The 57,671-nt window shown below is 40.9% G+C and carries 69 protein-coding genes, 1 rRNA gene, 1 riboswitch and 1 other annotated feature (1 of these 72 running past the window's edge); all 70 genes read right to left on the bottom strand.

Features of this window, described 5'->3' with window-relative positions:
- Positions 1-693 carry the 5' portion of an energy-coupling factor transporter transmembrane component T family protein gene (locus BM390_RS10715; RefSeq protein ID WP_089854726.1) on the bottom strand. 105 nt of this gene lie to the left of the window's left edge, so the window shows 693 of its 798 coding nt (coding positions 1-693); it begins with the start codon at positions 691-693; its stop codon lies beyond the left edge, outside the window.
- A complete protein-coding gene (locus BM390_RS10710; RefSeq protein ID WP_089854724.1) occupies positions 693-1,556 on the bottom strand; it encodes an energy-coupling factor ABC transporter ATP-binding protein in 864 nt (287 codons plus the stop codon). The genes BM390_RS10715 and BM390_RS10710 overlap by 1 nt, the downstream gene beginning before the upstream one ends.
- Positions 1,532-2,368 (bottom strand): energy-coupling factor ABC transporter ATP-binding protein, encoded by an 837-nt coding sequence (locus BM390_RS10705; protein ID WP_062321818.1) that lies wholly within the window; start codon positions 2,366-2,368, stop codon positions 1,532-1,534. Before BM390_RS10705 ends, BM390_RS10710 begins: the two co-directional genes overlap by 25 nt.
- Positions 2,369-2,636: 268 nt before the next feature.
- Positions 2,637-2,990: a 50S ribosomal protein L17 gene (rplQ, locus tag BM390_RS10700; protein WP_062321816.1), complete on the bottom strand. Its 354-nt coding sequence runs from the start codon at positions 2,988-2,990 to the stop codon at positions 2,637-2,639.
- Positions 2,991-3,033: 43 nt separating this feature from the next.
- Positions 3,034-3,978 carry a DNA-directed RNA polymerase subunit alpha gene (locus tag BM390_RS10695; RefSeq protein WP_089854721.1) on the bottom strand — a complete coding sequence of 315 codons (945 nt, stop codon included), beginning with the start codon at positions 3,976-3,978 and terminating at the stop codon, positions 3,034-3,036.
- 222 nt (positions 3,979-4,200) lie between these two features.
- Complete coding sequence (gene rpsK, locus BM390_RS10690; RefSeq protein WP_062321811.1) at positions 4,201-4,590, bottom strand: 30S ribosomal protein S11; 390 nt, start codon at positions 4,588-4,590, stop codon at positions 4,201-4,203.
- A 25-nt stretch (positions 4,591-4,615) separates the two neighbouring features.
- A complete protein-coding gene (rpsM, locus tag BM390_RS10685; protein WP_062321809.1) occupies positions 4,616-4,981 on the bottom strand; it encodes a 30S ribosomal protein S13 in 366 nt (121 codons plus the stop codon).
- A gap of 24 nt (positions 4,982-5,005) precedes the next feature.
- Positions 5,006-5,119 carry a 50S ribosomal protein L36 gene (gene rpmJ / locus BM390_RS10680; RefSeq protein WP_017473641.1) on the bottom strand — a complete coding sequence of 38 codons (114 nt, stop codon included), beginning with the start codon at positions 5,117-5,119 and terminating at the stop codon, positions 5,006-5,008.
- Positions 5,120-5,152: 33 nt separating this feature from the next.
- Positions 5,153-5,371, bottom strand: coding sequence for a translation initiation factor IF-1 (gene infA, locus BM390_RS10675; RefSeq protein ID WP_062321807.1), 219 nt, complete (start codon positions 5,369-5,371; stop codon positions 5,153-5,155).
- Positions 5,349-5,684 (bottom strand): KOW domain-containing RNA-binding protein, encoded by a 336-nt coding sequence (locus tag BM390_RS10670; RefSeq protein WP_062321805.1) that lies wholly within the window; start codon positions 5,682-5,684, stop codon positions 5,349-5,351. Before BM390_RS10670 ends, infA begins: the two co-directional genes overlap by 23 nt.
- A 265-nt stretch (positions 5,685-5,949) precedes the next feature.
- Positions 5,950-6,600, bottom strand: coding sequence for an adenylate kinase (locus BM390_RS10665; protein WP_062321802.1), 651 nt, complete (start codon positions 6,598-6,600; stop codon positions 5,950-5,952).
- Positions 6,601-6,647: 47 nt separating this feature from the next.
- The gene (gene secY / locus BM390_RS10660; RefSeq protein ID WP_062321800.1) at positions 6,648-7,943 is read right to left on the bottom strand and encodes a preprotein translocase subunit SecY; all 1,296 of its coding nucleotides are present in this window, start codon (positions 7,941-7,943) and stop codon (positions 6,648-6,650) included.
- Entirely contained in the window at positions 7,943-8,380 is a 438-nt protein-coding gene (gene rplO, locus BM390_RS10655; protein WP_062321798.1) for a 50S ribosomal protein L15, read from the bottom strand. The genes secY and rplO overlap by 1 nt, the downstream gene beginning before the upstream one ends.
- A gap of 25 nt (positions 8,381-8,405) precedes the next feature.
- Positions 8,406-8,591: a 50S ribosomal protein L30 gene (rpmD, locus tag BM390_RS10650; protein WP_062321796.1), complete on the bottom strand. Its 186-nt coding sequence runs from the start codon at positions 8,589-8,591 to the stop codon at positions 8,406-8,408.
- Positions 8,592-8,604: 13 nt separating this feature from the next.
- Complete coding sequence (rpsE, locus tag BM390_RS10645) at positions 8,605-9,108, bottom strand: 30S ribosomal protein S5 (protein ID WP_062321794.1); 504 nt, start codon at positions 9,106-9,108, stop codon at positions 8,605-8,607.
- Positions 9,109-9,129: 21 nt separating this feature from the next.
- Positions 9,130-9,492 (bottom strand): 50S ribosomal protein L18, encoded by a 363-nt coding sequence (gene rplR / locus BM390_RS10640; protein WP_062321792.1) that lies wholly within the window; start codon positions 9,490-9,492, stop codon positions 9,130-9,132.
- Between the two features lie 64 nt (positions 9,493-9,556).
- A complete protein-coding gene (gene rplF, locus BM390_RS10635; protein WP_062321790.1) occupies positions 9,557-10,093 on the bottom strand; it encodes a 50S ribosomal protein L6 in 537 nt (178 codons plus the stop codon).
- Between the two features lie 34 nt (positions 10,094-10,127).
- Positions 10,128-10,526, bottom strand: a complete 399-nt coding sequence (gene rpsH, locus BM390_RS10630) for a 30S ribosomal protein S8 (protein ID WP_062321788.1) — start codon at positions 10,524-10,526, stop codon at positions 10,128-10,130.
- A 29-nt stretch (positions 10,527-10,555) separates the two neighbouring features.
- Positions 10,556-10,741 carry a type Z 30S ribosomal protein S14 gene (locus tag BM390_RS10625; protein ID WP_062321786.1) on the bottom strand — a complete coding sequence of 62 codons (186 nt, stop codon included), beginning with the start codon at positions 10,739-10,741 and terminating at the stop codon, positions 10,556-10,558.
- 30 nt (positions 10,742-10,771) lie between these two features.
- Positions 10,772-11,311, bottom strand: coding sequence for a 50S ribosomal protein L5 (gene rplE, locus BM390_RS10620; RefSeq protein WP_062321784.1), 540 nt, complete (start codon positions 11,309-11,311; stop codon positions 10,772-10,774).
- Positions 11,312-11,337: 26 nt separating this feature from the next.
- Positions 11,338-11,649, bottom strand: a complete 312-nt coding sequence (gene rplX, locus BM390_RS10615; protein ID WP_062321782.1) for a 50S ribosomal protein L24 — start codon at positions 11,647-11,649, stop codon at positions 11,338-11,340.
- A 63-nt stretch (positions 11,650-11,712) separates the two neighbouring features.
- Entirely contained in the window at positions 11,713-12,081 is a 369-nt protein-coding gene (gene rplN, locus BM390_RS10610; RefSeq protein ID WP_062321780.1) for a 50S ribosomal protein L14, read from the bottom strand.
- 46 nt (positions 12,082-12,127) lie between these two features.
- Entirely contained in the window at positions 12,128-12,391 is a 264-nt protein-coding gene (rpsQ, locus tag BM390_RS10605) for a 30S ribosomal protein S17 (RefSeq protein ID WP_062321778.1), read from the bottom strand.
- A 26-nt stretch (positions 12,392-12,417) separates the two neighbouring features.
- Positions 12,418-12,618 carry a 50S ribosomal protein L29 gene (gene rpmC, locus BM390_RS10600; protein ID WP_018934219.1) on the bottom strand — a complete coding sequence of 67 codons (201 nt, stop codon included), beginning with the start codon at positions 12,616-12,618 and terminating at the stop codon, positions 12,418-12,420.
- Positions 12,608-13,042 carry a 50S ribosomal protein L16 gene (gene rplP / locus BM390_RS10595; RefSeq protein WP_062321776.1) on the bottom strand — a complete coding sequence of 145 codons (435 nt, stop codon included), beginning with the start codon at positions 13,040-13,042 and terminating at the stop codon, positions 12,608-12,610. Before rplP ends, rpmC begins: the two co-directional genes overlap by 11 nt.
- A 17-nt stretch (positions 13,043-13,059) precedes the next feature.
- On the bottom strand, positions 13,060-13,701 hold the full coding sequence (rpsC, locus tag BM390_RS10590) for a 30S ribosomal protein S3 (RefSeq protein ID WP_062321774.1): 642 nt from the start codon (positions 13,699-13,701) through the stop codon (positions 13,060-13,062).
- 3 nt (positions 13,702-13,704) lie between these two features.
- Positions 13,705-14,046: a 50S ribosomal protein L22 gene (gene rplV, locus BM390_RS10585; protein WP_062321772.1), complete on the bottom strand. Its 342-nt coding sequence runs from the start codon at positions 14,044-14,046 to the stop codon at positions 13,705-13,707.
- Positions 14,047-14,066: 20 nt separating this feature from the next.
- On the bottom strand, positions 14,067-14,345 hold the full coding sequence (gene rpsS / locus BM390_RS10580) for a 30S ribosomal protein S19 (RefSeq protein ID WP_062321770.1): 279 nt from the start codon (positions 14,343-14,345) through the stop codon (positions 14,067-14,069).
- 57 nt (positions 14,346-14,402) lie between these two features.
- Positions 14,403-15,233 (bottom strand): 50S ribosomal protein L2, encoded by an 831-nt coding sequence (rplB, locus tag BM390_RS10575; protein ID WP_062321769.1) that lies wholly within the window; start codon positions 15,231-15,233, stop codon positions 14,403-14,405.
- A gap of 31 nt (positions 15,234-15,264) precedes the next feature.
- Positions 15,265-15,558 carry a 50S ribosomal protein L23 gene (rplW, locus tag BM390_RS10570; protein ID WP_062321767.1) on the bottom strand — a complete coding sequence of 98 codons (294 nt, stop codon included), beginning with the start codon at positions 15,556-15,558 and terminating at the stop codon, positions 15,265-15,267.
- Complete coding sequence (gene rplD, locus BM390_RS10565; RefSeq protein ID WP_062321764.1) at positions 15,558-16,181, bottom strand: 50S ribosomal protein L4; 624 nt, start codon at positions 16,179-16,181, stop codon at positions 15,558-15,560. The genes rplW and rplD overlap by 1 nt, the downstream gene beginning before the upstream one ends.
- Positions 16,182-16,202: 21 nt before the next feature.
- On the bottom strand, positions 16,203-16,838 hold the full coding sequence (gene rplC, locus BM390_RS10560; RefSeq protein ID WP_062321762.1) for a 50S ribosomal protein L3: 636 nt from the start codon (positions 16,836-16,838) through the stop codon (positions 16,203-16,205).
- A gap of 28 nt (positions 16,839-16,866) precedes the next feature.
- The gene (gene rpsJ / locus BM390_RS10555; RefSeq protein ID WP_062321760.1) at positions 16,867-17,175 is read right to left on the bottom strand and encodes a 30S ribosomal protein S10; all 309 of its coding nucleotides are present in this window, start codon (positions 17,173-17,175) and stop codon (positions 16,867-16,869) included.
- Positions 17,176-17,684: 509 nt separating this feature from the next.
- A complete protein-coding gene (gene tuf, locus BM390_RS10550; RefSeq protein ID WP_062321758.1) occupies positions 17,685-18,875 on the bottom strand; it encodes an elongation factor Tu in 1,191 nt (396 codons plus the stop codon).
- 116 nt (positions 18,876-18,991) lie between these two features.
- Positions 18,992-21,070, bottom strand: coding sequence for an elongation factor G (fusA, locus tag BM390_RS10545; protein WP_089854718.1), 2,079 nt, complete (start codon positions 21,068-21,070; stop codon positions 18,992-18,994).
- A gap of 88 nt (positions 21,071-21,158) precedes the next feature.
- A complete protein-coding gene (gene rpsG, locus BM390_RS10540; RefSeq protein WP_062321755.1) occupies positions 21,159-21,629 on the bottom strand; it encodes a 30S ribosomal protein S7 in 471 nt (156 codons plus the stop codon).
- A 45-nt stretch (positions 21,630-21,674) separates the two neighbouring features.
- Positions 21,675-22,094 carry a 30S ribosomal protein S12 gene (rpsL, locus tag BM390_RS10535; protein ID WP_062321752.1) on the bottom strand — a complete coding sequence of 140 codons (420 nt, stop codon included), beginning with the start codon at positions 22,092-22,094 and terminating at the stop codon, positions 21,675-21,677.
- A 109-nt stretch (positions 22,095-22,203) separates the two neighbouring features.
- Entirely contained in the window at positions 22,204-22,455 is a 252-nt protein-coding gene (locus tag BM390_RS10530) for a 50S ribosomal protein L7ae-like protein (protein WP_062321750.1), read from the bottom strand.
- Positions 22,456-22,611: 156 nt separating this feature from the next.
- A complete protein-coding gene (gene rpoC, locus BM390_RS10525) occupies positions 22,612-26,229 on the bottom strand; it encodes a DNA-directed RNA polymerase subunit beta' (RefSeq protein WP_089854714.1) in 3,618 nt (1,205 codons plus the stop codon).
- 71 nt (positions 26,230-26,300) lie between these two features.
- Positions 26,301-29,837 (bottom strand): DNA-directed RNA polymerase subunit beta, encoded by a 3,537-nt coding sequence (gene rpoB / locus BM390_RS10520; RefSeq protein WP_062321748.1) that lies wholly within the window; start codon positions 29,835-29,837, stop codon positions 26,301-26,303.
- Between the two features lie 467 nt (positions 29,838-30,304).
- Positions 30,305-30,904: a class I SAM-dependent methyltransferase gene (locus BM390_RS10515; RefSeq protein ID WP_089854711.1), complete on the bottom strand. Its 600-nt coding sequence runs from the start codon at positions 30,902-30,904 to the stop codon at positions 30,305-30,307.
- A 127-nt stretch (positions 30,905-31,031) separates the two neighbouring features.
- On the bottom strand, positions 31,032-31,394 hold the full coding sequence (rplL, locus tag BM390_RS10510) for a 50S ribosomal protein L7/L12 (protein WP_062321746.1): 363 nt from the start codon (positions 31,392-31,394) through the stop codon (positions 31,032-31,034).
- A 59-nt stretch (positions 31,395-31,453) separates the two neighbouring features.
- Positions 31,454-31,954, bottom strand: coding sequence for a 50S ribosomal protein L10 (rplJ, locus tag BM390_RS10505; RefSeq protein WP_062321744.1), 501 nt, complete (start codon positions 31,952-31,954; stop codon positions 31,454-31,456).
- Between the two features lie 51 nt (positions 31,955-32,005).
- Positions 32,006-32,154, bottom strand: a sequence feature (ribosomal protein L10 leader region).
- Between the two features lie 40 nt (positions 32,155-32,194).
- Entirely contained in the window at positions 32,195-32,890 is a 696-nt protein-coding gene (rplA, locus tag BM390_RS10500; protein ID WP_089854708.1) for a 50S ribosomal protein L1, read from the bottom strand.
- A gap of 176 nt (positions 32,891-33,066) precedes the next feature.
- Positions 33,067-33,492: a 50S ribosomal protein L11 gene (gene rplK, locus BM390_RS10495; protein WP_062321740.1), complete on the bottom strand. Its 426-nt coding sequence runs from the start codon at positions 33,490-33,492 to the stop codon at positions 33,067-33,069.
- A gap of 164 nt (positions 33,493-33,656) precedes the next feature.
- Positions 33,657-34,193, bottom strand: a complete 537-nt coding sequence (gene nusG, locus BM390_RS10490) for a transcription termination/antitermination protein NusG (protein WP_062321738.1) — start codon at positions 34,191-34,193, stop codon at positions 33,657-33,659.
- Positions 34,194-34,384: 191 nt separating this feature from the next.
- Complete coding sequence (gene secE, locus BM390_RS10485; RefSeq protein WP_177220708.1) at positions 34,385-34,564, bottom strand: preprotein translocase subunit SecE; 180 nt, start codon at positions 34,562-34,564, stop codon at positions 34,385-34,387.
- A gap of 45 nt (positions 34,565-34,609) precedes the next feature.
- Positions 34,610-34,756: a 50S ribosomal protein L33 gene (gene rpmG / locus BM390_RS10480; protein WP_082394497.1), complete on the bottom strand. Its 147-nt coding sequence runs from the start codon at positions 34,754-34,756 to the stop codon at positions 34,610-34,612.
- A gap of 90 nt (positions 34,757-34,846) precedes the next feature.
- Positions 34,847-35,506: an RNA polymerase sporulation sigma factor SigH gene (sigH, locus tag BM390_RS10475; RefSeq protein WP_256212423.1), complete on the bottom strand. Its 660-nt coding sequence runs from the start codon at positions 35,504-35,506 to the stop codon at positions 34,847-34,849.
- A gap of 74 nt (positions 35,507-35,580) precedes the next feature.
- On the bottom strand, positions 35,581-36,090 hold the full coding sequence (locus BM390_RS10470) for an NYN domain-containing protein (protein WP_062321737.1): 510 nt from the start codon (positions 36,088-36,090) through the stop codon (positions 35,581-35,583).
- Positions 36,090-36,836, bottom strand: coding sequence for a 23S rRNA (guanosine(2251)-2'-O)-methyltransferase RlmB (rlmB, locus tag BM390_RS10465; protein ID WP_062321735.1), 747 nt, complete (start codon positions 36,834-36,836; stop codon positions 36,090-36,092). Before rlmB ends, BM390_RS10470 begins: the two co-directional genes overlap by 1 nt.
- The gene (locus BM390_RS10460) at positions 36,833-37,240 is read right to left on the bottom strand and encodes a Mini-ribonuclease 3 (protein WP_089854702.1); all 408 of its coding nucleotides are present in this window, start codon (positions 37,238-37,240) and stop codon (positions 36,833-36,835) included. The genes rlmB and BM390_RS10460 overlap by 4 nt, the downstream gene beginning before the upstream one ends.
- A 3-nt stretch (positions 37,241-37,243) precedes the next feature.
- On the bottom strand, positions 37,244-38,635 hold the full coding sequence (cysS, locus tag BM390_RS10455; protein ID WP_089854699.1) for a cysteine--tRNA ligase: 1,392 nt from the start codon (positions 38,633-38,635) through the stop codon (positions 37,244-37,246).
- On the bottom strand, positions 38,632-39,285 hold the full coding sequence (gene cysE, locus BM390_RS10450; protein ID WP_062321729.1) for a serine O-acetyltransferase: 654 nt from the start codon (positions 39,283-39,285) through the stop codon (positions 38,632-38,634). The genes cysS and cysE overlap by 4 nt, the downstream gene beginning before the upstream one ends.
- A gap of 297 nt (positions 39,286-39,582) precedes the next feature.
- Positions 39,583-41,055 (bottom strand): glutamate--tRNA ligase, encoded by a 1,473-nt coding sequence (gene gltX, locus BM390_RS10445; protein ID WP_089854740.1) that lies wholly within the window; start codon positions 41,053-41,055, stop codon positions 39,583-39,585.
- Between the two features lie 161 nt (positions 41,056-41,216).
- Positions 41,217-42,320 (bottom strand): PIN/TRAM domain-containing protein, encoded by a 1,104-nt coding sequence (locus BM390_RS10440; protein WP_062321727.1) that lies wholly within the window; start codon positions 42,318-42,320, stop codon positions 41,217-41,219.
- A gap of 107 nt (positions 42,321-42,427) precedes the next feature.
- A complete protein-coding gene (radA, locus tag BM390_RS10435; protein WP_089854696.1) occupies positions 42,428-43,795 on the bottom strand; it encodes a DNA repair protein RadA in 1,368 nt (455 codons plus the stop codon).
- Between the two features lie 203 nt (positions 43,796-43,998).
- A complete protein-coding gene (locus tag BM390_RS10430) occupies positions 43,999-45,633 on the bottom strand; it encodes an AMP-binding protein (RefSeq protein WP_307725281.1) in 1,635 nt (544 codons plus the stop codon).
- 28 nt (positions 45,634-45,661) lie between these two features.
- The gene (locus BM390_RS10425; RefSeq protein WP_089854693.1) at positions 45,662-46,381 is read right to left on the bottom strand and encodes an ABC transporter ATP-binding protein; all 720 of its coding nucleotides are present in this window, start codon (positions 46,379-46,381) and stop codon (positions 45,662-45,664) included.
- Positions 46,378-47,214 (bottom strand): ABC transporter permease, encoded by an 837-nt coding sequence (locus BM390_RS10420; RefSeq protein ID WP_062321724.1) that lies wholly within the window; start codon positions 47,212-47,214, stop codon positions 46,378-46,380. The genes BM390_RS10425 and BM390_RS10420 overlap by 4 nt, the downstream gene beginning before the upstream one ends.
- A gap of 12 nt (positions 47,215-47,226) precedes the next feature.
- Positions 47,227-48,201 carry an aliphatic sulfonate ABC transporter substrate-binding protein gene (locus tag BM390_RS10415; RefSeq protein ID WP_062321721.1) on the bottom strand — a complete coding sequence of 325 codons (975 nt, stop codon included), beginning with the start codon at positions 48,199-48,201 and terminating at the stop codon, positions 47,227-47,229.
- A gap of 70 nt (positions 48,202-48,271) precedes the next feature.
- Entirely contained in the window at positions 48,272-50,050 is a 1,779-nt protein-coding gene (locus BM390_RS10410) for a PLP-dependent aspartate aminotransferase family protein (RefSeq protein ID WP_062321719.1), read from the bottom strand.
- A 122-nt stretch (positions 50,051-50,172) separates the two neighbouring features.
- Positions 50,173-50,279, bottom strand: a riboswitch (SAM riboswitch).
- A gap of 135 nt (positions 50,280-50,414) precedes the next feature.
- Complete coding sequence (locus BM390_RS10405) at positions 50,415-52,847, bottom strand: ATP-dependent Clp protease ATP-binding subunit (protein WP_062321718.1); 2,433 nt, start codon at positions 52,845-52,847, stop codon at positions 50,415-50,417.
- Positions 52,848-52,861: 14 nt separating this feature from the next.
- Positions 52,862-53,932, bottom strand: a complete 1,071-nt coding sequence (gene mcsB / locus BM390_RS10400) for a protein-arginine kinase McsB (RefSeq protein ID WP_089854690.1) — start codon at positions 53,930-53,932, stop codon at positions 52,862-52,864.
- Position 53,933: 1 nt separating this feature from the next.
- Entirely contained in the window at positions 53,934-54,467 is a 534-nt protein-coding gene (locus BM390_RS10395) for a UvrB/UvrC motif-containing protein (RefSeq protein WP_062321717.1), read from the bottom strand.
- A 17-nt stretch (positions 54,468-54,484) separates the two neighbouring features.
- A complete protein-coding gene (locus tag BM390_RS10390) occupies positions 54,485-54,955 on the bottom strand; it encodes a CtsR family transcriptional regulator (protein WP_062321715.1) in 471 nt (156 codons plus the stop codon).
- Between the two features lie 80 nt (positions 54,956-55,035).
- Positions 55,036-55,725 carry an MgtC/SapB family protein gene (locus tag BM390_RS10385; protein WP_062321713.1) on the bottom strand — a complete coding sequence of 230 codons (690 nt, stop codon included), beginning with the start codon at positions 55,723-55,725 and terminating at the stop codon, positions 55,036-55,038.
- Between the two features lie 137 nt (positions 55,726-55,862).
- Positions 55,863-56,714: a DegV family protein gene (locus BM390_RS10380; RefSeq protein ID WP_062321711.1), complete on the bottom strand. Its 852-nt coding sequence runs from the start codon at positions 56,712-56,714 to the stop codon at positions 55,863-55,865.
- 150 nt (positions 56,715-56,864) lie between these two features.
- Positions 56,865-57,437 carry a hypothetical protein gene (locus tag BM390_RS10375; RefSeq protein WP_062321709.1) on the bottom strand — a complete coding sequence of 191 codons (573 nt, stop codon included), beginning with the start codon at positions 57,435-57,437 and terminating at the stop codon, positions 56,865-56,867.
- Between the two features lie 113 nt (positions 57,438-57,550).
- A 5S ribosomal RNA gene (rrf, locus tag BM390_RS10370) occupies positions 57,551-57,665 on the bottom strand.
- Between the last annotated feature and the right edge of the window lie 6 nt (positions 57,666-57,671).

Here is a 57,671-nt window from a genome sequence, read left to right as displayed (position 1 = left end):
CCCACCACGATAACCTCTTGCTTCCATAGCCATTGCTAACTCTTCGGCTCGCTTAAAAGCACTCACAAACAGAGGTACGAGTAATGGTACAACCGCTTGAATACGTTCTTTCAGTGGTCCGGTCTTAAAATCTACCCCACGGGAGGCCTGTGCTTTTGAAATTTTTTCTGTTTCTTGCATTAAGGTCGGAATAAATCTTAAGGAAATCGACATCATCAAAGCCAATTCATGGACGGGAAATTTAATTTTCTTTAATGGATGCAGCAATGTTTCGATCGCATCGGTAATTTCAATCGGGGTCGTTGTTAATGTCAATAACGACGTGACTAAGATTAATAAGAAAAACCGCAATGAAATTTGGAAACCTTGAATCAGTGCCCCTGAATAAACAGGAAATCCTAGCAGCGTTGTTAACACATCTCCTTCGCGTGTCACAAACAAATGCAACAAGAAGGTAAATACAATTAAGAACCAGACGGGTTTAAGTCCTTTAAGTAAAAAGCGCGGTTTTACTTTTGTTAGTGCCGCAGCCGATAAACTAAAAACCGTTAGCCACAGATAACTATAGGCATTATTCGCAAAGAACACAATAATCACAAACGTAAAAATCATCATAATTTTCGTTCTCGGGTCGAGTTTGTGCACAACAGAATCAGCCGGCACATATTGGCCAATAATAAGTGAACTCGCCATTACCTGCCACCTCCTAATTGTGCTTTGATCTCTTTAACTAGGTCATCAATAGAATGCTTATCATAGGTTATTTTTATCCCTAGTCGCGCCTCTAAATCCATTAAAAACTGAATTTCTTCTGGCACATCAAGTTGGACTTGTTTTAAGCGATCTTTTTGTACAAAAATCGTTTCAGGTTTACCTTCTAAATGTTTCTTTCCTTGTTCTAAAATAATCACATGATCGGCATACTTTAAGGCATCTTCCATACTATGCGTCACGAGGATTGTCGTTAAGCCTTTTTCATGATGTAATCGGTAAAACATATCCATCACTTCTTGTTGCCCCTTAGGATCAAGTCCTGCCGTTGGTTCATCTAAGACGAGAACCTCTGGTTCCATCGCCAAGACACCGGCAATCGCGACGCGACGCATTTGGCCACCACTAAGATCAAACGGCGAACGATTGAGTAGTGATGCGTCTATATTAACAGCTCCTAACACTTTAGGTAGACGGGCTTTGATCTCATCATCCGTTGCGCCAAAGTTTTTCGGTCCAAAGGCAATATCTTTTTCAATCGTTTCTTCAAACAGTTGGTGTTCAGGATATTGAAAAACGACACCTACTTTTTCACGTAATCCTTTAATATTTGCCGTTTTTTCATCTGCTTTTAACCGATAGTCACCAATCTTCACTTCGCCTGATGTTGGTTTTAATAAACCATTAAGATGCTGAATCAACGTTGACTTACCAGAACCTGTATGGCCAACAATCGCCACAAATTGTCCCGACTGAATATGAAAAGATAAATCTTTTAATGCATGATACTCAAAAGGGCTATTCGGTTGATACGTATGACTTACTTCTTTGAATGAAATGTCCATAGTTGATCTAATAGCTCCTTTTGTGTTAATGGTTGTTGATCAAAGTCCATTATATCTTTTAATCGATTCGTTACTTTCGCTGTAAATGGGACATCTAAGCCAATCTGGCGTAGTGCTTCTTCTTGTTTGAAAAGTTCCCGCGGCACAGTCTCTAGCCAGATTTCACCCTCATTCATAACAATAACGCGATCCGCTCCTACAATTTCATTTAGATCATGTGTGATGCTTACTAGATTAACCTTTGTCTCTTCTCTTAAATCATTGACGGTCATCATAATATCTTTTCTACCTCTTGGGTCAAGCATCGCTGTTGCTTCATCCAGGATAATCAGTTCTGGTTGAATCGCGAGGACACCCGCAATCGCCACGCGCTGTTTCTGTCCTCCTGACAGACGGTGGGGTTCATGGAATAAATAATCCGACATCCGTACACTCGTCAAACTATCTTCAATCCGATTCAGCATGATCCGACGGTCAATCCCGCGGTTTTCTAGTCCAAAAGCGACATCGTCTCTTACTGTGGTACCGACAAATTGGTTATCCGGATTTTGAAAGACCATCCCAACCTTTTCGCGAACATCCCATACCGTTTCAGGTGTAACCTCCATACCATGTACATAAATAGCCCCCTCATCAGGAAACAATAACCCATTCATTAATTTAGCAATCGTTGATTTACCCGAACCGTTGTGACCTAAAATGGCGACCCATTCATCTTGTTTGATTGAAAAGCTCACATTTTTAAGGACCCACGGTTGGTCTTCTGCATAACGAAATGACACATTGTCAAAGATTACTTGATTTAAAGTCATTTTCATTCCCCCAATATCGACAAATTATTTCCTAGGAAATGATTTATCAGTCTCTATAGTTATCGTATCATTGCGACGATTGATGCTCTTAACTGCTAATTTTATCACATTCTTAAAGCAATTGCTTATACAATAGCTAAATTAATGAATGGTTCACATCAATACCTTGACGACAGTACACACCACGATTTTTGTTTATTTAGCTACAAAAAAAGGGCCTGGAGTCACCTCGAAAGAGATCATCCTGCCCTTCATTCATCTTATTAAGTTAGACTAACTCAATAATCGCCATTTTAGCACCGTCACCGCGACGCTCTCCAAGTTTTAATACGCGAGTATATCCACCTTGGCGGTCTTCGTAACGTTTTGCGACATCATTAAATAACTTTTGTACAGCATCTTCAGTTTCGCTTGCATCTTTACGATAAAGGAATGAAGCTGCTTGACGGCGAGCATGAAGGTCACCACGTTTACCTAATGTAATCATTTTCTCAACTACTGAACGTAGATCTTTAGCTTTCGCTTCAGTTGTTTCAATGCGTTCATGAATAATCAAGTCAGTTGCAAGGTTACGAAGTAATGCCATACGTGCATCAGTCGTTCTCCCTAGTTTTCTAGCCATCGATTATCCCTCCTTTTATTTAAATCTCGATCAAGATTTAAGACTATTCTTCTTTACGAAGGCCAAGCCCTAAGTCTGTTAACTTATTCTTCACTTCTTCAAGTGATTTACGACCTAAGTTACGAACTTTCATCATATCGTCCTCAGATTTATCGGCAAGTTCTTGTACAGAGTTAATACCTGCACGCTTTAAGCAATTATAAGAGCGAACGGATAAATCTAATTCTTCGATCGTCATTTCTAATACTTTTTCTTTTTGGTCTTCTTCTTTTTCGATCATGATTTCCGCATTTTGTGCTTCATCAGTTAAACCAACAAAGATATTTAAGTGTTCTGTCAGAATCTTCGCACCTAAAGACGTTGCTTCTTCAGGACGAATACTTCCGTCAGTCCATACATCTAATGTTAATTTATCGAAATTAGTCATCTGACCAACACGTGTATTTTCCACTTGGAATGTACAACGTGTGACTGGAGTGAAGATCGAATCCACTGGAATAACTCCAATTGGCTGATCGTCATGATTGTTGACGTCTGCCGGGCGGTAGCCACGACCACGCTCTGCAGTCATTTTCATACGCAAGTGCGCATTCGAACCTAAAGTGGCGATGTGTAATTCCGGATTAAGAATTTCTACATCACTATCATAAGTAATGTCCGCAGCCGTTACAACACCTTCTCCTGACACATCAATTTCAAGCGTCTTTGTCTCTTCTGAGTAGATCTTAAGCGCTAATTTTTTGAGGTTCAGAATGATTGTTGTCACATCTTCAACAACCCCATCGATTGTTGAGAATTCATGAAGGACGCCATCGATTTGGATAGATGTCACTGCAGCACCTGGTAATGAGGATAATAGAATACGACGTAAGGAGTTTCCTAGTGTAGTCCCATATCCACGTTCTAGTGGTTCTACGACAAATTTTCCAAAAGTAGCATCATCAGCGATCTCTACAATTTCTATTTTCGGTTTTTCGATTTCAATCATTAATAAAACCCTCCTTTGAACGTCGAAACCCCGGTTAGACGATTGTCTAACCGAAATTCCTCAGGTAGGCAGTTCCCGTATCTGCACTATCTTTTATTCGTATTTTTCTGTCAGTACTTTTCTGCTTAATTAAAACCGTTAAAGTTTTAAGTCTTTAATCTGTTTTACCGAAAGCATTTATCATCCATTATAGACAAGCTGACAAATCCTATACGGATAAAATTATACACGGCGACGTTTTGGTGGGCGACAACCATTGTGAGGAACTGGTGTTACGTCGACAATGGCAGTAACTTCGATACCTGCAGCTTGAAGTGAACGAATAGCAGCTTCACGACCAGCACCAGGACCTTTAACAGTTACTTCTAATGATTTAATACCGTTCTCTTGTGCAGATTTTGCTGCAGTTTCAGCTGCCATTTGCGCTGCAAATGGCGTAGATTTACGTGAACCTTTGAAACCTAATGCACCAGCACTGCTCCAAGCAATGGCATTACCTTGAACATCAGTAATTGTGACGATAGTGTTGTTAAATGTTGAACGGATATGTGCAATACCCGTCTCAATATTCTTTTTCACACGCTTCTTACGTGTATTAGTTTTACGAGCCATTAGAATCATTAACCTCCTTTATAGCTTATTTCTTTTTGTTAGCGATTGTTTTACTTGGTCCTTTACGTGTACGTGCGTTGTTCTTAGTCTTTTGACCGCGAACTGGCAACCCACGACGGTGGCGTAAGCCACGGTATGAACCGATCTCAATTAGACGTTTAATGTTAAGTGAAACTTCACGACGAAGATCCCCTTCAGTATTAAACTTGTCTACTTCTGTACGAATACGTGTTAACTCATCTTCAGTTAAATCACGTACACGTGTATCTTCTGATACATCAGCAGCTTTAAGAATATCTTGAGCTGTTTTCTTCCCGATACCATAAATATAAGTTAAAGAAATTACTACACGTTTCTCACGTGGAACATCAATACCTGCAATACGTGCCATACTATCGTTGCACCTCCTTATTGATTAGCCTTGTTTTTGTTTATGCTTAGGGTTTTCGCAAATTACCATAACTTTTCCGTTACGACGAATAACCTTACATTTTTCGCATATTGGTTTTACAGATGGTCTTACCTTCATCACCCATACCTCCTCTATATTCGGAGCTTATCATTATTTATAACGGTACGTAATACGCCCTCTTGTTAAATCATATGGAGAAAGTTCAACCGTTACTTTGTCTCCAGGTAAGATTCGGATAAAGTGCATACGAATTTTACCAGACACATGTGCTAGAACGGTGTGACCATTCTCTAATTCAACTTTGAACATTGCATTAGGTAACGTGTCAACCACGGTACCTTCTACTTCAATTGCATCGTCTTTGGCCATTGAGTTGATCTCCCTTCTTCAAATCAGTCACTACTTCTTTGACAAATTTTGATATAGCAAACCGTAGCTTACCATTCGTAACGCGACCTGTTTCTAGAAGGCTATTTTGAACCTCTGGAGATATATAATTCATCGGTACGATGTGACTAAAGTTCTTCTTCTTTGGTCGATCATACTTCCGTTTCTCTCCGTCTGCAAGCAGCACAAAATGATCATCAACAATCTCTATGACGATGGCAAATTGACCTGCTTCTCGTCCTTTGAAGATTTGAACTACTTGACCGATCTTGGGACGCGACTCCGTATCATTCAAACATGATCACCTTCACTTAAGTTTTTGTTATAAGATAACGAACTTATTTGTTCAAACATGTTGATTCTCAAGCTTATATTCTACCATGTTTTTGTGCACACGTCCAACGATTAGAATTATATCCGAACCAAGAACGGTGCTAAGTTTATCTAATTTCGAGACCAAAAGTAGCCTCTAATCATCACTTGATGATTGCTATATCATTGGTGCAAATCTAACCACGACATGACGGACATGTTCGTGGCAAATTTCGCACGATAACAGTTTATGCCAACGTTTGAAGTTGCTTGTCTACGTCTTCAAACACAACATTAATGTCTTGATCACCATTTATGTTCACAAGATAGTTTTTGTCTTCATAAAAATCTAGTAGTGGTTGTTGCTGAGCAATGTTCACTTCTAGACGTTTAGAAACCGTTTCAGGACGATCATCTTCCCGTTGGATAAGATCAGCTCCATCATTGTCACACTTTCCTTCAACCTTTGGTGGGTTGTAAAGAACGTGATAAGTCGCACCACATTCTGGGCAAACACGACGACCAGTTAAACGATCGACAAGCTTTTCCTGTGGTACATCAACATGTAAAACATAATCTAGTGGTGAGTCAAGTTCTTTCAATAAATTCTCAAGTGCTTCTGCTTGCGCAATCGTACGTGGGAACCCATCTAACAAGAAACCTTTCTCACAATCCGGTTTTTGTAATCGTTCTTTAACGATCCCAATGGTTACTTCATCAGGGACTAGTTCTCCTTGATCCATAAATGCCTTTGCTTTTTTACCAAGGTCAGTTCCTTCTTTAATTGCTGAACGGAACATATCTCCAGTCGAAATATGAGGGATCTGATATTTTTCTACTATCTTTTCAGCTTGTGTACCTTTTCCGGCACCTGGAAGACCCATTAGAATTAAATTCACTGCAATTCCCCTCGCTCTCATTTCATTCACATAGTTGTAGCGACTATTTATTTAATAAAGCCTTTATAATGGCGTTTTACTAATTGACTTTCTAGTTGTTTCATTGTTTGAAGTGCTACACCAACAACGATTAGCATGCTTGTACCGCCAATTTGGACAGACTGTGGAAGTCCCGCAAGTCCACCTAAAATAATTGGTAATACAGCGACTGTAGCTAAGAAAATCGCCCCTACAAAGGTTAAACGATAAAGAACGCGAGTAAGATACGTTTCAGTTTTCTTACCAGGACGGATACCAGGAATGTAACCACCTTGTTTTTTCAAGTTCTCTGCCATTTGCTCAGGGTTAGACTGAACAAATGTGTAGAAATATGAAAAGGCAATGATAAGAACAACATAGATGACCATACCAATCGGTTGCGTATAATCAAAGATGCGTTCGATGGTACTAGCAAAACCGCCATCGAAGAACCCTGCAATCGTTCTAGGTGCCATAATGAATGACACAGAGAAAATAACAGGAATAACACCTGCTGTATTCACCTTCAGTGGTAAGTGTGTTGAATGACCACCTACTGGCGAACGATTAACTAAACGTTTCGCATATTGAATGGGAATTTTCCGTGTTGCTTGTTGGATGAAGATAACACCAACTGTAACACCTAATACAACTAACGCAATCAAGGCAACGATGACAACGTTAATAAATAACTCGTCATCACTTACACCTGTAAAATATTGCGCGATAATTTGGTTGATTGTATTTGGAATAGCAGCAACAATACCTGCAAAGATAATAATTGAAATGCCGTTCCCAACACCGTATGCAGTAATTTGCTCACCTAACCACATTAAGAAAGCTGTCCCTGCTGTTAATACAAGTGCAATGACTAAGAATTTATCCACGCCCGGATCAGCGATTAAACCGCCGCCAACCATAGCATTAAATCCGATTGACATAGCAATTGCTTGAATAAAAGCAAGCACAATCGTTGCATAACGTGTCACTTGAGCTAATTTCCGACGACCAACTTCACCTTGTTTTTTCCACTCAGCAAACTTTGGTACGACATCCATTTGTAACAACTGCATAATAATTGAGGCCGTGATGTATGGCATAATCCCCATAGCTAAAATGGAGAAGTTTTGTAACGCCCCGCCTCCAAATGTGTTTAGGAATCCAAACACATTCTGTTGTTCATTCATCATACCTAACGCGGTGCGATCAGTGAAAGGTACCGGGATAAAGGTACCTAACCGAAACACAACCAACATTAGTAATGTAAATAAAATTTTGTCTCTGATATCCTTCACACGAAAGAAATTCGAGATTGTTTGGAACATTAGATCACCTCAGTTTGACCGCCCGCTGCCTCAATAGCTTCTTTTGCTGAAGCTGAGAACTTGTGAGCTTTTACAGTAAGTTTCTTATCAATCGAACCATTGCCAAGAACTTTAATGCCAGCTTTTAACTTGCTTACAAGACCTGTTTCAAGTAAAAGCTCAGGTGTTACCTCTGTACCTTCTTCAAATGTATTTAGTGCTGCTAAATTAATGACAGCATATTCTTTACGGTTGATATTTGTAAAACCGCGTTTTGGTAAACGTTGGAATAAAGGCATTTGGCCCCCTTCGAACCCTGGGCGAGTACCGCCGCCTGAACGAGAGTTTTGACCGCCATGTCCGCGACCTGAAGTCTTTCCGTTACCAGAGGACATTCCACGACCTACACGATTTCTGCTCTTGCGAGTTTGTGATGGCTTCAATTCATGAAGTTTCATGCGAGCACCTCCTCTTTGCGCTAAATTAATTTACTTCTTTCACCGTTACTAAGTGTGATACTTTATTGATGATACCTCGTACCGCAGGTGTATCTTCACGTACAACGGATTGATTTACTTTGTTCAAGCCTAAGGCTTTAACAGTTTGCTTTTGTGTTTCAGTTCTACCGATAACACTGCGCGTGAGGGTAATTTCTAACTTATTAGCCATTTATTTTCCCTCCTTATCCTAACAGTTCTTCTACTGATTTACCGCGTAATTTGGCGATGTGTTCAGCAGGCTTAAGTTCAGATAAACCTTGAACAGTTGCACGTACCATGTTGATTGGTGTGTTTGATCCTAATGACTTAGAAACGATATCACCAACACCAGCTAATTCTAGTACGGCACGAACTGGTCCACCAGCGATAACTCCAGTACCTTCTGGAGCTGGTTTGATTAAAATGCTTCCAGCACCAAAGCGTCCAGTGATTTCGTGAGGTGTAGTAGTACCTACACGTGGAACTTCGATTAAGTTTTTCTTAGCGTCATCGATTGCTTTTCTAATAGCATCTGGAACTTCCTGTGCTTTACCAGTACCAAAGCCAACGTGACCATTTTTATCTCCTACAACCACTAAAGCCGCAAAACGGAAACGACGTCCACCTTTTACTACTTTAGCTACACGGTTGATTGTAACAACGCGTTCTTCTAAATCTAAATTGTTTGGGTCGATATAGTTACGCAATGTGTGTCCCTCCTTTTACTATTAAAATTCAAGACCTGCTTCACGGGCAGCATCTGCTAATGCTTGTACACGTCCGTGATAGAGGTATCCTCCACGGTCAAATACCACGTTTTTGTGGCCTTTATCTAATGCGCGAGTCGCGATTAATGTTCCTACTTGTTTAGCAGCTTCAACGTTACCAGTAGCTTCGCCTTCGAATGCTTTGTCAACAGTTGATGCACTAGCTAAAGTTACACCATTTACATCATCAATTAATTGTGCGTAAATGTTTTTGTTTGAACGGTATACGTTTAAACGTGGACGTTCAGGCGTACCAAAAAGGTTTTTACGTACACGTAAATGTCTTTTCTTACGCACCATGTTTTTGTCTGGCTTTGTGATCATCTAGGTCACTCCTTTCTGTTCCCTAACTAACCTAACGTGAATTAAGTTATCAGATTAAGCTGCCTTATTTAGCAGTTTTACCTTCTTTACGACGAACATATTCGTCAACGTAGCGAATCCCTTTACCTTTGTAAGGTTCTGGCTTACGTACGGCACGAATGTCAGCTGCTACAGCACCGACTAATTGCTTGTCGATCCCTTTAACAATAACTTTTGTGTTCGCAGGTACTTCAATTTCAATACCTTCTGGTTGGTCAATCTCAACTGGGTGAGAATAACCAGCGTTTAATACAAGCTTAGTTCCTTGCTTTGCAGCACGGTAACCAACACCTTGGATTTCTAATGCTTTTTCATAGCCTTTGTGTACACCTTCAACCATATTTGCGATCAGGCTGCGAGTTGTACCGTGTAAAGCTTTGTGTAATTTATTATCTGACGGTCTTGCAACCGTTAATTCATTACCATCGATGTTAATTGTCATATCTTCGTGAAGTTGACGTGTTAAAGTTCCTTTAGGACCTTTCACTGTCACAAAGTTGTTCTCATTTTTGATTTCAACGCCTTCAGGAATTACGATAACTTTAAGACCTATACGTGACATCTACATGGCACCTCCTATCTTAATTAAAAACTACTTACCAAACGTACGCGAGAACCTCGCCACCAATGGCTTGTTCACGTGCTTCTTTATCTGTAAGAATACCTTTTGAAGTTGAAACGACTGCGATACCAAGTCCGTTAAGTACACGTGGAAGCTCATCAGCTTTCGCGTAAACACGTAGACCAGGTTTAGAAATACGTTTCAAACCAGTAATTACACGTTCATCAGCTGCACCGTATTTCAAGAACATACGAAGTACACCTTGTTTATCATCTTTAATCACTTCGTAATCGCGAATAAAGCCCTCACGTTTTAAAATATCTGCAATCTGAGTCTTGATGTTTGATGCAGGAAGCTCAAGCTTCTCATGGCGGACCATATTAGCATTACGAATACGTGTTAACATATCTGCAATTGGATCTGACATTGTCATAAAATTTACCTCCTTCCCTCAATCGGGTTTTACCAGCTTGCTTTTTTGACACCAGGAATTTGACCTTTATAGGCAAGTTCACGGAAACAAATACGGCAAAGTTTGAATTTACGATAAACTGAGTGTGGACGCCCACAACGCTCACAGCGGGTATACTCTTGTACTGGGTACTTAGCTGTCCGCTTTTGTTTTGCAATCATAGATTTTTTAGCCACTATTTTCCCTCCTTGTTTTAGCCTGTTAGCTTATTTTTGGAAAGGCATGCCAAGTGAAGTGAGTAATTCACGAGCTTCTTCGTCAGTGTTAGCTGTTGTAACGATGACGATATCCATACCGCGAACCTTGCTTACTTGATCATAATCTATTTCCGGGAAAATCAATTGTTCTTTCACACCTAATGTGTAGTTTCCACGACCATCGAATGCTTTTTTAGAAATACCACGGAAGTCACGTACACGTGGAAGAGAAACATCAATAAGTTTTTGTAAAAACTCATACATACGCTCACCACGAAGGGTTACTTTAGCCCCGATTGGCATACCCTCACGTAAACGGAATCCTGCAATTGATTTTTTAGCTTTTGTGATTAATGGTTGTTGACCTGAAAGCAGCTTTAACTCTTCTACAGCAGCATCAAGTGCTTTTGTGTTCTGTACTGCATCACCAACACCCATGTTGATTACGATTTTTTCTACTTTCGGTACTTCCATTACCGAATCATAGTTAAATTTTTCTGTTAGAGATGATACGATATCATTTTGGTACTTTGCTTTTAATGCGTTCATCTGAGTAGCCCTCCTTTCGTCGCTAATTATTTATCTAACGCTTCACCAGATTTTTTAGCGATTCGAACTTTCTTTCCATCACGATCTTCATATCCGACACGAGTTGGCTCGCCTGATTTAGGATCAATTGGTAATACATTAGAAACATGGATCGGCGCTTCTTGTTCAAGAATACCGCCCTGTGGATTATCTTGTGAAGGTTTTTGGTGTTTCTTAACGATATTCACACCTTCAACAAGTACACGTTCTTTCTTTGGGTATGCTTCAAGGATGACACCTTGTTTACCCTTATCTTTACCAGATAACACTTGTACTTTATCACCTTTTTTTACATGCATGCTAGACGCACCTCCTTACAAGGCTTTTCATTAAAACGATTATATTTCACATGTGAGTTGAACTTACAATACCTCTGGTGCTAATGAAACAATCTTCATAAACTTCGCATCACGTAGTTCACGTGCTACAGGTCCAAAGATACGTGTTCCTCTTGGGCTTTTATCATCGCGGATGATAACCGCTGCATTTTCATCAAACTTGATATAAGATCCGTCTTTACGACGCACGCCAGACTTAGTGCGGACGATAACAGCCTTAACAACTTCACCTTTTTTGACAACGCCACCAGGTGTTGCTTGTTTTACTGAACAGACGATCACGTCACCGATATTAGCAGTTTTACGACCAGATCCGCCTAGTACTTTAATAGTTAAGACTTCACGCGCGCCAGAGTTGTCTGCTACTTTCAAACGAGTTTCTTGCTGAATCATACTGTTGTTACCTCCCTTCGGAATCAATCCGAGCGATTCTTTTCAATTAGATAATTACGGCTTCCTCTACTACTTCAACTAGACGGAAACGTTTAGTTTTAGATAGTGGACGAGTTTCCATAATTGTTACGATATCATTAATTTTTGCTTGATTGTTTTCATCATGTGCTTTGTACTTTTTAGAATACTTTACACGCTTACCATATAATTTATGGAATTTATAAGTTTCTACTAATACTGTGATTGTTTTGTCTGTTTTATCAGAAACAACACGACCAGTATACACTTTACGATTATTACGTTCTGTCATTTGAGGCTAACCTCCTCTCAAGTTTACTAGTTATTTACGCTAAGCTCTCTTTCACGAACGACAGTTTTCATACGAGCAATTGATTTACGAACTTCACGAAGACGTGCAGTGTTCTCCAATTGACCTGTAGCTAACTGGAAGCGTAGGTTGAAGAGCTCTTCTTTTAATGACTTGATTTTTTGTTCAATTTCGGCAGTGGTTAGTTCTCTGATTTCATTAGCCTTCATTGATTTCACCACCAATTTCTTCACGTTTTACAAACTTAGTTTTAATTGGAAGTTTGTGTGATGCTAGACGAAGTGCCTCTCTCGCAACTTCCTCTGAAACTCCCGCGATTTCAAACATAATCTTACCTGGTTTTACTACTGCTACCCATCCTTCAGGAGCACCTTTACCAGAACCCATACGAACTTCTAAAGGTTTTTTAGTGTAAGGCTTGTCTGGGAAAATTTTGATCCAAACTTTACCACCACGTTTCATGTAACGAGTCATCGCAATACGAGCAGACTCGATTTGACGACTTGTAATCCATGCAGCATCAACTGCTTGTAAACCATATTCACCAAATGCTACTTCCGTACCACCTTTGGCTTTACCTTTTAAACTTGTACGATGTTGTCTACGATATTTAACACGTTTAGGCATTAACATAAGTTGTGCCCCCTTCCTTACTTATTATTTTTAGTTGGAAGGACTTCACCACGATAGATCCACACTTTAACACCTAACTTACCGTAAGTAGTGTCTGCTTCTGCAGTACCATAATCGATATCAGCACGAAGTGTGTGTAGTGGAACAGTTCCTTCACTGTAACTTTCCGCACGAGCCATATCTGCGCCACCAAGACGACCAGAAACTTGAGTACGAATACCTTTAGCTCCCATACGCATAGCACGTTGAATAACTTGTTTTTGCGCACGACGGAATGATACACGGTTTTCTAATTGACGAGCAATATTATCTGCTACTAATTTAGCATCGATATCAGGTTTTTTGATTTCAACGATGTTGATATGAACTCGTTTACCTGTTAATTCATTTAATGATTTACGAAGTGCTTCAACTTCAGAACCACCTTTACCAATAACCATACCAGGTTTAGCAGTTGAAATTGAAATATTAACACGATTTGCTGCGCGCTCGATTTCTACTTTAGATACTGAAGCATCTTGTAGACGAGTCTCAACGAAATCACGAATCTTAATATCTTCATGTAATAAGTCTGCATAATCTTTGTCAGCGTACCATTTTGAATCCCAATCACGGATAACGCCAACACGAAGTCCTATCGGATTAACTTTTTGACCCACAGATTATCCCTCCTTCTTTTCTGATACAACCACTGTAATGTGGCTTGTTCTCTTATTGATTGCACTAGCACGGCCTTGGGCACGTGGACGGAAACGTTTAAGGGTAACCCCTTCGTTTACGAATGCTTCTGATACGTAAAGATCTTCTACGTTCATGTCATAATTGTGTTCTGCATTTGCGATCGCAGAGTTTAGTACTTTTTCTACAACTGGGCTTGCACCGCGTTGTGTATTTTTTAAAATTGCAATTGCTTCTCCAACATTTTTGCCTCGAATTAAATCAACGACTAAACGAACCTTGCGAGGAGCAATTCTAACAGTTTTTGCAACAGCTTTTGCTTGCATCAAGAGCGCCTCCTCTCCAATTAGCGTTTTGTTTTCTTGTCATCGCTCGCATGTCCTCTGAACGTGCGTGTCGGTGCGAATTCACCTAATTTGTGTCCAACCATATCTTCTGTTACATAAACCGGTACGTGTTTGCGTCCGTCATAAACAGCAATAGTGTGTCCTACAAAGTTAGGGAAAATAGTAGAACGACGAGACCAAGATTTCACAACTTGTTTCTTGTTGTCCTCGTTCAATTTTTCAACTTTTTTCATTAAATGGTCATCTACGAAAGGTCCCTTTTTTAAACTACGACCCATACATAAACCTCCCTTCGTGATTGTCGGACGGGTGTTAATGCCCGCCTTTCAACCCCGTTATTTTTTACGTTTACGAACGATAAATTTATCTGACTGCTTGTTACGTTGACGCGTTTTCTTACCAAGAGTTGGTTTACCCCATGGTGACATTGGTGATTTACGACCGATTGGTGCGCGACCTTCACCACCACCGTGTGGGTGATCATTAGGGTTCATTACAGAACCACGAACGGTTGGGCGGATACCTTTCCAACGTGAACGACCAGCTTTACCAACACGAATAAGTTCATGTTCAACATTACCTACTTGACCGACAGTTGCACGGCAAGTACCTAATACTAAACGAACTTCACCAGAAGATAAACGTACTAATACGTATTTTTCTTCACGGCCTAAAATTTGCGCTTCAGCACCAGCTGAACGAGCTAATTGTCCACCGCGACCTGGTTTTAATTCGATGTTGTGGATAACAGTACCCACTGGAATACTCATAAGTGATAGGGCATTACCTACTTTAATATCTGCATCTTCTCCTGAGAAGATCTGTTGTCCTACTTGAATACCTTTTGGAGCTAAGATGTAACGTTTTTCACCATCTGCATAGTTAATTAACGCAATGTTAGCTGAACGGTTTGGATCGTACTCGACAGTAGCAACGCGACCTGGTATACCATCTTTGTCACGTTTAAAATCGATGACACGGTATTGACGCTTATGGCCACCACCTTGATGACGAACCGTTAATTTACCTTGGTTGTTACGACCACCACGCTTTGAAAGTGGTTGTAATAGTGATTTTTCCGGCTTATCCGTCGTGATTTCTGCGAAATCTGACGTTGACATGTTACGTCTACCGTTAGAAGTTGCTTTATACTTCTTAATCGCCATCTTTATTCCCTCCTTCTCTAACTAATTGAAATTATTCTACTGATTCAAAGAAATCTAGTTCTTTGCTGTCTTCAGATAATTGAACCACAGCTTTTTTACGATTTGGACGGTAACCTCCGTGGCGACCCATGCGCTTGAATTTACCTTTAATGTTAGAAGTATTAATTTTAACAACCTTCACGCCAAAGATTTCTTCAACAGCATCTTTGATTTGATTTTTGTTAGCTTTTGTACTTACTTCAAAAGTATATTTCTTATCAACCATTTGGTCGGCAGAGTGTTCCGTAATAATCGGGCGCTTAATAATATCTCGTGCATCTCTCATTATGCAAGCACCTCCCCTGCTTTTTCCGCTGCATCTTTAGTGATGATCAGCTTGTCATGTGTAAGTAAATCAAGAACATTAAGACCACTTACAGTTAATACCTTAGCATTTGGTAAGTTATTAGCACTCTTAGCTACAACGTCATCTTTATCAGCTGTAACGATTAATACTTTTTCACTTACGTTTAATGCGTCTAGTACCTTTACAACTTCTTTTGTTTTAGGTGCATCAAATGCTAAACCTTCTAAAACAACAAGACTGTTTTCATTTACTTTTGATGAAAGTGCTGATTGAAGTGCTAATCGGCGAACTTTCTTCGGTAATTTATAGCCATAGCTGCGTGGTGTTGGGCCAAATACGACGCCACCGCCAACCCATTGTGGTGAACGGATTGAACCTTGACGGGCACGACCTGTACCTTTTTGACGCCATGGTTTACGACCTCCGCCTGCTACTGCTGAACGATTTTTAACAGCGTGTGTACCTTGACGACGTGATGCTTGTTGCATAACGACCGCATCGTGTAACACATGCTCGTTTGGCTCAATACCAAACACGCTATCGTTTAATTCTACATCCCCTACTTGCGAACCGCTTTGGTTATATAGTGCTACTTTAGGCATGACATATCCTCCCTTCGGTTATTATTTGCTAGCCTTTATTGCACTCGTAATTTTCACGAATGATTTTTTAGGTCCAGGAACGTTACCTTTTACTAATAGAAGATTACGCTCTGCATCTACTTTTACTACTTCAAGGTTTTGAAGAGTTGTTACAACGCTACCCATGTGTCCAGGTAATTTTTTACCCTTCATAACACGCGCAGGCTCTGCAGCTGCTCCCATTGAACCTGGTGCTCTGTGGAAATGTGAGCCGTGCCCCATTGGTCCACGTTGTTGATTGTGGCGCTTAATCGCACCTTGGAAACCTTTACCTTTTGATGTACCTGTTACATCAATAATATCTCCAGCTTGGAATGCCTCTACGTTGATTTCTTGACCTACTTCATACTCATCAAGATTCACGTTACGGAATTCACGAATGAAGCGCTTAGGAGTAGTGCTCGCTTTTGCAGCATGTCCTGTCGCTGGCTTGTTTGCATTAACCGGTTTTTGGTCTGCAAACCCAACTTGAATCGCTTCATAGCCGTCGTTTTCTAAAGTTCTTTTTTGCAATACCACGTTAGGTTCTGCTTGAACTACTGTTACTGGAATTAATTCGCCATCTTCACTAAAGATCTGTGTCATGCCGACTTTACGACCTAAGATTCCTTTCGTCATCCGTTACACCTCCTATAAATTGTATAAATTATAATTTGATTTCGATATCCACACCAGACGGTAAGTCTAAACGCATAAGCGCATCCACTGTTTGTGGTGTTGGATTAACAATATCAATTAAACGTTTGTGCGTACGCATCTCGAATTGCTCGCGAGAATCTTTGTACTTGTGCACCGCACGTAAAATTGTATACACTGATCTTTCTGTTGGTAACGGGATTGGACCCGATACACCAGCACCTGAACGCTTAGCAGTGCTTACGATTTTTTCAGCTGACTGATCAAGAATACGGTGATCATAAGCTTTTAAACGAATTCTGATTTTCTCATTTGCCATTATTTTCCCTCCTTTTCGCCCATTTTAATAATAGACATTCTCCGCGGAAATTTCTAAGCTACCTTACCCATGGCAAAGGGGCCGGGTGTGCCAACAACCTTCCACATCATCGCCTTTAATGACCAACATTGTTCATTATATAGAATAACAACCCCGATTGCAAGGGAAAACAACAAAAATATCAACTTTTTTTCATAGTTTTTTTAGCGGGCGCTTTCATTGACACATCACCGTTTCAAAGGCACCCACGTCAAATTTCAAATGAGCCATTTTCATTGTTTCTTCGCTAGTATTCTATTTCTTTTTGCACTGTGTTCTAGCCCATTATTATAGTGCTTGATTTTTATGAATATAACCATCTTATCTTTCTCTGCTTTAATCGTCTATCCCTAGATCTATATAATAGAAGCAATGCGATGAGCAACACCCACTCTACCTGACGTAAAACTTCCCAAATAAAAAAAGGCAGCACCGAAGTGCTACCTTTTCTTTATGAAAGTAAGTAAAACTTACTTAGTGATTGTTGCTACAACACCAGCGCCTACAGTACGGCCACCCTCACGGATAGAGAACTTAGTACCTTCTTCAATAGCGATTGGTGAGATTAATTCTACAGTCATTTCTACGTTGTCACCAGGCATAACCATTTCAACGCCTTCAGGAAGACGGATTATACCAGTTACGTCAGTTGTACGGAAGTAGAACTGTGGACGGTAGTTATCGAAGAATGGCGTATGACGTCCACCTTCTTCTTTTGATAATACATAAACTTCCGCTTGGAAAGTTGTATGTGGAGTGATTGTACCTGGCTTAGCAAGTACTTGACCACGGTTGATGTCTTCACGAGCAACACCACGTAGTAACGCACCAATGTTGTCACCAGCTTCAGCATAATCAAGAAGCTTACGGAACATCTCAACACCTGTTACAGTAGTTTTAGATGGCTCTTCAGCAAGACCGATGATTTCGATTTCGTCACCAACTTTAACTACACCACGCTCAACACGTCCTGTAGCTACAGTACCACGACCAGTGATTGAGAATACGTCCTCAACTGGCATCATGAATGGCTTTTCAACGTCACGGTCTGGACGAGGGATATACTCATCAACAGCATCCATTAGTTCATAAATAGCATTTACATATTGCTCTTCGCCTTCAAGTGCTTTAAGAGCTGAACCTTTGATGACTGGTACATCATCACCTGGGAAGTCATACTCAGATAATAGGTCACGAACTTCCATTTCTACTAATTCAAGAAGTTCTTCGTCGTCTACCATGTCACATTTGTTTAAGAATACAACAATAGCAGGTACACCTACTTGACGAGAAAGTAAGATGTGCTCACGAGTTTGTGGCATTGGACCATCAGCAGCAGATACTACTAAGATCGCACCATCCATTTGTGCAGCACCAGTGATCATGTTTTTAACATAGTCAGCGTGTCCTGGGCAGTCTACGTGTGCATAGTGACGCGTATCAGTTTCGTACTCAACGTGTGCAGTTGAGATTGTGATCCCACGTTCACGTTCTTCTGGCGCACCATCGATTTGGTCGTAAGCCATTGCTGTACCGAAACCAGATTTGTTGTGTAATACAGTAGAGATTGCTGCAGTTAAAGTTGTTTTACCATGGTCAACGTGTCCGATTGTACCAACGTTAACGTGGTCTTTTGAGCGGTCAAATTTTTCTTTACCCATTATATAATTCCTCCTAAAAATAAATTGTTTTTATTATTTACTTGTATTGTTCGCTTCATTACCTTAGTAATGAAGCTTACAATACAAGTTATACTTTAAATTGCGAAAAAAATCAATTATTGTCCAGTATTTTTCTTGATGATTTCTTCAGAAATACTCTTAGGTACTTCTTCGTAATGATCAAATGTCATCGTGTAAGTACCACGACCTTGTGTGTTTGAACGTAATGCAGTCGCATAACCGAACATTTCTGATAATGGAACATAGGCGCGAACAACTTGTGCTGTACCACGTGCTTCCATACCATCCACACGTCCACGGCGTGATGTTACATCACCCATGATATCACCCATGTATTCTTCAGGAATAACGATTTCAACACTCATCATTGGCTCAAGAATAACAGGATTACATTTGTTTTTCGCGTTCTTAAGCGCCATAGAAGCCGCTACTTTAAACGCTGTTTCGTTAGAGTCGACATCGTGGTAAGAACCATCGTAAAGTGTCGCTTTAACGTCGATCAATGGATAACCAGCTAAAACACCGTTTTCCAATGACTCTTTAATACCTGACTCAACAGCTGGTACGTATTCACGAGGAACGACACCACCAACGATGTTGTTAACGAATTCGAATCCAGCACCTTCTTCGTTTGGCTCAAACTTAACCCAAACGTGACCATACTGTCCACGACCACCTGATTGGCGGACGAACTTACCTTCAACTTCCGCAGATCCACGGAATGTTTCACGGTAAGATACTTGAGGAGCACCAACGTTAGCTTCAACTTTAAATTCACGTCTCATACGATCAACAATGATATCAAGGTGTAATTCACCCATACCAGAGATGATTGTTTGTCCCGTTTCAATGTTTGTTTCTGTTCTGAATGTTGGATCCTCTTCAGCTAATTTACCTAATGCAATTGACATTTTGTCTTGGTCTGCTTTAGATTTTGGTTCAATAGCTACAGAAATAACCGGTTCTGGGAATTCCATTGATTCTAAGATAACAAGTTCCTTCTCATCACATAGAGTATCGCCAGTACTTGTATCTTTTAAACCTACCGCACCAGCAATATCGCCAGCGTATACTTCTGAAATTTCTTCACGTGAGTTAGCGTGCATTTGTAGGATACGACCTACACGTTCACGTTTACCTTTAGAAGAGTTTTGTACATAAGAACCAGCCTTTAATGTACCAGAGTATACACGGAAGAAAGTAAGTTTACCTACGAATGGATCTGTCGCAACTTTAAACGCTAAAGCTGAGAACGGTTCTGAATCATCCGCATGACGTTGAATGGCTTCATCAGTTTCAGGAACAATCCCTTCGATTGCTTCGATGTCAAGTGGTGATGGCAAGTAATCTACTACACCATCAATCATTAATTGAACACCTTTATTCTTGAAGGCAGAACCTACGAAGACTGGGTAGAACTCAACAGAAAGCGTCGCTTTACGAATCGCTGCTTTGATTTCATCTTCAGTAAACTCTTCACCTTCAAGATAACGCATCATCATATCTTCATCTAATTCAGCAACAGCTTCAATTAGACCTTGACGAAGTTCTTCTGCTTGATCTTTAAGATCTTCAGGAATTTCTTTTGCTTCTGCACGGGTACCTAAATCATCTTCATAGAAGTAGGCTTCCATAGAAACAAGGTCAATAATTCCGTTAAAATCATCTTCAGCACCAATTGGATATTGAACTGGGTGCGCATTCGCCCCAAGACGGTCTTTTAATGTACCGACTGAGTATAGGAAGTCTGCACCTGTTTTATCCATTTTGTTGATGAATACAATACGAGGTACCCCGTATGTAGTCGCTTGGCGCCAAACTGTTTCAGTTTGTGGTTCTACACCTGATTGAGCATCAAGTACAGTTACCGCACCATCAAGTACACGAAGTGAACGTTCTACCTCTACAGTGAAGTCCACGTGTCCTGGTGTATCGATAATGTTAATTCGGTGACCTTTCCACTGAGCAGTTGTTGCAGCAGAGGTAATAGTGATACCACGCTCTTGCTCTTGTTCCATCCAGTCCATTTGTGAAGCACCTTCGTGCGTTTCACCAATTTTGTGGATACGACCTGTGTAGAATAAAATACGCTCAGTAGTTGTTGTTTTACCGGCATCGATGTGAGCCATGATTCCGATATTACGCGTATTCTCCAAGGAGAATTCTCTAGGCATATGTGTTTCTCCTTCCTTTATTTCAATCTAGTTTATTATTAACAAGTGAACCTAAGCTGGTTTGTTCATAGGAACAAACCAAATCAGATTACCAACGATAGTGAGCAAATGCTTTATTCGCTTCAGCCATTTTATGCATGTCTTCACGTTTCTTAACTGCTGCACCAGTGTTGTTAGATGCATCAAGAATTTCGTTTGCTAGGCGTTCTTCCATTGTTTTTTCTCCGCGTAAGCGAGAGTAGTTCACAATGTAACGAAGACCTAAAGCTTGACGACGCTCTGGACGTACTTCAACTGGTACTTGGTAGTTAGAACCACCAACACGGCGAGCACGTACTTCAAGTACAGGCATAACATTTTTCATTGCTTGTTCGAATACTTCAATCGCAGGTTGACCGCTACGTTCTTGAACAAGATCGAATGCTGAATAAAGAATTTTTTGTGACTTACCTCTTTTACCGTCAACCATCATTTGGTTGATTAAACGAGTAACAAGTTTAGAGTTGTGTAACGGATCAGGTAAGACATCACGTTTAGCTACAGGACCTTTACGTGGCATAGTCTAACCTCCTTTCATCTATTTATAGTTATTATTAAACATTCATTACTTTTTCTCTTTTGGACGCTTCGTACCGTATTTAGAACGACCTTGCATACGTCCATCAACACCAGCAGTATCTAATGCACCACGAACGATATGGTAGCGCACACCAGGTAAATCTTTTACACGTCCCCCACGGATAAGAACAACACTGTGCTCTTGTAGGTTGTGACCAATACCAGGGATATATGCTGTAACTTCAATACCGTTAGTTAAACGAACACGCGCATACTTACGTAGGGCCGAGTTCGGTTTCTTAGGCGTTAATGTACCTACACGTGTACAAACACCGCGCTTTTGTGGAGATGATTGGTTAGTCAGTGACTTTTTGAAACTGTTATAACCTTTATTCAAAGCTGGTGAGTCAGATTTTTTAGACTTAGACACACGACCTTTACGGACTAATTGATTAATAGTTGGCATAACTTTTTTCCTCCTCTCATTACTTTTTGTAATACCACACATCCAGGTGGTTCATTTATAAGCAAAAAACAAAGTTTTCATGAATTAACACCGTTAATTCACCAAAACTCTATTGCTTTATCGCTACGGCTGCTGTTCCTACTTCAATTCCGCAAGCTTTCCCAAGTTTAATCTTAGAGTCCACCATTGTATACGGAATATCCATTTTTTCTACTAGCTGTAGAAGTTTCTCAATCATGAACGGATCAACATCCGATGCAATGATCACTTCTTCTACGTGCCCGCTCTTAATCGCTTTAATTGTTTGTTTTGTACCAACAACTAATTGATTTTTAGCTTGGGTAACTTTTTCATAAGACATTTACATATCCTCCAAAGCCATGAAGGTAACAGAAGCACCTTGAATATAGTACCACGTATGAAAAGTAATTGTCAACTCAAAATATAAAAGTTCGACAACTATTTTCATCAGCGCGTAGCACGAATTCAAGGGCCCTTCGTTTTACCTTAATACCATTTATTCAATCGTTTCTTTCGCTTCTGTTTCTTCTTCTACTACATTCACTACCGGTATTTCTGTCTGCGCTTGGATCTTGCGGTAACGTTGCATCCCTGTACCTGCAGGCACAAGCTTACCGATGATGACATTCTCTTTAAGGCCGAGTAATTCATCGCGTTTTCCTTTGATTGCTGCATCCGTTAATACCCGTGTTGTTTCTTGGAATGATGCGGCAGATAAGAATGAGTCAGTTTCAAGTGAAGCTTTTGTAATACCGAGTAAGACTGGGCGTCCAACAGCTGGCTCATCACCATTCATTAACGCTTTCTTATTCGCATCTTTAAATTGGTGAATTTCAAGTAAGGCACCTGGTAAAACATCTGTATTACCAGACTCTGTGACACGTACTTTACGCAACATTTGACGTACCATGACCTCAACGTGCTTGTCGCCAATTTCCACCCCTTGCATACGGTATACTTTTTGCACCTCTTTAAGGAGATACGACTGAACACCGTCTACACCTTGGAACTTCAGTAACTCTTTTGGATCAATTGAACCTTCTGTGAGAGCTTCACCAGAAACAACCTCATCCCCAATTTCCACCTTCACGCGCGCACCGTAAGGAACGGTATACGTACGTGGTTCAATGATACCTTGAACAACAATTTCTTGTTTATCTTTTACTTCAGTAATATCTGTCACTGTACCTTCGATTTCACTGATGAGCGCTTGACCTTTCGGATTACGCGCTTCAAAGATCTCTTGGATACGCGGTAAACCTTGTGTGATATCACTACCCGCTACACCACCGGTGTGGAATGTACGCATTGTTAACTGTGTACCAGGCTCACCAATTGATTGAGCGGCGATAATACCAACAGCTTCCCCAACTTCAACCTCTTGACCCGTCGCAAGGTTACGTCCGTAACACTTCTTACACGCACCATGTTTCGTGTTACATGTAAAGACTGTACGAATAAGGACTTCGTCGATACCAGCTTCGTCGATAAGACGGGCAGTATCCTCATTAATGACCTCATTCTTCTCAATCATTACCGCACCTGTTTCAGGATGTTTCACCGTCTCAAATGCTGTACGACCAATTAAACGGTCAATTAATGGCTCGATAATCTCGGTTCCTTCAGTAATCGCCTGCACCGGAAGACCACGGTCAGTGTGACAATCATCTTCACGGATAATGACATCTTGAGCAACATCAACGAGACGACGGGTTAAGTAACCAGAGTCGGCTGTCTTCAGGGCGGTATCGGCAAGACCTTTACGCGCACCGTGAGTTGAAATAAAGTATTCTAAGACCGTTAAACCTTCACGGAAACTGGACTTAATCGGTAACTCGATAATACGACCAGCCGGGTTGGCCATCAGACCACGCATACCAGCAAGTTGCGTAAAGTTCGATGCGTTACCACGGGCACCAGAGTCACTCATCATAAAGATTGGGTTACGGTGGCTAAGTGATTTCATCAATTTCTCTTGAATAACATCTTTCGCTTGTGACCAGATAGAAATAACGCGTTCATAGCGTTCATCTTCTGTGATCAGACCACGACGGAATTGTTTCATAACTTTATCTACTTTCGTTTGTGCTTCTTCAAGGATTTCTTTCTTCTCTTCAAGTACAACGATGTCAGCAACACCTACAGTGATACCGGCTTTTGTAGAGTATTTGAAACCTAAGTCCTTCATACGGTCAAGCATCTTAGATGTTTCACTAATCTTGAATTTCTTAAACACTTCAGCAATGATATCCCCTAAGATCCCTTTCTTAAATGGTAAGATACGTTCACGCTTTTGAATTTCTTCTTTTACATTTGTCCCTTTTGGTACAAAGTAATGCGCAGGCGTTTCTACCTCTAAATTGTGCATCGTCGGTTCATTCATATATGGGAATGATGGTGGTAAGATTGAATTAAAGATTAATTTACCGACTGTCGTTAACAACAATTGGCTATTTTGCTCTTCAGTAAACCTTGGGTTATTGAGTGATGATGCTTGAACGGCAATACGCGTGTGTAAATGAACATAACCATTTTGATACGCAATCATCGCTTCATCCATATCTTTCACGATCAACCCTTCACCAATTGCTCCTTCACGTTCTAAGGTTAAGTAATAGTTACCTAATACCATATCCTGTGATGGTGTAACAACCGGCTTACCATCTTTCGGGTTAAGAATATTTTGTGCTGCTAGCATTAAAATGCGCGCTTCTGCCTGAGCTTCTGCCGATAACGGTACGTGAACAGCCATCTGGTCACCATCAAAGTCAGCGTTATACGCTGTACATACTAATGGGTGCAAACGAATCGCACGCCCCTCAACAAGGGTTGGCTCGAACGCTTGAATACCTAAACGGTGAAGCGTTGGGGCACGGTTTAGGAGTACTGGGTGTTCTCTAATAACATCCTCTAATACTTCCCAAATCTCATCATGCAGGCGTTCAATCTTACGTTTAGCTGATTTAATGTTGTGCGCAAGACCACGCTCAACGAGTTCTCTCATAATAAACGGCTTGAACAATTCAACCGCCATTTCTTTCGGTAAACCACACTGATACATCTTCAAGTTTGGTCCAACAACGATAACCGAACGACCTGAATAGTCGACACGTTTACCTAATAAGTTTTGACGGAAACGCCCTTGCTTACCTTTAAGCATATGGGATAGCGATTTTAACGGACGGTTACCTGGTCCAGTTACTGGACGGCCACGGCGACCATTGTCAATTAAGGCATCCACAGCTTCTTGAAGCATACGCTTCTCATTTTGTACAATAATCGTTGGTGCACCCAAATCTAATAGACGCTTCAAACGATTGTTACGGTTAATCACACGACGATATAAGTCGTTTAAGTCTGATGTCGCAAAACGTCCGCCATCAAGCTGAACCATTGGACGTAGTTCCGGCGGAATGATTGGCAAGACATCTAAAACCATCCATGAAGGATCATTACCAGAATGTCTAAACGCTTCAACGACTTCTAAACGTTTAATCGCACGCGTACGACGTTGACCTTGAGCTGATTTTAACTCTTCACGAAGCATATCTGCTTCTTTGTCTAAGTCTAAATCTTGTAAGATTTTTTTGACCGCTTCTGCGCCCATTTGCGCCTGGAAACTTTGTCCGTACTTATCACGGTACGCACGATATTCTCTTTCAGATAACAATTGTTTCTTTTCAAGTGCTGTATCACCAGCATCTGTCACTATATAAGCCGCAAAGTAAATAACTTCTTCAAGCGCACGCGGTGACATATCAAGGACAAGTCCCATACGACTCGGAATCCCTTTAAAGTACCAAATATGTGATACAGGTGCGGCGAGTTCAATGTGACCCATACGTTCACGACGTACTTTTGCCTTTGTGACTTCTACACCACAACGGTCACAAACAACACCTTTATAACGGACACGTTTGTACTTTCCACAGTGACATTCCCAGTCCTTCGTTGGACCGAAAATTCTCTCACAGAATAAACCATCTTTTTCTGGTTTTAACGTACGATAGTTAATCGTTTCTGGCTTTTTAACTTCCCCAAATGACCATGACCGAATTTTGTCTGGTGATGCCAAACCTATTTTCATAAATTCGAAATTATTTACATCTAGCAAGGGGTCTACCTCCCTTTTAGTATGTGGTAGGCCTAGCGATGGCTAGGCCATTAAACAGTATCTAAACGACCTTACTTTTCTTCAAGTTCTAAATTAAATTGTTCTTGTGAGGTATCGTCCTCATCTTCAATGTCACGCAGTTCGATTTCTTGTTCGTCTGCTGACAACATCTTCACATCCATACCTAAACTCTGTAACTCTTTGATCAATACTTTGAATGATTCAGGGATACCTGGTTCAGGAATGTTTTCGCCCTTAACGATTGCTTCGTATGTTTTCACACGACCAACAACATCATCGGATTTTACTGTTAAAATCTCTTGCAATGTGTAAGCAGCACCATATGCTTCAAGTGCCCATACCTCCATCTCACCAAAACGCTGTCCACCGAACTGCGCTTTACCACCAAGTGGCTGTTGAGTAACAAGTGAATATGGACCGGTTGAACGGGCGTGAAGTTTATCATCAACCATGTGCGCGAGTTTGATCATATACATAACCCCAACAGATACACGGTTATCAAAAGCTTCACCTGAACGTCCATCATAAAGAATGGTTTTCGCATCACGTGACATACCAGCTTCTTCGATCGTCTCCCAGACATCTTCCTCTGTTGCCCCATCAAATACTGGCGTTGCTACATGAATACCGAGTTGACGTGCAGCCATACCCAGGTGTAACTCTAATACTTGTCCGATATTCATACGTGATGGTACCCCTAGTGGGTTAAGCATGATATCAACTGGTGTACCGTCTGGTAAGTAAGGCATATCTTCTTCTGGCAAGATACGTGAGATAACACCTTTGTTACCGTGACGCCCCGCCATCTTATCACCTTCGTGAATCTTACGCTTTTGAACGATGTAGACACGCACCAACTGGTTCACACCTGGTGGTAACTCATCGCCATCTTCACGGTTAAAGATTTTCACATCAAGGACAATACCGCCAGCACCGTGCGGAACACGTAGTGATGTATCACGGACTTCACGTGCTTTTTCACCGAAAATGGCATGGAGAAGGCGTTCCTCTGCTGAAAGTTCCGTCACACCTTTAGGTGTTACTTTACCAACAAGCAAGTCGCCGTCTTCTACTTCAGCCCCAACCCGGATAATCCCGCGTTCATCTAAGTCACGTAAGGCATCTTCACCAACGTTAGGAATATCACGTGTGATTTCTTCAGGTCCAAGCTTCGTATCACGTGCTTCTGATTCATATTCTTCAATATGAATTGACGTATAGACGTCGTCTTTTACAAGGCGCTCACTCATAATGATCGCATCCTCGTAGTTGTAACCATCCCAAGTCATAAACGCAACGAGGACGTTTTGACCTAGAGCTAATTCTCCGTCTTCCATTGAAGGACCATCCGCTAGGATTTCACCTTTTGTGACGCGGTCACCAACACTAACGATTGGACGTTGGTTATAACACGTTCCTTGATTAGAACGAATGAATTTTTGTAATTTATAGCGATCAACATCACCTTTAACTTCTTGTCCATCGACGACTGAAATACGTCTGACACGTACTTCTTTTGCTTCGACGCGTTCAACGATTCCCTCGTAACGCGCAACAACAGCAGCACCTGAGTCTTTACCAGATACGTATTCCATACCTGTACCAACAATAGGTGAGCGTGGTTGAATAAGTGGAACAGCCTGACGCTGCATGTTCGCACCCATAAGCGCACGGTTCGAGTCATCGTTTTCTAAGAACGGAATACATGCTGTCGCCGCAGATACAACCTGCTTAGGTGACACGTCCATGTAATCAATTTTTTCACGTACAACACTCTTGTTTTCACCGCGGAAACGAGAAATAACTTCTTCATCTAAGAAACTTCCATCTTCACCGAGGCGCGCATTCGCCTGAGCAACAACGTAGTTATCTTCTTCATCAGCGGTTAAATAATCATATTCTTCGGTTACTTTACCTGTTTCCGTATCAACACGGCGGTAAGGTGTTTCAATAAAGCCAAACTTGTTTACTTTCGCAAATGATGACAACGAGTTAATCAAGCCGATGTTTGGTCCCTCTGGCGTTTCAATTGGACACATACGCCCGTAGTGAGAGTAGTGAACGTCACGCACTTCAAAACCGGCACGTTCTCTCGTTAAACCACCAGGCCCTAAGGCAGACAAACGACGCTTATGCGTTAATTCAGCTAGTGGATTCGTTTGATCCATGAACTGTGATAACTGCGAGCTACCAAAGAACTCTTTAATTGAGGCAATAACCGGACGGATATTGATCAATTGTTGCGGTGTAATCGCAGATGTATCTTGGATTGACATTCTTTCACGTACTACACGTTCCATCCGTGATAAACCGATACGGAATTGGTTTTGTAAGAGCTCCCCAACATTACGCAGACGACGGTTACCTAAGTGGTCAATATCATCTGTTGAACCGACGGTATGCAAGATATTAAAGAAGTAGTTAATCGCCGCTAGAATATCTGCTGGTGCAATATGTTTCACGTCGTCTGGTACAATCGCATTACCGATGACGTTTAACGTACGCTCTCCTTCTGGGTCGGTTGGGTCAACAATCTTAATTTGTTGCAAGCGCACATCCTGATCAATGACGCCTTCTTCTGGTGTGACATACATATCACCTAAGCGGTCTTCTTCACGCTCAAGTAATGGTAACAATTTATTGAGTAAACGACGATCAATTGTCGCACCTTTTTCAGCGATGATTTCGCCTGTTTCAGGGTCCGCAATTGTTTCGGCTAATGTCTGGTTAAAGAGACGGTTTTTAATGTGTAGTTTCTTGTTCATCTTATAACGACCGACATGCGCTAAGTCATAGCGTTTTGGATCGAAGAAGCGTGATACAAGCAAACTTTTCGCATTCTCTACTGTTGGCGGTTCACCTGGGCGAAGACGCTCATAGATTTCAAGCAAGGCTTTTTCTGTTGTCTCTGTGTTATCTTTTTCTAATGTATTACGTAAATATTCATTATCTCCGATTAAATCAATGATGTCTTGATCTGTGCCGAAGCCTAATGCCCGTAATAGAACAGTAATTGGTAATTTACGTGTACGATCGATACGAACATGTACAACGTCTTTGGCGTCTGTTTCAAACTCAAGCCATGCCCCGCGGTTAGGAATAACCGTTGCACCGTAACCACGTTTACCATTCTTATCAATTTTATCGTGGTAGTATACACTTGGTGAACGAACAAGCTGAGAAACGATAACACGCTCCGCACCGTTAACAATAAATGTACCGGTATCTGTCATGAGTGGGAAATCACCCATAAAGACTTCTTGCTCTTTTACTTCACCTGTCTCGTTATTTAATAATCGGACTTTTACCCGAAGTGGCGCATTATACGTCACATCGCGCTCTTTTGATTCATCGACAGAATACTTTGGTTCACCCAAATTGTAATCGACAAACTCAAGTGATAGATTCCCTTGGAAATCTTCGATTGGAGAAATATCTTTAAACATTTCTCGTAAACCTTCGTCTAAGAACCATTGGTAAGAAGCTGTTTGAATCTCAATTAGATTCGGTAATTCAAGTACCTCATGAATTCGTGCGTAGCTTCTGCGCTGGCGGTGTCGTCCATACTGAACTAGTTGACCTGTCAACTGCTTCACCCCTCAAATCAAGAATAAAAAACAAAAAAGCTTAATCAAGAAAAATTTTGTTAAGCCCTATACCGCAAACTCATCTAACTGTCAACTATTGACTTATAGAATGAAATCGGTATAATTTAAGTCAGATAATACGTTCGGAAAAAACCAGAACGCCTACCCGTTAAATATTTATAGTAAACATCGCTTGCTGACGACTAAAGTCGCAAATCAACAACCGCTGTTTAGCGACGATACAACTAGTAGATTTCTGAGCATATAAAAATAAGGATTAGTTCTTGACTACTTTCATCAATGATGGTTAATCCTTGTCCTCTCTTTAACTCCATATCTACGCTACATATACATCATACACGTCCATTCATGTTCAAAACGATTAACTAAACATGAAAAACGTGCTATTGGCATTTTTCTATATTATCACAATAGGAACCGATAGTCAATTTTTTTGGGCCTATTTATCATTTTTTTACTGCTCGGAGAATATAATAACCTTTATTCTTTAGCACGACCTGAACATCTTGAGAGAATTCTTCAAGCTTTTTCATTGCTGACGGTGCGCCTTGTTTCTTTTGAATGACAACCCACAGCGCGCCACCAGGCAACAAATGATCAAAACTTTCTTCTAACATAAGATGCACCGTTTGTTTTCCTGCTCGAATGGGCGGATTAGTCAAAATGGCCGCAAAGGCTTGATTCACATTTTCAAAACGATCGCTCGAATAAATGTTTACATTATCAACTTGATTCACTCGGGCATTTTCTTTCGCTAAAGCAATCGCACGTTCGTTCACATCAACTAAATGACAGACCCTTGTTCGATCAGCTTTAGCCAAACTCAACCCTATCGGCCCATAGCCACATCCTAAATCAAGATAATCCCCTTCAATTTCCGGCGCCTCGAAAGCATCAATTAAAGTTCTCGAACCAAAATCCACTTCATTTTTCGAAAAAACACCTGTATCACTTGTAAACGTAAACCGGTGACCTTTAAGCATGAATGCCCATGTTTTTGGGTCACTTTTTATTTGAGGATTATGTGTAAAGTATTGTTCTGACACGTGATCACCTACTTTTTTGTGGTTAACTTTAGTTGTAGTAACACTTGGAGGATGGATGGATGATTTAAACGAAAAATAAAAGCCCGCCTATAAAGACGAGCCCTTATTACTTCAGATAGTCAACAGACTATTTTAATTCTACAGATGCGCCTGCTTCTTCAAGTTTAGCTTTCATTTCTTCAGCTTCTTCTTTAGCAACGCCTTCTTTGATAGCGCCAGGAGCGTTATCTACTAAGTCTTTAGCGTCTTTAAGACCAAGACCAGTGATTTCACGTACTGCTTTAACAACTTTAATCTTAGAAGCGCCAGCGCTTTCTAATACTACGTCAAATTCAGTTTTTTCTTCAGCAGCTTCGCCACCTGCAGCACCTGCTACCGCTACTGGAGCAGCTGCAGTTACACCAAATTCTTCTTCAATTGCTTTAACTAAATCGTTTAATTCAAGAACAGTCATTTCTTTGATTGCTTCGATAATTTGTTCGTGAGACATGTTTGTTTCCTCCTAGAATTTTTTTGAGTTTTTTAAGCCCTTATTAGGCTACGACGCTATTAAGCACCTTGTTCTTCTTTTTGCTCGGCAACAGCTTTTGCTGCGTAAGCGAAGTTGCGCATTGGCGCTTGTAGTACGCTGAGTACCATTGAAAGTAGACCTTCGTAACTTGGTAAGTCTGCAAGTTCTTTGATCTGATCAACAGATGCAACATTACCTTGAATGACGCCACCTTTGATCTCCAATGCTTCATGAGTTTTCGCAAAGTTGTTTAATACTTTGGCTGGCGCTACGACATCTTCATTACTGAAGGCGATCGCAGTAGGTCCTACTAGCACTTCATTTAATTCTGAAAGTTCAGCTTCTTCAGCTGCACGACGAGACATTGTGTTTTTGTACACTTTGAATTCCACGCCAGCTTCACGTAGTTGTTTACGTAGTTCAGTAACTTCCGCTACATCAAGACCACGGTAATCAACTAAGATTGTTGATTCACTTTCACGAAGTTTTGTTGCGATTTCAGAAACAACCTGTTTCTTTTTCTCGATAACTTTTGACATTGTTCCACCTCCTACCAGAATTAAACATCATACCGATCCGCGTTCTTTTATTGAAATCAATAAAAAACCTCACGCCGAAAGTAGACGTGAGGGGAAATTGCGTGAATAGATAAGAGAACACCGTTCTCTTTATTCAACACCTCGGCAGGCTAATTAAGCTTACAAGCCCCTGCTGTCTACGGTATAACGTATTATTTTAACCTTATTGATTGTAACGAAACAATTAATAAAAGTCAAGTATTATTTTGCAAAGTTTGATGGGTCGATTTTAACACCAGGGCCCATCGTTGATGTTACAGACACGTTCTTCATGTAGATACCTTTTGAAGATTGTGGCTTAGCTTTAACAATTGTGTTAGCAAGTGCGTTAAAGTTTTCAACAAGTTTCTCTAAATCAAATGACGCTTTACCAATTGGTACGTGTACGTTTGATTGACGATCCACACGGTATTCAACTTTACCTGCTTTAATTTCGTTAACAGCTTTTTCAACATCAAATGTTACTGTACCTGTTTTAGGGTTTGGCATAAGACCTTTAGGTCCTAATACACGACCAAGTTTACCAACTTCAGCCATCATGTCAGGTGTTGCTACGATCACGTCGAAGTCAAACCATCCTTGGTTAATTTTGTTGATAAGATCTTGTTCACCTACGTAATCTGCACCAGCTGCTTCAGCTTCTTTCGCTTTGTCACCTTTAGCAAATACTAAAACAGTTTGTGTTTTACCAGTTCCGTGCGGAAGTACCATCGCACTACGGATTTGTTGGTCAGCTTTCTTAGGATCGACACCTAAGCGGAATGCCGCTTCAACTGTTTCGTCGAAGTTAGCTGTTGCATTTTCTTTAACTAATTTAAGCGCTTCTTCTACATCATACAATTTTGTACGATCCACTAATTCCAAAGCCGCTTGTTGCTTTTTTGATTTTTTAGCCATTTTCATTTCCTCCTTGAATGTGGTTTTAACGGTTAAACCTCCCACTTAAAAAAGCGGACCTTACGCAACATGCGTAAGCACTAGTTGACTATGCCCCTAGCTTATCTGCCTACAAAAAGGTTGCGAAATGACTAACGCCATAAACGCAACCTTCTTCACAAATCATTACACGTATATTAGTCTTCGATAACGATACCCATACTACGTGCAGTACCTTCAACCATACGCATAGCTGCTTCAACATCTGCTGCGTTTAAATCAGGCATTTTTGTTTCAGCGATTTCTTTTACTTGATCGCGCTTCAACGTTGCAACTTTGTTGCGGTTTGGTTCACCTGATGCAGTTTCGATACCCGCTGCTTTCTTAAGCAATACAGCAGCCGGCGGAGTTTTTGTGATGAATGTAAATGAACGGTCTTCAAATACCGTAATTTCTACCGGAATAATCAATCCAGCTTGCTCTTGCGTACGAGCGTTGAATTCTTTACAGAATCCCATGATGTTAACACCTGCTTGACCTAATGCTGGTCCAACTGGTGGTGCTGGGTTTGCTTTGCCCGCTGGAATTTGAAGTTTTACTACTTTGATTACTTTTTTAGCCACGAGACACACCTCCTTAAGTCCGTGATGTGGTCACAGGGTTTGACCCCTCCCACTCAATTTCATATTCTATCTAACCTTATACTCGAGGCATATAAGAACATTAGAATTTTATCATGCTCATCAAAATAATGCAAGGGTCGAGTGAATAAAAATAAATAAAAATCTTAATCCATATGTTTGATTTGTTTGAAATCTAACTCAACCGGCGTTTCACGACCAAAGAGGTCGACAAGCACTTTCGCCTTCTGATGATCCATATCAAGTTCTTGCACAACCGCTTCACGACCTTCAAATGAACCATCGGTCACAGTCACTTGATCACCAATATTAAAATCAATCTCAATGACTGTTTCTTTCATACCCATGCGTTTTAGAATCGTTTCTGCTTCTTCAGGTAGTAATGGTGTCGGCTTTGAGCCTGAACCCGTTGAACCAACAAACCCTGTCACACCTGGTGTGTTTCTAACCACATACCAAGAATCATCCGTCATGATCATTTCAGCTAAGACATAGCCAGGGAAGACTTTTTTCATCGCGACTTTTTTCTTACCATCTTTGACTTCTGTTTCTTCATCTTCAGGTACGAGAATACGGAAAATCTTATCCTCCATGCCCATCGATGCTAAACGTTTTTCTAAGTTTGTCTTAACTTTATTTTCATACCCTGAATACGTATGAACAACATACCACTGTTTCTCCATCTTTTTTCCCTCCTTTTTAGTGTCTGACTTATTCTTTGTTTTATCTTAAACATAGCTACATCACAGTTGATGTCACTTGCCAAGTTTATTTTTCCCCAATTTAAAAAACCCGCATAAAGTGGACGGGTTTTTGACAGGTCAACATACATCTTTCTTAACGACATTACTAGTATAACATAAAAGATCATCTTCTACTCAAAAAATAGATTTAAAATTTGGGTAATACCTAAATCAACAACGACAAAGAATAGTGCGATAAAAGTAACAGTTGCCACAACTGTAATGGTGGAATTCGTTAATTCTTTACGTCTCGGCCAAGATACCTTTTTCATTTCGCGTGAAACATCTTTAAAAAATGATACAATTTTCACTAATGGTTCCTCCAAACTCGGTTGAATTGATCTTCGTACAGCTCGTTACTTCGTTTCACGATGTACGGTGTGTTTATTACACTTTTTGCAGAACTTCTTTAGTTCTAATCGTTCTGCCTCTTGTGTATGTTTATCTGAGTGATAATTTCGACTCAGGCATTCTGTACAAGCGAGTACAATTTTCTTTTTCATCGTGTTCACCCTCTAGTAAGATAGATTACTATCTTACTTAATGTAGCACCTTCATTCTTATGTGTCAACGCTCTCAAGGTAAATTATCAATCATAATAAGACAACAACATCTTCTAGATGACGCTCAAATTTTTTCTTAATCCGCTGCAAGGCGTTATCAATCGCCTTGACGTGACGGTCAAGCAACTCAGAGATTTCTTGATAACTTCGCCCATCTAAATAGAGCATTAATACTTCTCGCTCTAATTCACTCAAAACCGCGCCAAGTTTTTCTTCAACCACTTGATAGCGCTCACGACTAATCAACAATGCTTCAGGGTCAACGGTATCTTGTTGATTAGCAATGACATCAATCAAAGTCCGCTCAGAATCTTCATCAAAGACCGGCTTATCTAACGAGACATATGAATTAAGTGGTCCATGTTTCATTCGCGTAGCAGACTTAATTGCCGTAATAATTTGCCGCGTCACACAGACCTCCGCAAACGCTTTAAACGATGCTTCTTTATCCTGTTTATAATCACGAATTGCTTTATATAAACCTATCATGCCTTCTTGAATGAGATCATCATAATCCGCACCGACAAGAAAATAAGTGCTTGCTTTTGCACGGACAAAACCACGATATTTTCGAATTAAAAAGTCTAAGGCAGTCGAATCACCTTGTTGAACAGCGTCAATTAAACCTACGTCATCCATTTGTTTATAAGCAACTTGCTGACCGTTAAGCGTGTCATGAACCTCGTTCAAAAGATTTCCCTCCTGCAATAAACACATAATAGAAATATTATACAGTAAGCGCTTCCTGTGCGTCAACAACTAGTTTAATCTTTGCCTCGGCGCATTTTTTCTAGCGTCTCCCAAGTCTTGAGATCAATGATAGGATTACGCGACGATTGTTTATTCTGATAGTCTTCCAAATCTTCTAAAATTTCTCGTTGAATATGTCCCACTTCTAACTTCAGCTCACGCGCACTTTTACGGTACGCTCCTTGTTGAAAGATGGTGCGTTGTTCAGCATAATCTGATGTCGCTACATACACTTTCGTCCTAACATTTTTTAATGATTTGACTAATCGTTCGATACATTCATCAGCGGTTTCTTTTTCTCTCGTATAAATCACTTCGACCCCGAATCGATCTTCATTCGAACCTAATCCTTTGACTTCATAAGCGTCAAACACAACAATCACCCGATAACCGCGATACGCTTTATACTCCGCCATCTTTTCAATCAACAATTTTCGCGCTTGATCAAGGTCTTTATCTCTTAGGCGACTGAGTTCATCCCAGTCGCCAATAATGTTATAACCATCAACCAGTAACACATCCATTACGCATCACCTAATAGATTCCTTTTTCTAAACACTTCATACATCAATAAGCTTGCCGCCACTGATGCATTCAGCGATGACACTTTCCCTGTCATCCCTAGTTTAATAGTCCAATCGCACTTTTCTCTGACTAAGCGGCTCATACCTTTCCCTTCGTTACCAATCACTAACGCCAGTGGCATATCACCTTCTAATTCACGGTAGTCTTTATCCGCTTCCGCTTCTGTACCAACAACCCAAACGTTGCGCTCTTTAAGCTCATCAATCGTTTTTGCGATATTTGTTACCCGAACAACCGGCACATACTCAATCGCACCCGCTGATGTTTTAGCGACCGTTGCAGTCAAACCAACAGCGCGGCGTTTAGGAATAATGACCCCATGACAACCAGACGCATCAGCCGTCCGTAAGATTGATCCTAAGTTATGCGGGTCTTCAATCTCATCTAATATCATAAAGAACGGGGCTTCCTCTCGTTCTTCTGCGACCTTGAATAAATCGTCTAATTCGTAATACCGATACGCCGCCACACTTGCGACAATTCCTTGGTGTTGCCCTTCAACAAGTTGATCAAGTTTTTTCTTTGGGACTTTTTTAACTATCACACCCGCTTCTTTAGCTAAACGCATTAATTGCTGGGTTGTTTTTGGATTTAATTGATCTTGAATAAATAATTTATTAATCGACCGGCCACTTTTTAATGCTTCTGTGACAGGGTTCTTTCCGATAATCCATTCATCATTCATGGTGTTTCACTTCCTTTTTCTATATAGTTGATTGCCGCTTCTACTAGCCACATCAATCGGTCATGATTCTCTAAAAAGTAATGATAACCGAGTAACGCTTCGAATGCCGTCGAATAACGGTACGTCATGACATCCGTATTTTTTGGTACCGAGCCAGACTTTGCATTACGCCCTCGTCTGACGACACCTTGTTCATCTTCGTCAAGTAACGATTGGTCAAGCCAATACCGCAAGACTTTCGCCTGTTGTTTTGCCTGAACAAACCTGACGGCTGATTTATGCAACGTGTTAACATTTACTTTGCCTTGACGGAGGAGATAATCACGAACATAGTACTCGTAAACAACATCCCCCATATAGGCAAGGGCTAAACTCTTCATCTGTAAAACATGTATTTTTTCCATTGCTTAACCCCGACGCCAACGTGTGCCATTGGCCGTATCTTCTAAAATGATATTTTCTGCTTTTAATTGATCACGAATCTCATCAGCCCGGTTGAAATCCCGGTTTTTACGTGCTTCTTCCCGCTCAACTAACAATTGGTCAATCTCTTCATCAAGCAGTTCTTCCTCCGCTTCTATCTCTAACCCTAGTACGTCAAAGAAACGTTTCAGCATGTCAGCATAAGCTTCTAAATCAGCCGAAAGAACCACTTGTTTTGCTAAATACGTATTGATCACTTTAACCGCATCAAAAATAACTGCGATGGCGTTAGCCGTATTAAAGTCATCATCCATAGCCGCTTCAAACTTGCGCGTTAAATCGTCAATCTCTTTGGCAACAGATACTTTTCCACTTATTCCTGTGTCTGATCGCTCTATTAAACTTTTGACCGTATTTTCAATGCGCTTGAGCCCTTGTTCTGATTGCTTAATGAGCTCATGACTAAAATTAATTGGGCTGCGGTAATGCACACTCAGCATAAAGAAACGTAACAACACACCCGAATACTGATCAATCAACTCGCGCGCTAACACGACATTGCCAATTGATTTCGACATTTTCTCGTTATCAATATTAATATACCCGTTATGCATCCAGTAATGGCTAAATGGATGACCATTACATGCTTCTGATTGGGCGATTTCATTCTCATGGTGCGGAAACGTTAAGTCTTGTCCACCCGCATGAATATCAATGGTCTCTCCTAAGTGCTCTTTTGCCATCGCTGAACATTCAATATGCCAACCTGGACGCCCATGTCCAAATGGGCTTTCCCAGTAAGCTTCGTCCGGCTTTGCCTTCTTCCATAGCGCAAAGTCAATCGGATCTTCTTTTCGCTCGTCTACTTCCACACGCGCACCGCTCTGTAAATCATCTAGCGACTGATGGCTAAGCTTTCCATATGCTTCAAACTTACGCGCTCTAAAATACACATCACCTTCAGATTCATAAGCAAATCCTTTATCAATCAGCGTCTGAATAAAAGTAATAATCTCATCCATTGACTCCGTCACACGTGGATACACCGTCGCTTCTCTCACCCCTAAACGAGTCACATCTTCTTGGTAGGCGGCGATGTATCGATCACTTAATTGTTTTAAATCCATGCCTTCTTCTTTTGCGGCACGAATGATTTTATCGTCGACATCGGTAAAGTTTAAAACGTAGGTCACCCGATACCCGCGGTACTCTAAATAACGTCTTACTGTATCAAATACAATCGCGGGTCTTGCGTTACCAATATGAATATAGTTATACACTGTTGGTCCACAGACGTACATGCTTACTTTATCTGTTTCAATCGAGTTAAATATTTCTTTTTGACGCGTGAGTGTATTATATAATCGCAGTGTCATGGCTTCTTCTTCTCCTTTAACTCCTGTAGTTCTTGTTTTAACTGACGGACTTCATCTTTTAATTCCTCTAAGCAATCATCTACTGGGTCAGGCAATTTATTATGCTGCAAGTCGCGTTTGATTTTCTTACCATTTTGCATCACGACATGTCCCGGGATACCAACAACGGTTGAATAATCTGGCACATCTTTTAATACAACCGAGCCAGCCCCAATTTTAGACTCTTCACCAATCGTAATTGCCCCAAGCACTTTCGCACCAGATGCTACTAATACATGGTTCTTTAACGTCGGATGGCGTTTACCTTTTTCTTTGCCCGTTCCACCTAATGTGACGCCTTGATAGATCGTGACATTGTCACCAATCTCACACGTCTCACCAATCACAACACCCATCCCATGGTCAATAAAGAAACGACGACCAATTTTAGCACCTGGATGAATTTCTACCCCGGTAAAAAACCGACTAATTTGTGAGATGACACGCGCAATAAAGAAAAACTTCTTCCGGTAAAAAATATGGGCAAGTCGATGTGACCAAACTGCGTGTAGGCCGGCATACGTTAAAATCACTTCTACATAAGACCGGGCGGCTGGATCTTGATCAAAAATCACATCCACATCTTCTTTTAATTGTTTGAAAAAACGCATCAATCCATCACCTCTATTTCTGCTTTAACGTAATACAAAAAACGTCTCTGTGACAAATAGGCACAGAGACGCTCCTTTAGCGTGGTTCCACTCTGTTTAGGTTTTAAACCCCAAACTCATTCGTTGATAACGGTCAATCTGACCGCTCTAGCCTACTCCAATGTTCAACTAAAGACTCCGAGGGGCAACGTCAAGCAATAGCAACCCGTCACTTCCAGCCTTGGTGACGTTCTCTAGTCGTTACTTTCTTTGCTTTTCGATTCCTCATCTACGCGATTTATTTATTCTTTTGATAGTCTATTCTTCTACATCTTGATGTAGTACTTGACGTAAACGTGTGGATACAACATCTAGCCCTAATAAGGCAATCGCTTGTGGTAGTTCAGGTCCATGCATCTGACCTGTTGTCGCGACACGGATTGGCATAAAGAGGCCTTTTCCTTTTACACCGGTTGCTTTTTGTGTATGTTTGATTGCTTTTTTAATTTCCGCTGCTTCAAACGACTCTAAAGCAACAAGTTCGGTTAAGAAATGACTAAGGACGATTGAAACATCCTCACCCGAAAGAATCTCTTCTTCTTTTTCACCGTGACTGATTTCTTCTTGGAAGAACAGTTCAGTTAGTTCGACAATTTCTTGACCGTAGCTTAACTGATCTTTATACAGTAAAATAACTGCCTCCGCCCAGCTTCTTTCATCCGCTGTCATATCTTCTGTTAATTTACCTGCGGCAATAAGATGTGGCATCGCAAGGTCGATAACCTCTTGTTCTGATAGTTGCTTAATATATTGATTGTTCATCCATTTTAATTTAACCGGATCAAAAATGGCCGGTGATGTTGATAAGCGTTTCGCATCAAACATCTCAATAAATTGTGCTTGAGTGAAGATTTCTTCTTCACCTACTGGCGACCAACCGAGTAAGGCGATAAAATTAAACATCGCTTCTGGCAAGTAGCCTAAGTTTTTATACTGTTCGATGAACTGTAAAATATGTTGATCACGTTTAGATAACTTTTTACGGTCTTCATTTAGAATCAAGGTCATATGACCGTAACGCGGTGCTTCCCAACCAAACGCATCAAAAACCATCATCTGTTTCGGTGTATTAGAAATATGTTCTTCGCCGCGTAGGACGTGAGAAATGGCCATTAAGTGATCATCGATTACGACCGCAAAGTTATACGTTGGTACGCCATCTTTTTTCACGATAACCCAATCACCAAAGTCACTTGATTGGAAGGTAATATCTCCACGTACCATGTCATCAAAGGTATAGGTTGTCTCTTCTGGCACACGGAAGCGAATACTATATGAACGACCTTCCGCTTCAAACGCTTTGATTTGATCATCCGTTAAATCTCGGTGCGCACCTGAATACTTCGGCACTTCTCCGTTGGCGCGTTGTGCTTCTCGTTCTTTTTCTAATTCTTCTTCTGTCATATAACATTTATATGCAAGACCACGGTCAAGTAAGTCCTCTACATATTTATTATAAAGATCTAACCGTTCCATTTGACGATAAGGACCGTATTCGCCGCCGATATCTGCCCCTTCATCCCACGTAAGACCTAACCATTTTAAATAATTTAACTGACTTTCTTCTCCGCCCTCTACATTACGCTTTTGGTCAGTATCTTCCGTACGGATAATGAATTTCCCGCCTTGGTTTTTCGTAAATAAGTAATTAAATAGTGCCGTTCTTGCATTTCCAATGTGTAAGTGCCCCGTTGGACTTGGAGCATAACGTACACGCACGTCGTTTGTCATTTTTGTATGTTCCCCTTTCATCGTTTCCACATATCTTTATTTATTTTATCACTTTTTCTCGTGCTTTGCCTTAAATATGCGCGATTTCTCTTATTTAAGGTCACAAAGAAAAAGTGATAACGATCGTTATCACTTCACTCTTCTTTATTGTTATACCTTTTTTATTGAACTTTTTCAAGTGCTTTTGGCTTCGCGAAAATCATACGCCCTGCCGATGTTTGTAAGACACTTGTAATTAAAACGTCAATCGTTTGATGGATATAATTGCGTCCTTCTTCTACGACAATCATCGTGCCGTCATCTAAGTACGCTACCCCTTGATTTTGTTCTTTTCCGTCTTTAATCACTTGAACGACGAGCTCTTCACCCGGTAACACCACTGGTTTCACCGCATTAGCTAAGTCGTTAATATTTAAAACAGGCACATTTTGAAACTCACACACTTTATTTAAGTTAAAGTCGTTCGTGACGACAATCCCGTCCATCACTTTTGCGAGTTTCACCAGTTTACTATCGACTTCTTGAATCTCTTCAAAGTCACCGTCATACATCTCAACATCAACATCAATCTCTTTTTGTAGACGATTTAAAACGTCTAATCCACGACGCCCGCGATTACGTTTTAGAGCATCAGATGAATCTGCGATATGTTGTAATTCCTCTAACACAAACATCGGAATAATAAGCGTACCTTCTAAAAAGGCTGTCTGACAAATATCCGCAATCCGTCCGTCAATAATCACTGACGTATCGAGTAATTTTGGTTTCACGCTTGGTTTTTTGTTTTCTTCGTCTTTATTATCAGTTTTTTGGTCTTTATCTTTTCTCTGGATTAGGAATAAAAATTCATCCCGGCGTCTAAAGCCGACTTGGAAGCCTAAATATCCGAGTAAGGCCGTCACGAATAACGGACCCACTTGAGATATCACGAGAACATCAAAGTCTTGAATTGGCTGGGAAATAAAATACGCAATGACTAGTCCGAAAATTAATCCAAAACCTCCGAAAAACAAATTGGTTAACGGTGCTTTCATCAGCACCTCCTCAAACCATTGAATAAACTCTACGATGTGGTCAACAAACCAAAAAGATAATAAATATAAAATAAGTGCACCTAAGACGAGACCTACATACGGAGCAATATACATCCGGTCAATAAAACTACCATCTAATAACTCAACAGCATTGACAAACGCCGGAAAGTATAAAAACCCAATCGTTCCCCCAGTGACCAGTATAAACAATTGCACAAATCTTTTTAGCACCACATTCACCCCCTTATACATAATTGTCTGACACATGCAGTCTGGTCAGCTTTTCAATATTTTAATCATCAAGATGAGAAAAATCATACTGATTCATTTTAAAATCATCACTCGTTTAATGTTGCTTTTAACGCTTGTTGGATTGACTCAACACCGATCACTTCAATATCACCTTTTACTACTAAGTCATCGACATTTCGTTTTGGAATGATCGCCCGCTTAAACCCAAGTTTAGCGGCTTCTTGGACGCGTTGTTCCATCCGTGATACCCGGCGGATTTCTCCCGTTAAACCAACCTCTCCAATGAGCACATCATGTGCGCGGCATGGCTTATTCTTAAAACTCGAGGCAATGCTAATAGCAACAGCTAAGTCAATCGCGGGCTCATCTAGTTTCACACCACCCGCTACTTTAACATACGCATCTTGATTTTGCATCATCAGACCGACACGTTTTTCTAGCACCGCCATCAATAACGGTACCCGGTTATGGTCAATCCCGGTTGCCATACGGCGCGGATTACCAAAACTTGTCGGTGAAATCAGCGACTGAATTTCAACAAGGACCGGACGCGTTCCTTCCATTGACGCGACAACACAAGAGCCCGCAACGCCTTCTGAACGTTCTTCTAAAAAGATTTCAGACGGATTCATGACTTCTTTTAATCCTTCTTCTTTCATTTCAAAAATACCCATCTCATTCGTACTACCAAAACGATTTTTCACCCCGCGTAAAATACGGAAACTGTGGTGACGCTCGCCTTCGAAGTATAAAACAACATCGACCATATGCTCAAGCATTCTGGGACCAGCAATGGCCCCTTCTTTTGTTACGTGGCCGACAATAAAAATCGGGACGTGTTTCGTTTTAGCAATGCGCATCAGTTCACTCGTGCATTCTCTTACTTGTGAGACACTGCCGGGTGCACTGGTGACTTCATCTTTAAAAATCGTTTGTATCGAATCAATGACGATAAAGTCCGGTGACAGTTGTTCAATTTGCGCCTTAATTAAATTCAAGTTCGTCTCGGATAACACATACAGCTCATCACTCATTGCCCCGAGGCGATCGGCCCTTAGTTTTGTTTGACGCGTCGATTCCTCACCTGAAATATATAACACGGTAACTTTTTTATCTGCGAGTTGTTGCGAGATTTGTAGCAGCAGGGTCGATTTTCCAATACCTGGATCTCCGCCAATTAAGACGAGTGATCCCGGCACAACACCGCCACCTAATACGCGGTTAAACTCTGGCATTTGAGTTAATATTCTTGCCTCATCTTTCGTTTCGATCGAGGTGATTTTTTCTGGTTTTTGACTAGTATTTGAACCAATCCCAGTATGTTTCGGTGATGATGTGACCACCATTTCCTCTACTAATGTATTCCATTGTTGGCAACTTGGACATTTCCCCATCCATTTTGCACTTTCATATCCACATTCTTGACAGACAAATCGTGTTTTTGACTTTGCCATACACTCACCTCTTATTTGTTATTATACATGAAATCCCGCCCGCCATGGTTACAAACCGATAAATTAATTGTGTAAAAAAGATGGAATTTTCCCTGATTATTTTTAGGGATGCGATAATTAAAAAACTGTAACATAGCTCCATATGTATAAAAAGACCGTAAACAAACAAAAAAGACACCTATTTTAAGGTGCCTGTCACATCATTATTGCTTAACGAGGTTTTCACGCCTTCTTAATTCTCTACGTAAGATCTTTCCGCTAATTTGTGTTTTCGGTAAGTCATCGAGCACATCGATTTCTTTTGGCGCACTATGGAATGAGAGCTGATGCTTTACGAACGTTTTAATCTCCTCAATCAATCCCTCCGTCTCGGTGAAGTGATCGTTTAATGTAATAAAGGCTTTCACAATCTCACCGCTAAGCTTATCTGGTTTTCCAATCACCCCCGCTTCTTTGACTGCCGGATGTTTGACTAGGGCGCTTTCTACTTCAAATGGACCAATTCTCTCGCCACGAGCATTGATCATATCATCGACTCGACCGGAAAAGAAAATATAGCTGTCTTCATCTTGGTAACATAAATCACCCGATAAATAATAGCCTGATAGATTAAAATATTGATTGAACTTAGCGTTATTTTGCCAAATTGCGTGCATCAGTCCTGGCCATGGGGCTTTTACCGCCAATTGACCGACAGTCCCGCGAGGGACTTCTTTGCCGTCATCATCCAGGATTTTAACGATAATTCCTGGGAAAGCCCGTCCCATTGAACCAGGTTTAATCACTTCAGATGGGAAGTTAACAACAATATGTCCGCCCGTTTCTGTCATCCACCACGTATCATGAATTCGCACATCAAAGACGTCTTTAGCCCACGTGATAACTTCTGGATTAAGTGGTTCACCGACGCTTAACACATGTCTTAATGAATCCAGTTGAAATGATTGATAGACATCACCAGCCGACTTTAATAACCGAAAAGCCGTTGGGGCACTATATAAGACCGTTACCTTTAACCGTTCAATCACATGGTACCATGCCTTCGCATCGAATCGGCCAGCTTGCACAACAATCGTTGCGGCATTCAACCACGGCGCAAATAAGCCGTAGACACTCCCTGTTACCCAACCAGGATGTGACGTACACCAATAGATGTCATCTGGTTTTAAGTCAAGTACCCAATGACCTGATAACTGGTGATGAAGGTAAGCTCGGTGAGCATGAATCACTCCTTTTGGTTGTCCTGTTGACCCGCTTGTATAATGCATGAGAAACGGAGTATCTGGTGCTGCCCAGTAGACATATTCATCTTCTACCGTTAAGTCAATAAGGTCTTCTTCATATAAGACGTCCGTCACTGACGGAACAGCCCGAAGATCTATCCGTGACATAAAGGCGTTTGTCGTTATTAAGACACTACCTCTACTATCATTGATGCGCTCATGCAAGGCATCGGTCATAAACCCTTCAAAGAGAGGGACCGCAATGGCACCGATTTTAATGGCCGCAAGCATCGCAAAATAGTTGGTTGGATTTTTCGGTAAGAAGATATACACCCTTTCTCCTACTTTCACCTTACGCTGCCTTAAAACGTGCACAAGCTGGTCTACCCGCTGCTTAACTTCACGAAAGGTGTAGGACACCACTTCTTCTCCATCCACGTAGTGAAGGGCTATTTTATCCCCTATGCCGCTTCTGACATGTTGGTCCACACAAAGATCAGCCACATTTATCTTTTCTATTTTATGTGCTTCTTGATAATCAGAAAAATCAAATGAGTGATACGTCTTCTCGTAATCAGTTAAGTTATAGTTTCCTGGTTGCGCTAATAAAACCATTGTCATCCCCCCATTGTGTCATTGATTACTACACGTGTAATATTGTTAAGATCTCTTTTTTCACTTGTTGCAAATCTTGACTTGTCCGCGTCCGTTGACGCGGGCTATTTATATCAATGATGTCTTTAATCATTCCCGGTTGACTAGATAAAACGACAATACGATCCGCAAGGTAAAGGGCTTCATCGATGTCATGCGTCACCATCACCATCGTCGTATTATATTTGGCCTGTATTTTCAGTAATAAGTCTTGTAGCTCGAGCTTCGTAAAGTGATCGAGGGCACTAAATGGCTCATCTAACAGTAACACCTCCGGGTCGCAAACAAGTGAACGCGCAATCGCGGCCCGTTGGCTCATTCCCCCTGAGAGCGCTTTTGGATAGAGCTTTTCTTTACCCGTAAGACCGACATACTCAATAAAGCGATTGACCCGGTTGAGTGTCTCTTGTTCATGGTCTTTTAATCCAAAGCGAATATTTTCTAATACAGTTAGCCACGGTAAGAGCCGTGACTCTTGAAAAATAATGCCAATCTCTTCCCTCACGCCCGTGAGCGGGGTAGCGTTATAAGAAACGGTGCCTTCATAATCTAAATCGAGACCGGATAACGTTCTTAATAACGTACTTTTACCACAGCCACCTTTTCCGAGTAAGCAGACAAATTCACCGTTTTGAACCTTAAGATCAATATCTTTAATGGCCGTCATACCATTAAATGTACGGGTGAGGCGATCAACGGTTAAGCTCATTTACTTCTCCCCCTTATTTCTGTGTCTTGCCAGTGAAGCAACCTTTGTTCTACAAGCTTTAGGCCGCCATCGGTTACTTTACCGATGATTGCAAATAAAATAATGCTGACTAGAATCGTATCGGGTTGTAGGGTGTTTTGTCCTAAGACAAGCAAGTAGCCTAATCCTTCACTTGCCCCCATCAGTTCTGCCGCAACGACAAACATAAAGCCAAGACCGAGACCGGTTCTGATGCCAGTAAAGAAGGACGGTAAGACGGCAGGTAAAATAATCTTCGTGATTTGACTACGCTTTGATAAGCCAAACACTTTACCGACTTCAAGCCATTTTCTATCGACGGTGACAATACCGGCGAGTAAATTTAAATACACTGGGAAAAAGACCCCAACCGCAATCATCGTCACTTTTGACGTTTCCCCAATCCCCATCCATAGAATAAATAGCGGTACCCAAGCGAGCGAAGGAATCTGTCTGAGCGCTTGGATAGTTGGATCAATGAACTTTTCAAGTAATGGCCAGAAACCAACAAGGACACTTAAGATAACGGCCGCTCCGGTCCCAAATACAAATCCGATTGTGACACGTGTGAACGTCGCTACGATATGTGGTAAGAGTTCACCACTTTGATACAATGCGATGCCTTTAAATAGAACAGCACTCGGTGCGGGAAGTTGGTAACTTTCAAAGACTCCGATTTGACTGAGCACTTCCCATATTAAGATGATGATCACTGGAAACACACTGCTAATCATCAGTCGTTTAATGAGGGGTGTTACACCGATTTTGTTTAGTTGAATAGTCGGATATATAGATTGATTCACCTCTTTTGCCATAAATTCTCCTCCCTAGTTGATAACGTCTTCTGCGATACTTGGATGAATTAAGCTGTGAACGACTTCCTCTAAGTCATGTTCTTCATCAATGACTTCGCCTGCCTGCAAGACTTTACCCGCTTCAATAATATGTGCGATATGCGTATCACTAGGTACGGGCTCAGAAAAGTCATTCCGTTCAAGTTGACGGGCGGCAACTTCTTTTGAGATATCAGCTTTCTCACTTATCAGTTCAATCGCTTCTGCTTCATTTTCGATAATCCATGTTCTTGCTTTTTCATATAGGCCAATCACTTCCGCTACATAATCTGGATACGCTTCTAAGAAGTCACTGCGCACATTAAGGAAGCCATACGTATTAAAGTCCGGTTCTCTAAAGAACAATTCCGCTTGTTGGTCGAGTTCTAACTTGGCCATATGCGGATCAAGTCCAGCCCATGCATCGACTTGGTTTTGTGATAAACTTACTGCCCCGTCCCCGTGTTGGAGGTTGACAAGCTCAATATCACTTGCGGTTAACCCGTATTCATCGAGGGCGCGTAGTAAGAAAATATACGGGTCTGTTCCAATCGTTGCGGCGACTTTCTTTCCTTTTAAATCTTCGACTGACTGGATCTCACTGTCTTTATTCGTAACAAGAGCGGTCCACTCTGGTTTTGAGTAAATATATACTGTTTCTATGGGTGACCCATTTGTTTTTGAAATAAGAGCGGCAGCACCAGCGGTTGAACCAAAGTCCACACTGTTAGAATTTAAAAACTCTAATGCCTTATTACTGCCTTGACTGAAGGCCCATTCCACTTCAATGCCTTCTTCCTCAAACAACTCTTCCGCCCAACCAAATTCATGTAAGACTAAACTCGTCGGTGAATAGTGCGCATAATCTAAACGGATTTTTTCTGGTGTTCCTTCACCTGCTTCTGACTGATTACATCCAACCAGTGTCAGTGTTAATAAGATAAGTCCAACAACAATAATTTTTTTCATTACCTATCGTCCCCTTTATTTGGTTAATTTTGATTATTTCTGTTCTTTTAGTCTATACGCTAGCTTGACGTCAAATTTCACATTGGTAAGTCACAACCGAACCTCGAAGGCGCTGGGCTTCTTTAAAAGTACAACGGTTATGAACAACCTCTAACCCGGCTTGTTTAGCGATGTGACACGCCTCGTCATTCACAACACCTTCTTGGAGCCAAAACACTTTCGGTTTTACTTGGATAGCTTCTTTCGCAATACCAACGGCCGCTTCTGGCGCGCGGAAGACTTGAACAATATCTATCGCTTCTGGCACACTTTGAAGATCCGGATAGGATATTTCACCTAAAATCGCCGTTTCTCGTGGATTGACCGGGATGATTTTATAGCCGAGTCGCTGCATTTTCTCCGCTAAACGATAACTCGGTCGCTCCTTTTTACCGCTTAAGCCTACAACCGCAATCGTTTTAGGCTTTACTTCTCCTTTCTCTGTCTTATGACTCGATGATAATGACCACTGGATGACCGCTTCATCATTAATTTTAATCGATCGCGGTCCATCTAATTCAATCCCGGTGGCAATTGTTAGAGCACGGTCTAAATCATGAATTAAGTCATCAATATGTTCGAGACCGACTGAGAGACGAATCAAGTCGTCTGTGACCCCGGTTTGTTTCAGTTCTTCTGTTGATAACTGTTGGTGCGTCGTGGAAGCAGGATGAATAATCAGTGATTTCGCATCGCCAACATTAGCAACATGTGACCATAAACTCACCGCTTCAATGACCGCTTTCCCTTCCTCTCGTCCGCCTTTAATGCCAAAGGTAATAATGGAGCCAAAACCATTATTCAGACGTTTTCTCGCTGCCACGTGAGATGGATGAGACGGGAGACCCGGGTAATTCACCCAATCAATCGCGGGATGTTTGTCTAAATAAGTGGCTAACTTTAATGCGTTCTGATTGTGGCGCTCCACTCGGAGGTGTAACGTTTCTAATCCTTGCAGTAAGCGAAAAGCCGAATCAGGACTTAAACACGCACCGAAGTCTCTTAAGAGTTGTACCCTTAATTTAACCGAGAAGGCAAGTCCACCAAACTCATTCGCATACCGAATATTGTTGTAACTTGGGTCAGGCTCGGTGAAGCCTTTAAATTTGTCCTGTTGCCACTTAAAGCGTCCCCCATCAACGACAATGCCACCCACCGTTGTTCCATGTCCACCAATCCACTTCGTCGCTGAGTGAATCACGATATCGGCGCCCTTTTCAATTGGCTTAATTAAGTAAGGTGTCGCAAAGGTGTTATCAATAATTAAAGGGATTTGATAGCGATGAGCAATCTCACTGACACCTTCTACATCAAAGACATCTAAACTTGGATTGCCAATAATCTCACCGAAAATCGCTTTGGTCTGGTCATTAATCGCTGCTTCAAATCCCACTAAATCATTTGGTTCAACAAAACGCACCGTAATTCCATAACGTTTTAACGTTGTTTTAAATAAATTGTATGTCCCACCATACAGATTAATTGCTGCGACAATCTCATCACCTGATTCACACAAATTAAGAATTGTTAAGGTAATGGCCGCCATACCAGATGACGTCGCCACAGCGGCAACACCACCTTCTAGTAAGGCGACTCTTTTTTCAAAAGCATCGACCGTTGGGTTGCCAATGCGGGAGTAAATATGACCGGTTTCTTCTAAGCTAAACAGTCTTTCGGCATGGGTTGTGTCTTGAAAAACAAAAGATGTGGATTGATAAATGGGGATCGCCCGCGCGCCAGTCGTTGGATCAGGCGCTGTCCCTCCGTGTAAAGATAGTGTGTCAAGTTGATACGTATCTTGATTTGTCATCTGTCATTCTCCTCTTCGCATATTTTTTAAATGAAGACAAAAAATTGTTATACCTAAGGGCTAAAACAATAAAAAAATGCCCTTTAAGCAGCTTGGATGCTTAAAGGACACGTCCTTAATAGAACTCATCATCCAAAGCAGTTACTGCTTTGCTGGTAGGGGCACCTTAGCATAAGCCAGGTTGCCGTGAAGTCGTAGAGCCAGATCTCTCGTTCACTCTTGATAATTGTTTATAAAATTTTGAATAAACTGATTATAACACAAAACACCAACGTGTCTAGTCTGTTTTAAAAGTTTTTTTGTTGAGTAATTAAAAAAAGAGCTCAATCACTTGTTTTAACAAATGATTGAGCTTAACACTTCCTTAACTGTTTAAAATAATGAACTTACCTTTACTGTTGAGACCAATCCGGGTTGTTTCACCTTTTTTAATCTCTTCCCGAAGTAAAGCTTCTGAAAGCAGATCTTCGATATTTTTTTGAATCGAACGACGAAGTGGTCTCGCGCCGTATTCTGGATCAAAACCTTCTTCTGCAATTTTTTCAATCGCCTTTTCAGACATCGTAAAGTCTAAGTCTTGTTCGTTTAGACGTTTTTTCAATTGATCCAACATTAATGTCACAATATCTTTCATATGTTTCTTCTCAAGTGAGTGGAAGACAATCGTTTCATCAATTCGGTTTAAGAACTCTGGACGGAACGCTTTCTTTAAAGCGTCGGTCACTTTTGATTTCATATCTTTATAATCACGCGTTTCATCTTCTAAGTTAAAACCAACAAATTTGTTTTGTTTTAACTCACTGGCACCAACATTAGATGTCATAATCAGCACCGTATTTCTAAAGTCAATCAGACGACCTTTAGAGTCAGTTAACCGTCCATCTTCTAATACTTGAAGTAGAATGTTAAAGACTTCTGGGTGCGCTTTTTCAATCTCATCCAATAACACGACCGAGTAAGGCTTACGACGAACTTTTTCTGTCAGTTGACCGCCCTCTTCATATCCGACATAACCTGGAGGTGAACCAACAAGACGTGACGTATTATGTTTTTCCATATACTCACTCATATCAATGCGAATCATCGCATCCTCATCACCAAACATCGCTTCAGCTAAGGCGCGTGCCAGTTCCGTTTTACCGACACCCGTTGGTCCAAGGAAAATAAATGAGCCAATTGGACGTTTCGGGTCTTTCAGTCCTGCACGTGCGCGACGAATCGCTTTTGATACGGCATCGACCGCTTCTTCTTGACCAATCACACGGCCGTGTAACGTTTGTTCTAAGCTTAAGAGACGGTCGCTTTCATCTTTTGTCAATGATTTGACTGGGACGCCTGTCCACGTTGAGACAACTGTCGCAATATCGTCTGTCACAACTTCTGAATCTACTTGCCCTTGTTTTTCTTTCCACTTACCTTTTGTTTCTTCTAATTCCTGACGCAGTTTTTGTTCCGCATCTCTAAATGAGGCCGCTTTTTCAAACTCTTGTGATTGGACTGCCGCATCTTTTTCTTTTTTAGCCTCTTCTAAACGTTGTTCCAACTCTTTTAAGTTAGGTGGTGCGGTATATGAGCGAAGTCTTACACGTGACCCAGCTTCATCAATCAAATCAATCGCTTTATCCGGCAAGAACCGGTCGGTAATATAACGGTTCGATAAGTTAACCGCCGCGTCAATCGCTTCATCCGTAATCGTCACACGGTGGTGCGCTTCATAACGATCGCGTAAACCTTTTAAGATTTGAATGGACTCTTCTACTGTCGGTTCATCGACTTGAATCGGTTGGAAACGCCGTTCTAAGGCAGCATCTTTTTCGATATGCTTACGATATTCATCTAATGTTGTGGCACCAATGCATTGGAGTTCACCCCTGGCAAGAGACGGTTTTAAGATATTTGAAGCATCAATCGCTCCTTCAGCACCACCAGCACCAACAAGTGTATGCAGCTCATCAATGAATAAGAGGACATTTCCTGCTTGACGGATTTCTTCCATGACTTTTTTCAAGCGATCTTCAAATTCCCCGCGGTATTTTGTACCCGCTACTACTGTTCCCATATCTAGTGTCATGACGCGTTTGTCACGTAACAACTCCGGAACATCATTGGAGACAATCTTCTGTGCTAAACCTTCTGCGATAGCGGTTTTACCGACACCCGGTTCCCCGATCAGCACCGGATTATTCTTAGTTCGACGGCTTAGTACTTGAATGACGCGCTCAATTTCTTTTTCGCGGCCAATAACCGGATCAATATGACCTTCTTTAGCGATCACCGTTAAGTCACGAGCTAAGGAATCTAATGTCGGTGTTTCAGCCGTATTATTTTGTGATTGACGGCCGTTGCCTTTACGATTTGATTCAGAAGCACCGAGTAATTGTAAGACTTGTTGACGAGCGCGGTTGAGACTCACATCTAGATTACGTAGTACACGTGAGGCGACACCTTCATCTTCTCTAATCAAACCAAGTAAGATATGTTCTGTCCCAACATAGCTGTGGCCAAGTTTACGGGCTTCATCCATTGATAACTCAATGACTTTCTTTGCACGCGGTGTATAGTGAATCGTTTGGGATTGTTTTTGTCCTGTACCGATTAAAATCTCAACCTCTTCTTGAATATCTTCAAACTTCAGACCAAGAGATGTTAAAGCTTTTGCCGCAATCCCGTCGCCTTCTTTAATGAGTCCGAGTAAAATATGTTCTGTTCCTATATTCGTATGTCCTAAGCGAATCGCTTCTTCTTGCGATAGCGCAAGGACTTTTTGGGCGCGTTCAGTAAATCGTCCAAACATCATCATTGTTTCCTCCTTTAGTGATCTTTCTCTAACGTTAACCGTTCACGAATCATTGTCGCCCGTTTCTGGTCACGTTCATATTGATTTAAGTGGCGTTTAGCATACTGTTGTAAAAAGGCTGGCTGGGTTAGAACCATCAGCTCACTTAAAATCGTTTTTGATATATCTGTTATATACCCTACATCTATACCCAATCTAACATCGGATATACATTTTGCGGCTTCTTTTGATTCAATCAATCGGCTATATTTAAGCGTACCATATGATCGGTAGATCCGATCTTCTAACTCGACACCCGATTGCTTCGTCAATACTTCTCTGACAGCACGCTCATGTTCAATCAGTTTTGCGATAACACTTGATAAGTTATCAATGATATCTTTTTCTGTGCGGCCAAGCGTGACTTGGTTCGACACTTGGTAAATGTTACCAATCGCTTCTGTTCCTTCTCCGTAAATGCCTCTGACAACAAGACCAAGCTGATTAATGGCTGGGATCATTTTCTGCAATTTATTCGTCATTGACAATGCTGGTAAGTGGACCATCACCGACGCACGCAGCCCTGTGCCTACATTGGTAGGGCATGTTGTTAAGTAGCCGTATGTCTCATGAAAAGCATAGCTTAACTTACTTTCAATCGCATCATCAACTAAAAAGGCTTCTGTTAATGCTTGTTCAAGTTGTAAGCCTGGGAAGTAGAGTTGAATTCTTAAATGATCCTCTTCATTTACCATAATCGATAATTGTTCATTCGTTGATAACAGGACCCCACTATGATTGATATGTTCAACGAGATAGGGACTGATTAAATGTTTTTCTACTAAGGCACGTGTATCTAAGGCACTTAAATCAGGCAATGACAAGAACTGCAAGTCTTCATAATGACTCATCGTTTCACCGACAAGCGCCTCCGTAACATGATGACTTACTTTCTTTAACGCTTCTGAAGAGGCTGTTAGTGGGAAAGGACTATCGCTTAAATTACGGGCTAAACGAATGCGTGTACTTAAGACAATATCATCAGCCGGCCCACCTTCTTGCATCCAAGGGCTAATCGCCCGGTCAATAAAGGATTGAAGTGACATCTCATTCAGCCTCCCCTACGTTGGGCTCGGTTTGTTCCAACGCTTTAATCATATCACGTAGTTCCGCCGCTTCTTCAAAACGTTCTTCCTCGATGAACGTTTTCATTTGTTCACGATACATTTTGATTTGTTGAAGTTTTGATACGTGAGCGTGTTGGTGTTTGGGTACTTTACCAACATGAGTGGTATTACCGTTATGTACCCGTTTTAACACGGGTTCAAGCTCCGCGCTAAATGTTTCATAACAATCTTTGCAACCAAACTTATAATGCTTCACAAATTGCGTATACGTCATTTGACACGTTGGGCACGTTTTTGTCTCCCGTGCGGATGTTTGTCTTTGACTATTACTTAGTGCTGAATTCATTTTGAATAAATCACTCAATAAATCATGAATCGGATAGTGATCGTTGGCTTCGATTAAACCGAGATCATGTGCGCATGTATGACACAAATGTTGTACGTGTTTTTTACCATGAGCGTACTGAGTAAAGTGCAAGGTTGCTGGACGCTCATGACAGTGTTCACATTCCATTTCGCATTCCTCCAAACTTAATACTCTTCGTGATATTTTAACGTCGTTAACATCGCACTGAGAATACGCGCACGTATATCATCACGATAAGGTAATTTAAACCGTAAGGTTTCACGATCGATTGCTGCCTTCATAATCTTAGCCTCACGTAAGGTAATATAATCAGCCTCAACTAAACGACTGAGAATAGCCTCACCGATAGATTGAGAGACACGGGGTTCAATTAAATCAATCAATTCATCCAACAAGACATTTTGATCATTCTCGACGGCTCGTTGAATTCTAATATAGCCACCACCCCCGCGTTTACTTTCAACGAGATAACCTCGTTCTTTTGTAAATCGAGTATTAATGACATAATTAATTTGAGAAGGAACACAAGAAAACTGATCAGCAATTTCACTACGCTTAATTTCTATATGATTATGCTTCGCTTCTTCAAGAATCATTTTTAAATGCGCTTCGATAATATCTGAGATGTTACGCATAATCCTCTTCCTTTCTTGACTTTGACTATCTTTGACTTTATCTATATTTTATAATGCCAACAAGAAAGATGCAACTGATATCATCCATGATACACTTCTCTTACGTCATCGAGTTTGGACAACACGACCACAAGTTCACTTTTCGTAATGGCTTTACTTAAAGTTACATCTGTTGTGACGATAGGATAGTCTGATTCATCCGTATTCACATTAATATTTTGAATCACGACCCCGTTTTGATTGTACTTTTTTAAGATGTCTTCAATAGCTTGCACAGAGTTCACTAAGATAGTCAGTTGTGCAGATTGACCGCGTTTAGTCACACGTTGTTCAAAGTTATTTAAAAAGATTAAACTTAAAAGAATAATGAGTGTCGTCATAATCGCAACACCGTACATCCCTATCCCCACAACAAGTCCGAGACCTGCGACAGCCCAAATGGAGGCGGCCGTCGTTAAGCCTTTAACTGTCATACCATTGACGATGATAGTTCCGGCACCTAAAAAGCCAATTCCGCTCACCACATATGAAGGAATCCGGGCAGGGTCAAAGTTGACTATGTCTTGATGCTCGGTAATATAATCGGTAAAACCGTATAAAGACATTAACATCAGTAGGGTGGAACTCACCCCAACTAAAATGTGGGTTCGAAAACCCGCTGAATGTTTATTGATTTCTCGTTCAAAACCTATCAGACCTGAAAGTACAAGGGCTAATACGAGTCGAATACTCATCGTTACAAAATGTTCTCCTAAAAGAATGTCAATCATCAGTTTCTCCTTACTTTTCGTTATTTTAAAAAATAGACCGCCGAATGGTGATCTATTCTTAATGTTTTATGAAGTTATTTCATGCGTCATTAACTCATGAAAGAAGTCGCCAGGGCCCAAGCTCATTCCTTAAGCGATTAATTCTCTTTCAACCATGAAATAGCCATCGTCCCATGGCCCGCATGAACACCCGCTACCGGTACAAGTGGCTCAACTTGAATCTTTAAATTTTCATACATATTTAGTAATTCTTGTTTCCATTCCTCTGCTCTTTCTTTAGCACCTGCATGCATAATACCTAGCTCTGTTAGCTCGCCAGAATTATAAGCTTGGTCAATCGCTTGGAATAGATAACGAACGGCTTTCTTTTTACTTCTTATTTTATCATCAATAATAATTTTACCCTTATCAAAGCGTAAAATAATATTGATGCTTAATAAGTTAGCAAACACCGACTGTGTGGTACTCACGCGTCCACTTTTTCGCATCTGTTCTAAGCTTTGTGGCAATAAATACATTTCTAAATGATCGGTGTAATGATGAATGGTCTTCACAATCTCATCCATGCTTTTACCTGTCTGAGCCATATGAATACCTTTACGTATCATTTGCCCAAGCGCAAATGAACCCACTTTAGAATCAATCACTTCCACATCTAAATCCACCATTTGAGAGGCACTCACAGAACTTTGATAGGTTCCTGTTAAGGCACTTGAGGCATGAATCGCAATCACTTTATCATACGTGTCTGCTTCCGCAAGCTGTTCATACAATGTCACAAACTCACCATATGCTGGTTGGCTTGTTTTAGCACCTTCTCCGTATTGTTTCAATAATTCATATATTTCTTCTTTACTAATTTCAATGTCTTCTCGATAAGAGATGTTATTGATATCAACAATCATCGGTAAGACATGAATGTGATGTTCTTCAATAAATGACTGAGGTAATCCACATGTACTATCTGTGACCCATGCAATCTTTTCCATACGTAATACTCCTTTGGTATAAGGCTAACGCCTCACTTTTTTCTGCTGATTCCTATACTATAGCATACTCTCTTACCTTCTCCAATATAAGCAAGAAGATTCTTTTTTGATTTACATATTACAATCTGTTATGACTCATGACTAGAATTTTCACTCAGCAACTCTATCACCTACATGAATCGATTCACTCGATAGTGTCACATAATGAACAGTCACGTCATTACTTTCCGTTACATAAGTCAGTTTAAGTTTTATCTTCTCTAACTGTTTGGTGATTTCATCGACATCTTCATCTGTCAACCTCTGTTTTAATGGGCGTTCAACTTGTACTTGAATCGTTTGATCATCACTTGGCGTTAATATAAAGTATTCACGCATCTCTTCTTCGATGTCAAAATGATTAGAGAACGGTAACTGTGGTTCACCCGTCACAAAATACTCGCGTAAATCGTCCGGTAATACGGCGGTGACTTGTACCTCTCTTACCATTTCTTCTGAGTTTAGCAAGGTTAATTCAAGCGAGAGTTGATATGTATCAGTCTCTATCTCCGTTTCGCTCACATCTAAATGAACGGTGAAGGGTAACTGAGCTATTGTTTCAAACTGTTCGAGTGGACGATTATTTAATTCGACGACAATATCTGCTGCTGTCAGCGCTGTTCGTTCTGAACATCCTGTCAAAATTAATAAAAAACCAATCAACATCATGATTTTCCATTTCATCTAATCCCTTCTCTCTTATTTGATTGTCCTGATTCCTTAATTTATAGCTATGTTTTTTATTATAACATAGAAAAACCCCCTTTTAAGGAACACCTTAAAAGGGGGTTTTAGTTGCTTAGCGACGTCCTACTCTCGCGGAGCTTAAGCCCAACTACCATCGGCGCTGAAGAGCTTAACTACTGTGTTCGGCATGGGAACAGGTGTGACCTCTTCGCTATTGTCACTAAACCATAG

Origin of the sequence: Halolactibacillus miurensis, assembly GCF_900116255.1 — a bacterium.
In the GTDB taxonomy this organism is placed as follows: Bacteria; Bacillota; Bacilli; order Bacillales; family Amphibacillaceae; genus Halolactibacillus; species Halolactibacillus miurensis.
This window is presented reverse-complemented; position numbering and strand designations above follow the sequence as displayed.

Coding starts and splice junctions, on each gene's coding strand:
- cysE (WP_062321729.1), bottom strand. CDS start 39,285: ATGCGTTTTTTCAAACAATTAAAAGAAGATGTGGATGTGATTTTTGAT.
- rplB (WP_062321769.1), bottom strand. CDS start 15,233: ATGGCGATTAAGAAGTATAAAGCAACTTCTAACGGTAGACGTAACATG.
- BM390_RS10385 (WP_062321713.1), bottom strand. CDS start 55,725: ATGATTGACATTCTTTTAGGAGAACATTTTGTAACGATGAGTATTCGA.
- nusG (WP_062321738.1), bottom strand. CDS start 34,193: ATGGAGAAACAGTGGTATGTTGTTCATACGTATTCAGGGTATGAAAAT.
- BM390_RS10460 (WP_089854702.1), bottom strand. CDS start 37,240: ATGGAAAAAATACATGTTTTACAGATGAAGAGTTTAGCCCTTGCCTAT.
- BM390_RS10695 (WP_089854721.1), bottom strand. CDS start 3,978: ATGATTGAAATCGAAAAACCGAAAATAGAAATTGTAGAGATCGCTGAT.
- rpsJ (WP_062321760.1), bottom strand. CDS start 17,175: ATGGCAAATGAGAAAATCAGAATTCGTTTAAAAGCTTATGATCACCGT.
- BM390_RS10420 (WP_062321724.1), bottom strand. CDS start 47,214: ATGGCAAAAGAGGTGAATCAATCTATATATCCGACTATTCAACTAAAC.
- radA (WP_089854696.1), bottom strand. CDS start 43,795: ATGGCAAAGTCAAAAACACGATTTGTCTGTCAAGAATGTGGATATGAA.
- rlmB (WP_062321735.1), bottom strand. CDS start 36,836: ATGAATGATGAATGGATTATCGGAAAGAACCCTGTCACAGAAGCATTA.
- rplE (WP_062321784.1), bottom strand. CDS start 11,311: ATGAACGCATTAAAAGCAAAGTACCAAAATGATATCGTATCATCTCTA.
- fusA (WP_089854718.1), bottom strand. CDS start 21,070: ATGCCTAGAGAATTCTCCTTGGAGAATACGCGTAATATCGGAATCATG.
- rplX (WP_062321782.1), bottom strand. CDS start 11,649: ATGCATGTAAAAAAAGGTGATAAAGTACAAGTGTTATCTGGTAAAGAT.
- rplP (WP_062321776.1), bottom strand. CDS start 13,042: ATGTTAATGCCTAAACGTGTTAAATATCGTAGACAACATCGTACAAGT.
- rplJ (WP_062321744.1), bottom strand. CDS start 31,954: ATGTCAAAAGTTATCGAGAAAAAGAAACAGGTTGTTTCTGAAATCGCA.
- rpsK (WP_062321811.1), bottom strand. CDS start 4,590: ATGGCTCGTAAAACTAATACACGTAAGAAGCGTGTGAAAAAGAATATT.
- cysS (WP_089854699.1), bottom strand. CDS start 38,635: ATGACACTGCGATTATATAATACACTCACGCGTCAAAAAGAAATATTT.
- BM390_RS10470 (WP_062321737.1), bottom strand. CDS start 36,090: ATGGATGTGTTACTGGTTGATGGTTATAACATTATTGGCGACTGGGAT.
- rpsG (WP_062321755.1), bottom strand. CDS start 21,629: ATGCCACGTAAAGGTCCTGTAGCTAAACGTGATGTCTTACCTGATCCG.
- rpsS (WP_062321770.1), bottom strand. CDS start 14,345: ATGGGTCGTAGTTTAAAAAAGGGACCTTTCGTAGATGACCATTTAATG.
- rpmG (WP_082394497.1), bottom strand. CDS start 34,756: ATGAAAAAGAAAATTGTACTCGCTTGTACAGAATGCCTGAGTCGAAAT.
- rpsL (WP_062321752.1), bottom strand. CDS start 22,094: ATGCCAACTATTAATCAATTAGTCCGTAAAGGTCGTGTGTCTAAGTCT.
- BM390_RS10425 (WP_089854693.1), bottom strand. CDS start 46,381: ATGAGCTTAACCGTTGATCGCCTCACCCGTACATTTAATGGTATGACG.
- BM390_RS10380 (WP_062321711.1), bottom strand. CDS start 56,714: ATGGAAAAGATTGCATGGGTCACAGATAGTACATGTGGATTACCTCAG.
- rplD (WP_062321764.1), bottom strand. CDS start 16,181: ATGCCTAAAGTAGCACTATATAACCAAAGCGGTTCGCAAGTAGGGGAT.
- BM390_RS10410 (WP_062321719.1), bottom strand. CDS start 50,050: ATGACAAATCAAGATACGTATCAACTTGACACACTATCTTTACACGGA.
- BM390_RS10430 (WP_307725281.1), bottom strand. CDS start 45,633: ATGGTTTTATTAGCGCAACCAGGAAACTATAACTTAACTGATTACGAG.
- rplN (WP_062321780.1), bottom strand. CDS start 12,081: ATGATTCAGCAAGAAACTCGTTTGAAAGTAGCAGACAACTCTGGCGCG.
- BM390_RS10705 (WP_062321818.1), bottom strand. CDS start 2,368: ATGACTTTAAATCAAGTAATCTTTGACAATGTGTCATTTCGTTATGCA.
- BM390_RS10395 (WP_062321717.1), bottom strand. CDS start 54,467: ATGGAATGTGAACACTGTCATGAGCGTCCAGCAACCTTGCACTTTACT.
- tuf (WP_062321758.1), bottom strand. CDS start 18,875: ATGGGTAAAGAAAAATTTGACCGCTCAAAAGACCACGTTAACGTTGGT.
- rpmJ (WP_017473641.1), bottom strand. CDS start 5,119: ATGAAGGTAAGACCATCTGTAAAACCAATATGCGAAAAATGTAAGGTT.
- gltX (WP_089854740.1), bottom strand. CDS start 41,055: ATGACAAACGACGTGCGTGTACGTTATGCTCCAAGTCCAACGGGGCAC.
- rplV (WP_062321772.1), bottom strand. CDS start 14,046: ATGCAAGCAAAAGCTGTTGCAAAAACTGTTAGAATTGCTCCTCGCAAG.
- rplL (WP_062321746.1), bottom strand. CDS start 31,394: ATGTCTCACGAACAAATTATCGAAGCAATCAAAGAAATGACTGTTCTT.
- BM390_RS10530 (WP_062321750.1), bottom strand. CDS start 22,455: ATGTCTTATGAAAAAGTTACCCAAGCTAAAAATCAATTAGTTGTTGGT.
- rplW (WP_062321767.1), bottom strand. CDS start 15,558: ATGAGAGATGCACGAGATATTATTAAGCGCCCGATTATTACGGAACAC.
- rpsM (WP_062321809.1), bottom strand. CDS start 4,981: ATGGCACGTATTGCAGGTATTGATGTTCCACGTGAGAAACGTGTAGTA.
- rpsH (WP_062321788.1), bottom strand. CDS start 10,526: ATGACAATGTCAGATCCAATTGCAGATATGTTAACACGTATTCGTAAT.
- rpsQ (WP_062321778.1), bottom strand. CDS start 12,391: ATGACAGAACGTAATAATCGTAAAGTGTATACTGGTCGTGTTGTTTCT.
- secY (WP_062321800.1), bottom strand. CDS start 7,943: ATGTTCCAAACAATCTCGAATTTCTTTCGTGTGAAGGATATCAGAGAC.
- BM390_RS10710 (WP_089854724.1), bottom strand. CDS start 1,556: ATGGACATTTCATTCAAAGAAGTAAGTCATACGTATCAACCGAATAGC.
- rpmC (WP_018934219.1), bottom strand. CDS start 12,618: ATGAAGGCTAATGAAATCAGAGAACTAACCACTGCCGAAATTGAACAA.
- rplC (WP_062321762.1), bottom strand. CDS start 16,838: ATGACGAAAGGAATCTTAGGTCGTAAAGTCGGCATGACACAGATCTTT.
- rplO (WP_062321798.1), bottom strand. CDS start 8,380: ATGAAACTTCATGAATTGAAGCCATCACAAACTCGCAAGAGCAGAAAT.
- rplR (WP_062321792.1), bottom strand. CDS start 9,492: ATGATCACAAAGCCAGACAAAAACATGGTGCGTAAGAAAAGACATTTA.
- BM390_RS10375 (WP_062321709.1), bottom strand. CDS start 57,437: ATGAAATGGAAAATCATGATGTTGATTGGTTTTTTATTAATTTTGACA.
- rplQ (WP_062321816.1), bottom strand. CDS start 2,990: ATGGCTAGAAAACTAGGGAGAACGACTGATGCACGTATGGCATTACTT.
- BM390_RS10415 (WP_062321721.1), bottom strand. CDS start 48,201: ATGAAAAAAATTATTGTTGTTGGACTTATCTTATTAACACTGACACTG.
- BM390_RS10405 (WP_062321718.1), bottom strand. CDS start 52,847: ATGATGTTTGGACGATTTACTGAACGCGCCCAAAAAGTCCTTGCGCTA.
- rpmD (WP_062321796.1), bottom strand. CDS start 8,591: ATGGCTAATAAGTTAGAAATTACCCTCACGCGCAGTGTTATCGGTAGA.
- rplF (WP_062321790.1), bottom strand. CDS start 10,093: ATGTCACGTATAGGTCTTAAAGTTATCGTAATTCCTGAAGGCGTTGAA.
- BM390_RS10390 (WP_062321715.1), bottom strand. CDS start 54,955: ATGCGTAACATCTCAGATATTATCGAAGCGCATTTAAAAATGATTCTT.
- infA (WP_062321807.1), bottom strand. CDS start 5,371: ATGGCCAAAGACGATGCAATTGAAGTAGAAGGTACCGTGGTTGACACG.
- mcsB (WP_089854690.1), bottom strand. CDS start 53,932: ATGTCACTTCAATCCTTTATTGACCGGGCGATTAGCCCTTGGATGCAA.
- rplA (WP_089854708.1), bottom strand. CDS start 32,890: ATGGCTAAAAAATCAAAAAAGCAACAAGCGGCTTTGGAATTAGTGGAT.